Source organism: Microcella sp. (genome assembly GCF_046296455.1).
Taxonomy (GTDB): Bacteria; Actinomycetota; Actinomycetes; order Actinomycetales; family Microbacteriaceae; genus Microcella.
Map to the genome: position 1 here is coordinate 5,428 of NZ_JBKBLF010000006.1, position 56,871 is coordinate 62,298.

Here is a 56,871-nt window from a genome sequence, read left to right on the forward strand (position 1 = left end):
CCCGCGGGCGGGCCCCCCCCCGCGCGCGCGCGCGCGCGCGCTGACGACGACGTCGTGACGCGCGAGTACCGCGACGGCGACGCCCTGCGCCGCGTGCACTGGCGCGTGACGGCCCGCCAGGGCGAGCTCATGGTGCGGCAAGACGAACCGCAGGCGGGCCCGCACGCGCGCCTCGTGGTCGACGCGCAGTCGATCGGCTACCGCGACACCCAGCTCGTGCGCGATCGGCAGGCCCGTGCCGCGCGCGCCGTGTCGAGCGCGACCTTCGAGTGGACGGTGCGCATGGCCGCGTCGGCCGCGGTGCACCTGGCCGAGCGCGGCTACACCGTCGAGCTCGCCACGCCCACCGAGCGCACCGCCGATGCCCCCGTCGCCGACGGCCCCGTCGGTGACGTGCTCGGTGAGCTCGCGCTGCTCGAGCTCGGCGCGCCCGCCGGCGAACTGCCCGAGCGCCCGGCGCCCGGGTCGCCGCCGGTCGTCGTGATCGCGAGCGCACCCGACGATCAGACGGTGCGGTGGATGCTCGCCCAGCGCTCGGGCCGCGCCCCGGCCGTGGCCCTGCTCGCGGGTCCGGCGGCTCCCGGTGTGCGCGCTGACGGCTTACTCGACCCCGACCCGGTGCGGGATTCGTTCGAGCGGGCCGGCTGGGCCGTCGCGCGCGTGTCGATCCGGCGCGCGCCCGACGAGGCCTGGCTCGCCCTGCTGGGCGAGCAGCTCGGCGAGCTGCCCGACTGGGCGCTGCCCGCGGTGGTGCATCGTGGCTGAGCGGTCGCGAACGGGCACCGTGCTCGGGTCGTCGCGCGGTGAGCGACGTGGGTCGCTCGCGCTTAGCGCGATCGCCCTGCTCGCGGTAGCCGCGGCCGTCACGGCGTTCGGCGCGATCCTCGACGAAGGCCTATGGGGCCCGAGCGTTCTCGTCGTCGTGGCGGCGGCGATCGCGGCGGCGGCGACGGCCCGCCGCTTCCTGCGCCGGTGGCCCGTCGTCGGGGCGAGCGCGGCAGCGCTGCTCGGTGCGCTGCTCGCGCTCACGGTGCAGTTCGCCGCCGACACGGCGCTGCTCGGCGTCGTTCCGCTGCCCGGCACGATCGCCCGGTTTCTCGAACTGATCGCGGCCGGCGAGCTGTCGATCGCCGAGCAGTCGATCCCGGCCGCCGCCGATGAGGGCATCCGGTTCATCATGGCGGTCGGCGTGACGGGTCTGGCGATCATGACCGAGGCGGTGCTTGTGCACGGGCGCCGCCCCGCGTTCATCGCTGTGCCCCTGCTGGCGATTCTCGCCGTTCCTGTCGTGCTGGCGCCCGGCGCGCTGCCGATGCTGTCGGTGCTCGCCACGGCGGCGGCGTTTCTGCTCGCGCTCGCCGTGCATCGTCCCGCCGCCAGCGGGGGAGCCGCGGCCGCCGGGCGCGCCCTCGCCGTGGCGGCGGGGGTGCTCGTCGCCGCGCTGCTCGTGCCGCCGCTGCTGCCGCCCGTGATCGCGGGTGCGGCGCTGCCCGGAACGGGCCTGGCCGGGCTCGAGGCCGGCATCAACCCCGTGCTCGAGCTCGGCGACGACCTGCGGCGCGACAGCCCCGTCACCGCTTTGCGCTACACGTCTGACGCCGACGGCGGTGTGTACCTGACGCTCTCGCACCTGGCCGACTTCGAGGGCCAGACCGTGCAACCCGTGCTCGGCGGCGCCGCGACCGACGACGACCGCGTAGGGCCGCCGACCTGGCTCGGCGAGCAGGTGCCCACGAGCACCGCGACCACGAGCATCCAGCTCGAGAACATCCGCTCGCGCTGGGTGCCGCTGCCCGCGGCGCCGCTCGAGGTGACCGGGCTCGAGGGCTCGTGGGTGGTCGACCCGCAGGGCATCACGGTGAGCGCGGTCGAGGGCTCGTTCCGCGGCGGCGAGTACGTCGTCGAGAGCCTCATCGCCGAGCCGACGCCGCTGCAGCTGCGCGAGGCGGGGGTCGATGCCGAGGGTCTCGACCGGTTCCGCGCTGTTCCCGAGGGGCTCGACCCGATCGTGGCGCGCACGGCGGCGGCGGTCGCGGCCGATGCGGCCGGCCCCTCGCCCTACGATCAGGCGCTTGCGCTGCAGCGCTTCTTCACGGGCGGCGACTTCGATTACTCAGAAGACGCCCCCGTCGAGCTGGGCTACGACGGCACGGGGGCCGACATCGTCGCCGTGTTCCTCGAAGCGCGCGCCGGGTACTGCGTGCACTATGCCTCGGCTATGACGCTCATGGCGCGCACGCTCGGCATTCCCGCGCGCATCGCGGTGGGCTTCTTGCCGGGCAGCCGCAACCCCGATGTTCCGAGCGAGTTCGTGGTGAGCACCGACGACCTGCACGCCTGGCCCGAGCTGCACTTCGACGGCATCGGCTGGGTGCGGTTCGAGCCGACGCCCTCGCGCGGTGCCGTGCCCGAGTACGCGAGCGACGACGTCCCCGCGCCGGGGGAGGAGCCCGCGGTCGACCCCGAGACGGGCGAGCCGATCGAGCCGACCGCCGCGCCCAGTGCCGGGCCCGCCGAGCCGGGGGAATCGGCGTCCCCCGAGCCCACCCCGGGCGTCGAGGGTGCGGATCCGAGCGATCTCATCGACGGCGGTAACGACGGCTCGGTCGACGGCGTGAGCGCCGCGGGGCCCCTGCAGGGCGGTGCGGATGCCCGTCCGCTCGCCGCGGTCCTCCTTGCGCTGCTCCTCCTCCTGCTGGCGGCTCCCGGTGCCGTGCGGGCCCGCCGTCGCGCCCGCCGTCGCCGGTCGCCGGATCCGCTCGACCGCTGGCGCGAACTGCGTGACACGGCGCGCGACCTCGGGCTGCCCGCCGAGGAGTCGAGCACGCCGCGCGCGCTCGCCGCCGCGTGGGCGGCCCGATGGCCGAGTGACGAGCATGCCCCGGCGCGCGCCGACGCGCTCGACCGCGTGCGCACGGCCCTCGAGCACCGGGCCTACGCGCAGCCCGGCGGTCGCGTCGATGCGCCCGAGATCGACGAGCTGCTGGGGGCCCTGCGGCGCTCCGCACCGCGGTGGCGCCGGGTCGTGGCGACCGTCGCACCCGTGTCGCTGCTCGACCGCACGCCCGCCGATGAGCGGCTGCTCGCCGCCGCGCTCACGACCTAGGCTGGGCCGGTGTCTGCGCTCGTCTCGCTCGTCGTCCCTGTGCGCGACGCCGCGAGCGCGAAGAGCCGACTCGCCGCCGACGGCGGTGCCGAGGCGCATGCCCGGCGCGCGGCCCTCGCCGCGGCGATCGCGCTTGACACCGTATCGGCGGCCCGTGCCGCGCGCCGGGTCGGCGAGCTCATCGTCGTGGGCGCGCTGCCGCAGCCGATCGAGGGCGTGCGCGTCGTCGACGACCCCGGCTTCGGGCTGCTCGTCGCGATCGGCGCCGGACTCGCCGTCGCCGACCCTGCGGCCCCCACGGCCGTGCTGCTCGGCGACCTGCCGGCGCTGCAACCGGCCGACCTCGACGCCGCGCTCGTCGCCGCGAGCGAGCACCACTGGGCCTTCGTGCCCGATGCCGAAGGCGAGGGCACGACGCTCGTCGTCGCCTCGGCGGGGCTGCCGCACTCGCTGCGGTTCGGCCCCGGTTCGGCCGAGCAGCACCGCGACGCGGGCTACGTCGAGCTCGACGTGCCCGAGCGCTCGGGCCTGCGCCGCGATGTCGACACGCTCGAGCAGCTCGCCGCGCTCGGCCGCCTCGCCGAGGCGGGCTCGGTGCTGCTCGGCCCCCGCACGAGCGCGCTGCTGTAGCCGATCAGTCGGCGGGCGGACCCTGCTCGGCCGCGGCCGGGTCCATCCAGAACGGGTCCCAGTAGTGGCCGTCCGGGTCGTGGAAGGCCCGGCTGTACATGAAGCCGAGGTCGCGCGGCTCGAAGGCCGAGCCGCCGGCCTCGATCGCGCGGGCGACGAGCGCGTCGACGTCGGCCCGACTGTCGCAGCTGAGCGCGTACTGGGCGCCGATCGCCGCGTGAGCATCCGCCACGGCGTGGCCCGGAATGAAGCTGCCGAAGAACTCGTGCGTCAGCAGCATGACGTAGATCGTGTCGCTCACGATGATGCACGACGAGCTCTCGTCGGAGAACATCGGGTTGAGCGACCAGCCGAGCGCCTCGTAGAACGCGGTCGAGCGGGCGACGTCGGCGACGGGCAGGTTGATGAAGACCATGGTGGACATGGCCCCTACTATCCTCCTGATCGCACCTCGGCGACAGTGAGGCTCAGCCGACGGCCTGTGGCGGCGTAGCCCTCGGTTCGGTGCGACTGCGCCACCGCGACACGTTCCGGGTCGGGGGTTCCGTAGGTCGTCGTGCGCTGGCGCGCGACGCGTCCGATCGAACTCGCCAGCTCTTCGAGCTCAGCAACCGTCTTCTCTGAACCGTTGTCGGCGCCCGCCATGCGGCTGATCGTCTCCTCCATGAGCGTGCCGCCCACGTCGTCGGCCCCGCCGCGCAGCATGAGCTGAGTGCCTTCGGTGCCGAGCTTGACCCACGAGGTCTGCACGTGATCGATGCGGCCGTGCAGCATGAGCCGCGCGACGGCGTGCACCGCACGGTTCTCTTGCGGCGTCGGGCCGGGCCGCGCCACGCCCGCGAGGTAGACGGGCGAACTCGCGTGCACGAAGGGCAGCAGCACGAACTCGGTGAAACCCCCGGTGTCGTCTTGCACCTTTGCGAGGGTGCGCAGGTGGCCGATCCAGTGGGGCGGAGCATCCACGTGCCCGTACATCATCGTGCTCGACGAGCGGATGCCGAGGCGGTGCGCGGTGCTGACGATCTCGATCCACTCGGCGGCGGGCAGCTTGCCCTTCGTCAGCACCCACCGCACTTCGTCGTCGAGAATCTCGGCGGCCGTGCCCGGAATCGTGTCGAGCCCCGCCTCTTTCGCCGCCGTCAAGAAGTCGGTGAACGACAACCCGGTGCGGGATGCTCCGTTCACGATCTCCATGGGGCTGAAGGCATGCAGGTGAATGCCCGGCCGGCGCTTCTTGACCTCGCGCGCGAGGTCGAAGTATGCGGTGCCGGGAAGGTCGGGGTGGATTCCGCCTTGCATGCAGATCTCGGTCGCGCCGAGCGCCCAGGCCTCGTCGACGCGGTCGCCGACCTGCTGCATTGACAGCGTGAAGGCGTCAGCGTCAGTGCGACGCTGCGCGAACGCGCAGAACCGGCAGCCCGTGTAACAGACGTTCGTGAAGTTGATGTTGCGGTTGACGACGTAGCCGATCTCGTCTCCCACGGTGTCGCGCCGCACTCGGTCGGCCAGGTCGGCGAGCGCGTCGAGGTCGGCGCCGTCGGCCTGCAGCAGTGTCAGGTAGTCGTCGTCGCTCAAGCCCGCGGGAGCATCCTCGGCCCGACGCAGCACCGCCGCGACGCCCGTGCTCACGGCGACGGATGCCCTCCGCGCCCCGCCCGCCTCGCCCGGCTGCCCGGCCGCCGCGCTCGCGCCGCGCGGCTCTCGTGCCGCGACCGTTGCTTCGCGCAGCTCGGCCCAGTCGCCGTAGATGTCGTCGAAATCGCTGCGGGTTTCGGTGCGGCGGCCCTCGGTGTCGATCTCGACGTGCAAGTCGGTGCGTCCGGTGCCGGCGCGGCTCGCCCAATCGGGGTCAGGCTCTTGCCACGGGATGCCCTGCAGCACGGCTGCCTCATCGGCGAGCCCATCGGCCCCGGCTAAGGCCCGCACGTGCGGAACGATGCGCGGGTCGAGCCACGGCTCTTCGGCGCGCACATAGTGGGGATGCGCGGTGAGGCGCTCGCGCAACGTGAACCCGGATTCGCTCGTGAGGCGCGCGAGCTCGTCGATCTGCGGCCAGGGGCGCTCGGGGTTGACGTGGTCGGGGGTCAGCGGGCTCACACCGCCCCAGTCGTCGATGCCGGCGCGGATCAGCAGGCCGAGCTCTTCGGCGTCGGTGAGGTTCGGCGGCGCCTGCACGCGAGCGCCCGGGCCGAGCACGAGGCGGCTGACGGCGACGGCGGCGATGTACTCCTGCAGCGCGAGGTCATCGGCGGCGCGCATGGCCGTGCGCGGCTTGGCGCGAAAGTTCTGGATGATGACCTCTTGCACGTGCCCGTGCCGTCGCGAGGTCGCCCGGATGGCGAACATGCCGTCGACGCGTTCGGCGTAGGTCTCTCCGATGCCGAGCAGCAGCCCGGTCGTGAAGGGGATGGCGCTGCGGCCGGCGTCTTCGAGCACCCGCAGGCGCAGCTCGGGGTCTTTGTCGGGGCTGCCGAAGTGGGCGAGCCCGCGCGTCTCGAACAGTCGCGTGCTCGTCGTCTCGAGCATCATGCCCATGCTCGGGGCGACGGGCTTGAGCCGTTGCAGCTCTTGCCAGGTCATGACGCCGGGGTTGAGGTGGGGCAGCAGTCCGGTCTCTTCGAGCACGAGGATCGCGACCGACCGCAGGTAGTCGATGGTGGAGTCGTAGCCGCGCGCATCGAGCCACTCGCGGGCAGCGGGCCAGCGGTCTTCCGGCCGGTCGCCGAGTGTGAAGAGGGCTTCTTTGCAGCCGAGCGCGGCGCCTTGGCGGGCGATCTCGAGCACCTCGTCGGGGGAGAGGAACGGGGCTTTGCCCTGAGCGGCGAGCTGGTTGGGGGTCTGCACGAACACGCAGTAGTGGCAGCGGTCGCGGCACAGGTGCGTGAGCGGGATGAACACTTTGCGCGAGTACGTGATGACCCCGGGGCGCCCCGCCTTCTCGAGCCCGGCATCCCGCACGCGGCTCGCGACGGCCAGCAGCCGCTCGAGGTCGTCGTGCCGGCAGTGCAGCAGCGTCTCGGCCTCGGTCGCGTCGATCGTGACGCCCGACTCGGCGCGCTTGAGCGCGCGCGAGATCGCGGATGCCGTGGGCACGAAGCCCTCGGCAGGGGTGGTCGTGGTCATGGATGCTCCCGGCAGGCCGAGCGACGGCGGGCACGTTGACCCCGCCGGGTCGAGCACCGCAAGCGCGGCGCCGAGCCGCGCCCCAGACCGGGCGCGAGACGTTCGATGCCTCACACCCTACCCGCGCCCCGGCCCCCGCCTCCGCCCGCGCCCCACCATGCGCGGCCGCCCGCCCGGCCGCCCGCGCCGCGCCTGGCCCGGCCGCCAACGCCGCGGCCGGTGCCGCCGCTCGTGCCGCGCTCCGTCCGTTCTCGCTCCTCCAATGCTGGAGGCTTCCGAAAGCGCGGAAGGTCCTGAACGCGAGTCGTGAAGTTCCGCGTTTCTGGAAGTCCCGGCAGGTCGCTCTCCAGACGGTGTTGAGGTCTCGGGCCGATCGTCGCCCAGACTCATCCACCTCTCGTGCGGTTCGCCCTCAGCTCCGCTCCCTCTCGGGCGACGGTTCAGGGCGAGCGTCCCCAAATGCGGGGCACGGTAGGCGGCCGGCAGCACAGCTGTGTGACGGTGCCGCGATGCTGTCCGTTCCCCACGACCCGTCGGATCCCTCTCGCGATCCCGCTGTCGAGAGCACAGCCTCGAGCACGAACGAGTTCGCAGGGTTCCGGCGATTCGAGGTCGTCCTGCGGAGGTTGGGCGGCATCGCGTCTCGACGCGAACTGCTGCTGGCGTCGGGAAGCGACGACACGACGTTCTGGTTCGCCCTCCACTACGGCTATCTCACGCGCGTCCGACAGGGATGGTACGCGGCCACGACTGTTCCGGTGGATGCGCGGGCGGCGTGGGCCGCGGGCGGGCCGCTCGCGTGCGTCAGCGCCCTGGTGCATCACGGGATGCTCGAGCAGAGCTCGATCCCCGACGAGCACCCCCTGCACATCGCGCTGCCGTCGGGCGGCCGCCGAGCCCGGGGCGCTCCGAGCGACCTCATCGTGCACTGGAGCGACCGCGATCACTCCTCGGGCACGCGGCTCGCGGTCGCGCCCGCCGTCGCGCTGCGGCAGGCGCGGCGGTGTCAGCCCGTGCTCGCGGCGCTCGCCGCGACACGGGCCGCCTCAGCAAGAGCCGCCTCGGCGAGGGCCGCTGCGGTGTCGAGGTCGCGCATCCAGAGCGGCACCGCGGCGGCGGCGACGCCGTCCGCGCGCAACCCGGCGACGAGCGGCTCGTCGGCCTCGTCGACCAGCCAGGCGTCGAGCAGGCCGCCCGCGGCCCGGGGGCCGTAGTGCCGGGCGACCGCCCCGGCATCCGTCGCCACCCCGATCGTCGTCAGGCACGCGTCGGCCATTCCACGCACGGCGGCCCCCGCGATGATCGGCGAGACGCCGACGATCGGCGCATTCACCGCCCGGACGGCGTCGCGCATGCCCGGGATGCCCAGCACCGTGCCGATCGACACGACCGGGTTCGACGGCGCCACGAGCACGACGTCGGCCGCCGCGAGCGCCGCGAGCGCGCCGGGGGAGGGGGCCGCGGCGGCGACCCCGCGCTGCTCGAACCGCAGCGCGGGCACCTGGGCGCGGTAGCGCGTCCACCACTCCTGGAAGTGCAGGTCCTCCTCCGCCCCCGTGTCAGAGGCGACCCAGACGTGCGTGTCGATCTCGTGGTCGGTCGCGGGGTGCAGGCGCACGCCGCCGAGATCCCACCGCGACTGCAAGCGCTCGACCACCTCGGAGGGGGTGAGCCCCGCGCGCAGCCAGGCCGAGCGGGCGATGTGCGTGCCGAGGTCGAGGTCGCCGAGCGTGAACCAGTCGGGCGTCACGCCATAAGCCTGCAGCTCGGCCGAGACGCGCTCGCTCTCGCCGACCCGACCCCATCCGCGCACCTCGTCGTTCTGGCCCGACAGCGTGTAGAGCATCGAGTCGAGGTCGGGCGTGATGCGCAGGCCCGCGAGCCACCAGTCGTCGCCCGTGTTGACGATCACGTCGATCGACGAATCGGGGTGCCAGCGCCGCACCGCCTCGCGCAGCCCGCGCACGAACCGCGCGCCTCCGACCCCGCCCGCGAGCACCACGATCCTCATGCCGTCAACGCTAGCGCCGTCGACTCCTGCTCATATGTGCGCGCGGGTGTTCCCCTGCGCACCTGCGCCCTAGGTTTTACTCACGCGTCACTGGGCGAAACGAGCCGGAAACGCTCGAAGCGCACACTGGCCCCAGTTCAAAGAGGAAAAGGGGAACCACCCATGACCACCATCCGCGCCGCCATCACCCAGACCACCTGGACAGGCGACAAGGAATCGATGATCGCCAAGCACGAGCAGTTCGCGCGCGATGCCGCCGCCGACGGGGCTCAGATCATCTGCTTTCAAGAACTCTTCTACGGGCCGTACTTCGGCATCATCGAAGACGCCAAGTACTACGACTACGCCGAGCCCGCCGACGGCCCCATCGTGCAGCGGTTCGCGAAGCTCGCGAAAGAACTGAAGCTCGTCATCGTCCTCCCCATCTACGAGGAGGACATGCCCGGCGTGTACTACAACACCGCCGTGGTGGTGGATGCCGACGGCACGATCCTCGGCAAGTACCGCAAGCACCACATCCCGAACCTCGACCGGTTCTGGGAGAAGTTCTACTTCCGCCCCGGCAACCTCGGCTACCCCGTGTTCGACACGGCAGTCGGCAAGGTCGGCGTGTACATCTGCTACGACCGGCACTTCCCTGAGGGATGGCGCGAGCTCGGGCTCAACGGCGCCGAGCTCGTGTTCAACCCGAGCGCGACGAAGCCCGGCCTCTCGAACCGCCTGTGGGAGCTCGAGCAGCCCGCCGCCGCCGCCGCGAACCAGTACTTCATCGCCGCCAACAACCGCATCGGTACTGAAAGCGACGAGTTCGGCGACCTCGCCGTCACCTTCTACGGCTCGAGCTACTTCGTCGACCCGCGCGGCAACTACGTCGGCGAGGTCGCGAGCCAGGATCAGAGCGAGATCGTCACGCGCGACCTCGACCTCGACCTCATCCGCGAGGTGCGCAACAACTGGCAGTTCTACCGCGACCGCCGGCCCGAGAGCTACACGGCGGTGGTGAAGCCGTGAGCACGATGCTGATCCGCGGCGGCACGGTCGTCTCCGCGACCGGCCGCGGCGCGGCCGACGTGCTCGTCGATGGCGAGACCATCGTCGCCGTGCTCGCGCCCGGGTCGACCCTGCTCGGGCACGACCTCGCGGCATCTGTCGACACCGTCATCGACGCCACGGGCAAGTACGTGATTCCGGGCGGCATCGACGCGCACACCCACATGGAGCTGCCGTTCGGCGGCACCGCCGCGATCGACACCTTCGAGACCGGAACGATCGCCGCGGCGTGGGGCGGCACGACGAGCATCATCGACTTCGCCGTGCAGACCGCGGGCCAGAAGGTGTTCGACGGCCTCGCCGCCTGGCACGAGAAGGCCGGCGGCAACTGCGCGATCGACTACGGGTTCCACCAGATCGTCGGCGGCGTCGACGACGACTCGCTCGCCGCGCTACCGAAGCTCATCGACGAGGGCATCACGAGCTACAAGATGTTCATGGCCTACCCGGGCGTGTTCTACGCCGACGACGCGCAGATCCTGCGCGCGATGCAGGTGGCCGCCGAGCACGGGCTCATGACGATGATGCACGCCGAGAACGGCCCCGCGATCGACGTGCTCGTCGCCCAGCTGCTCGCCAAGGGCAAGACCGACCCGTACTACCACGGGGTCGCGCGCGCCTGGCAGATGGAGGAGGAGGCGACGCACCGCGCGATCATGCTCGCCAACCTCACGGGCGCCCCGCTCTACGTCGTGCACGTGAGCGCCAAGCAGGCGGTCGAGCAGCTGGCCGCCGCGCGCGACATCGGGCAGAACGTGTTCGGCGAGACGTGCCCGCAGTACCTCTACCTGTCGCTCGAAGAGCAGCTCGGGGCGGTGAGCGAGCAGTACGGCGCCTTCGAGGGTGCCAAGTGGGTGTGCTCGACGCCGCTGCGGTCGAAGGCCGAGGGGCACCAAGACCACATGTGGCAGAGTCTGCGCACGAACGACATCCAGATGGTCTCGACCGACCACTGCCCGTTCTGCATGAAAGACCAGAAAGAGCTGGGCCTGGGCGACTTCTCGAAGATCCCCAACGGCATCGGCTCGGTCGAGCACCGCATGGATCTCATGTACCAGGGCGTCGTGACCGGTCAGATCACGCTCGAGCGCTGGGTCGAGATCACGTCGACGACGCCCGCGCGCATGTTCGGCCTCTACGGCAAGAAGGGCGTCATCGCCCCCGGAGCCGACGCCGACATCGTCGTCTACGACCCGAACGGCCACACCTCGATCGGCATGCCGGTCGACGAGGCCGGCAACCCCACGGGCCGCAAGCACCACATGAACATGGACCACGCGGCGTGGGAGGGCTTCGAGATCGACGGCAAGGTCGACACGGTCGTCTCGCGCGGCTCGGTCGTCATCCAGAACGACCAGTTCCACGGGCGGGCCGGGCACGGGCAGTACCTGCGCCGCGGCCTGAGCCAGTACCTGGTCTGAGTTCCGAAAGACAACAGGAAGAGCATCCATGGATTTCGGAGCAGTACTCCAGACCAACCCGCCCGCCAGCCGCACGGTGCACCTCGCCAAGCTCGCCGAGCAGTACGGCTTCAGCCACGTGTGGACCTTCGACAGCCACATCCTGTGGCAGGAGCCGTACGTGATCTACTCGGCGATCCTCGCACAGACGCACCGCGTGAAGGTCGGCCCCTTCGTCACCAACCCCGCCACGCGCGACTGGACGGTCACCGCGAGCGTCTTCGCGACGCTCAACGAGATGTACGGCAACCGCACGATTGTCGGCATCGGGCGCGGCGACTCGGCCGTGCGCGTGACCAACGGCAAGCCGACGACGCTCGCGTCGCTGCGCGAGGCGATCCACGTCATCCGCGAGCTCGGCAACTCTCGTGCGGTCGAGTACAACGACTCGACGATCCAGTTCCCGTGGAGCCACGGCAGCGAGCTCGAGGTGTGGGTCGCCGCGTACGGCCCGCTCGCCCTCAAACTCACGGGCGAGGTCGGCGACGGCTTCATCCTGCAGCTGGCCGACCTCGACATCGCGAAGTGGATGATCGAGACCGTGCGTACGGCGGCCGACAACGCCGGGCGCGACCCCATGTCGATCAAATTCTGTGTCGCGGCGCCGATGTACATCGGCACCGACTGGGACCACATGCGCAACCAGACCCGCTGGTTCGGCGGCATGGTCGGCAACCACGTGGCTGACATCGTGGCGAAGCACGGCGAGAGCTCGGATGTGCCGAAGGCGCTCACCGACTACATCGCGGGGCGCCAAGGCTACGACTACAACAGCCACGGTAAGGCCGGCAACGACCATGTCGACTTCGTGCCCGACGAGATCGTCGACCGCTTCTGCGTGCTCGGCGACGCGAAAGAGCACATCGACAAACTCGAGGCCCTGCGCGACCTCGGCGTCGACCAGTTCGCTGGCTACCTGCAGCACGACAACAAAGAAGAGACGCTGCGCGTCTACGGCGAGCACGTGATTCCTGCGATGAAGGGCAATAAAGCCGCCCGGGTGTGATGTTCGGGATGCTCGCCGCGAGCATCCCGCCGAATGGCGAATTGCTCTTCGCACCTTTAGGAAGCTCTAGTCAACGGTTGTTTGCTTTTGCTGCAGTTGACGCCAAGCATCGTCAACTGCTTTGGACACGCTCGCAACGCTCGGCGGGAAAATCCCCGAATAGGGCCCTCGTATCGGTAGGTGAACCGACGTGGAATCGGCGAAGCCGATCGCTAGTTCCGGCGTGCTTCCTGGGCTGAAGGAACGGTCGGTCACTTCGAGCTTTGTCACTTGCGCGCCATTCGCGAGGGCCTCAAAGGTCAGGTCACCCCGTGCACTCCAGCAAACGACAGCAGTGCCGCTCCGAGTATCGAAGGCTAGCCAGGTCTCGGGGCGAATCTGATCGGTCGACAGTCCGGTCTCAAGTTGTTTGCTGTCAATTTGTCCCAGCAGCACGAGCTCAATGTCTTGGGCGCCGGCGGCTTCAAGTAGTCGGATCCGGGAGGCGCGATATCGAACAGTCCTGACAACAGTCCAGACGATGAACGCGGACCAGATGATGGCGAAAGCTGCCCACATAGCCGCGTCGCCCCCGGAAAGCCGGCCGCTGGGCCAGTCGGGGCTTGTGCGTGTGGTGAGTACCAACGCTGGAAGGGTGAAGAAGGGAAAGGCGAAGATGGCAGTGAGTGGATGTCTGATCACAACTCCTACCTCCCTCGCCTGACCATTGTTGGGATGATGACAGTCTGTCAGGCCCGCTCTGCGTGCTGCTGACTAGCTAGTCTGACCGCGTGGGGGAAGCATTCGTCGCAGGAGTCGCGGTCGGTACCGTCCTTGTGGTGCTCATCACGGCCGCGCTCGGTGCCAGTAGCGCCGTTTTCGGTGCTCGCGTCATTGCAGACGGGCGTCGCTACTGGGTTCGCGGCGACGCGGGGTTCCAGCGTTGGCTTCAAGGGGAGACCGGGCGGTCGATTGGCTACGGGCGCCAGATGCTCCTTGTGCTGAAGGAAGACGGCGTCGAGTTGTTCGTGCCGCACCGAGTCGAGCCGGTCTGGGTTGCCGACTACGAGTCTGTGGCGCGCATCAGCACCGAAAAATTCCGATCTCGGTCTGTTCCCGGGACGAGGGCTGTCAGGATCACCCTCGACGATCAGGGCAGCTTTGCCGTGCGTCCGGAGAAGCTCTGGCTACCAGCACGGTTCGCCTCACCTTCCCTCGTCGACGAACTCGCCCACGACCTCGCGGTGCGCGTACGAAGCGCAGAATCCACCGCTGACGCTGATTGATCGCGCAAAGTCGCGTGCTCGGGATGCTCGCCGCGAGCATCCCGCCCCCCTCCCAGCCGCGCTGCCGCACGATAAGGGCATGACGTTCGAACCCACGCGTGAAGCGGGGCTGGCCCGGCTCGCCGACTTCGCGCCCCGTGCCGGTCGTGCCTACGCCGCCGAGCGCAACACCGACCGAGGCCCGCAGGATCGCGCGAACGTTTCCACCCTCTCGCCCTGGGTGCGGCACCGCCTCGTGACCGAGCGCGAGGTCGTCGAGGCCGTGCTGCAACGGCACTCGCTCGATGCGGCGGGCAAGTTCGTGCAGGAGGTCTACTGGCGCACCTACTGGAAGGGCTGGCTCGAGCTGCGGCCGAGCCTGTGGGCGCGCTACACCGCGTCGGTCGTTCCGGCATTCGACGCCCTGAGCACCGCCGAGCGCGCGACCTACGACGACGCCGTCGCCGGCCGCATGGGTATCGAGGGCTTCGACGACTGGGCGCGCGAGCTCGTCGAGCTCGGCTACCTGCACAACCACGCGCGCATGTGGTTCGCGAGCATCTGGATCTTCACGCTGCGCCTGCCCTGGCAGCTCGGCGCCGACTTCTTTCTGCGCCACCTGCTCGACGGCGACCCGGCCTCGAACACGCTGAGCTGGCGCTGGGTCGCGGGACTGCAGACCGTCGGCAAGACCTACCTCGCCACGACGCAGAACATCGAGTTCGCGACTGAGGGTCGGTTCCGGCCGCGCGGGCTCGCGACGAGCGCCCCGGCGGTCGACGACGACGCACCCCTTCCGGCCCCCGGCCCGGCGTCGCGGCCCGAGCCGCTGCCGAGCGGCCGCGTCGCCCTGCTGTTGCACGAGGACGACCTGCACGCCGAGAGCCTCGAGCCGATGATGAGCGTGGCGGGCGCCGAGGTCGTCGCGGTCGCGAGCCCGGCGGCGGGGGAGGCGCGCTCGACCCTTGCCGATCCCACGCCAGCACTCGTGGCGGGCTTCACCGAGGCCGCGCTCGCCGACGGCCGCGCACGCGCCGGCGCGCACTACGGGGTCGAGGCCAGCGCGCTCGACGGGATCACGGCATCCGCGATGCTGCCGTGGCTGCGCGCCCACGACGCGACGGCGCTCGTGACCCCCTACGCCCCCGTCGGGCCGGTGCGCGACCGCCTCGACGGCCTCGAGCGCGACCTCGCCGCCGAGGGCATCGCGGTCTCGCGCATCCTGCGACCGTGGGATGCTCGCGCGTGGCCGCACGCGACCCGCGGGTTCTTCCCGTTCCGCGAGCGCATCCCCGCTCTTCTGCGCGATGAGCAGATCGGTGCCGAGTGGCGATAATGGGCAGATTCCCGTTCCTTCGACTCAAGGACTGATACCCATGACCGACACGCTGAACCGGTCACACACCTCCGCCCCCGCTGCCGACCCCGCCGATGGTGTGCGGGCCTACGATCTCGACCGCGAGTACGTCTTCCACTCGTGGAGCGCGCAGGGGGCGCTCAAGCCCTTCGTCGTGGCAAGCGCCGCGGGCTGCGACGTCTACACCTACGACGGCGAGACCTACCTCGACTTCTCGAGCCAGCTCGTCAACACCAACATCGGCCACTCGCACCCGAAGGTCGTCGAGGCGATCCAGCGCCAGGCGGCGCAGCTCGCGACGGTCGCCCCCTCGCACGCCGCCCTCGTACGCGGCGAGGCGGCGCAGCGCATCGTCGAGAAGGCGGGCCCGGGCTTCGCCAAGGTCTTCTTCACCAACGGCGGCGCTGACGCGATCGAGAACGCCATCCGCATGGCGCGCCTGACCACCCACAAGCACAAGGTGCTCTCGACCTACCGCAGCTACCACGGCAACACGGGTGCTGCCATCGCGGCGACCGGCGACTGGCGCCGCATGCCCAACGAGTACGCCTACGGCCACGTGCACTTCTTCGGCCCCTTCACCTACCGCAGCGAGTTCCACTCCGACAGTGCCGAGCAGGAGTGCGAGCGCGCCCTGCGACACCTCGAGCGCACGATCGTCGCCGAGGGCCCCGGCACGATCGCGGCGATCTTGCTCGAGTCGGTGCCCGGCACCGCCGGCATCTTCGCGCCGCCCGTCGGCTACCTCGAGGGCGTGCGCGCGCTCGCCGACAAGTACGGCATCGTCTGGATCGCCGACGAGGTCATGGCGGGCTTCGGCCGCACGGGCGACTGGTTCGCCTGGCAGAACGAGACGATCAACCCGAACCGGGCGACCCCCGACCTCATCGCCTTCGCGAAGGGCGTCAACTCGGGCTACGTGCCCGTGGGCGGCGTGGTCATCAGCCCGAGCATTGCCGCGGCCTTCGACGAGCGCGTCTTTCCGGGCGGGCTGACCTACAGCGGGCATCCCCTCGCGATGGCCTCGATCGTCGCCTCGATCGATGCCATGACCGACGAGGGCATCGTCGAGAACGCCAAGATGATCGGCGAGCAGCACCTCGGCCCTGCGCTGCACGCGCTCGCCGAGAAGCACCCCATGATCGGCGACGTGCGCGGCCTCGGCGTGTTCTGGGCGCTCGACCTCGTCGCCGACCGCGCGACGCGCGAGCCCGTCGGCGCCGACGTCATCGGCCGCCTCAAGGCCGAGCTCATGGCGCGCAAGGTGCTGCCCTTCGCGGCCGACAACCGCATCCATGTCGTTCCGCCGTGCATTGTGACTCCCGACCAAGTCGCAGTCGCCATGCAGGCATATGACGGCGCTTTCACGGCGGTTGCGCAGAACTAGCGACGTACCGTGGCAACGGCCGCGGGCACCCCTTGCGATCGGGCGGGGGATGCTCGCGGCCGTTGCTCGTTCGCCGTACCCGGCGCCACCCTCGTCTGAGGTGTGCGCCAGCATCGCCGCGCAGCGCTGAGCCCTGCACCCCGGTAGACTGGGGCGCCATGCCTTCCGCCCCGAACCCCTACCGCGTGAACGTGCGCGACCTCATGCACCGCCCCGGCGAGATGCGCGAGAAGCAGCTGACGTTCGGCGCGCCCGAGCAGCTCGGCGCTGCCGCGGTCATCGTCGCCGCGGGCACCGAGCTCGAGCTCGACCTGCGCCTCGAGGGTCTGCACGACGGAATCCTGGTCTCGGGCGAGGTGCGCACGACGGCGGCGGGCGAGTGCGTGCGCTGCCTCGACCCGGTGACGGTACCGGTCGAAGTCGAATTCCAAGAGCTTTTCGCGTATTCTCGTGACGAGGCGTACGACTACCAGGTTCACGATGATCACGTGGATTGTGAACCGGTGGTTCGAGACGCTGTGGTGCTGTCGCTCCCGTTCCAGCCGGTGTGCCGCGAGGATTGCCCTGGTCTCGACCCCGAGACCGGTGAGCGCCTGGCGGATTCCGGTCCGCGGGAGCCCCGCGCGGTCATCGACCCGCGCTGGGCGGCGCTCGAGGGCCTGGCCCTCGACGATGACGGCGGCACGAGCACCACGAGCTAGGGCGAAACGCCCACCCACGAACCTCACCGGCACGCGCGCGCGCCGGTCTGACAGAGAGAAGAACCACCATGGCTGTTCCCAAGCGGAAGATGTCGCGCTCGAACACGAACTCGCGCCGTTCGCAGTGGAAGGCGTCTGTGCCGACCCTCGTGAAGACCGTTGAGAACGGCAAGGTCGTCTACAGCCTTCCCCACCGCGCCAAGGTGGTCGAAGACTCCGCCGGCACGCCCCTGTACATGGAGTACAAGGGCCGCAAGGTCGCCGACGTTTAATGACTCTGTCGGCATGATGCCGTCAGTCGATCGTTCTGAGCTCGAGCACGCCCTCGGGCTCGCGATCGACCCCGAACTGCTCGAGCTCGCGCTCACGCACCGCTCGTGGGCCTACGAGCACGGCGGTGTGGCCACGAACGAGCGCCTCGAGTTTCTCGGCGACTCGATCCTCGGGCAGGCCGTCACGGTCATGCTGTACACCACGTACCCCGATCTGAGCGAGGGCGATCTCGCCAAGCGACGAGCCTCTCTCGTCTCGTCGGTCGCGCTCGCCGAGGTGGCGCGCTCGATCGGCCTCGGTGATCACCTCAAGCTCGGCAAGGGTGAAGAGCTCACGGGCGGGCGCGAGAAGTCGTCGATTCTCGCCGACACGGTCGAAGCACTCATCGGCGCCGCCTATCTCGATCTCGGCGGCGATGCCGCGACCGCGCTCGTGCTACGCCTCGTCGACCCGCTGCTGGCCGACCCCGATCGCTTCGGTGCGGCGATGGACCCGAAGACATCGTTGCAAGAGCTCGCGGCGCATCTCGGCCTGGGGCTTCCGGTCTACCTCATCAGCGAGCACGGCCCCGACCACTCGAAGGTCTTCACGGCCACGGTGGTGCTCGCCGACGAGCACATCGCCACGGGCGAGGGCACGAGCAAGAAGCAGGCCGAGATGGGTGCCGCGCTCGAAGCCTGGACGACCCTGCAGTCGCGGCGCTGAGGCGCGGACCCGAGCCGTGCCCGAGCTTCCTGAAGTCGAGGTCGTGCGCCACGGCCTGCAGCCCGCCGTCACGGGCGCGACCATCACGGCCGTCGAGGTGCTCGACGAGCGCTCGCTCAAGCGCCACGACGGGCCCGCCGAAGACTTCGTCGAGCGACTGACGGGCGCCCGGCTGCGCGGGGCGGTGCGGCGCGGCAAGTTTCTCTGGCTGCCGATCGACAACATCGTGGATGCTCCTGCCGATGCTCTTGTCGCCCACCTCGGTATGAGCGGGCAGGTGCTACTGCGCGACCCGGCGGCCGAGGCCGCGGCGCTCACGCGCATCCGGTTCTCGCTGACGCATCCGGTGCACGGCCCGCTGCGGGTCGACTTCGTCGATCAGCGCATCTTCGGCTCGATGGCGGTGGATGTGCTGCTGCCGACGCCCGATGGGGCGGCGGCGGGGTACGGGCTGCCGTTGGCGAGCATCCCGAGCCAGGTGGCGCACATCGCCCGTGACCCGCTCGATCCCGCCTTCGACGAGCGGCTGTTCTTGCGCCGGCTCGCCGCGAAGCGCACGACCATCAAGCGCGCGCTGCTCGACCAGACGCTCGTGAGCGGCATCGGCAATATCTACGCCGATGAGTCGCTGTGGGCGGCGCGCGTGCACTACGACCAGCCGACCGACACGCTCTCGACGCGGAAGGCGCGCGAGCTGCTCGCCGAGGTGCGCATCGTGCTGCGCCGCGCGCTCGACGAGGGCGGCACGAGCTTCGACGCGCAGTACGTCAACGTCAACGGCGCCTCGGGCTACTTCAGCCACTCCCTGCGCGCCTACGGGCAGCAGGGCAAGCCCTGCGGTCGGTGCGAGCGCCCGATCGTTCGTGAGCAGTTCATGAACCGCGGCTCGCACTTCTGCCCGCGGTGCCAGCGCATCCGCGCTCCCCGCTCGGCGTCGGCATGACGCGGCGCGGCGATCTCGCGATCGTGCTCGACGCGCTCGTCGCCGCCGAACCCGAGGCCGCCATCGCGCACTGCCGAGCGATGCGCACCGACCTCGACGACACGACCGACGGCTATGTGCTCGCGCTCGAGAGCTTCGCGTGCTTCATGGCGGCGCGCTTCGACGAGGCTGCCGAAAGCGCAGAAGCCGCGCTGCGGCACTGCGCGCCCGACGACGCGGTGCTGCGGTCGACCGCCCGGGCAGCGCGAGCGCTCGCCCACGCGGGCCGCCCGTTCGAGCAGGGGCTCGCGGCCGGGTGGTCGGGCACCGCGCCCGCCGTCAGCGCGAGCGGCGACCCTCTGCTCGACGCCGTGGCCGATCTGCCCGAGCTCGAGGCGGCGGCGCACGGCGTCGACGCCGATCTCGTGCTCTTCGCGCGGTACCTCGTGGCCGAAGCGGCGATCGCGAGCGCTCGGCTGCTCCTGGCCGAGTCAGCGCTCGCGGCCGCGCCGCCTGACCTCACTCGATTCCTCGTGCGCGATGAGGTCGCGCACCCCTTCGGCCTCGTGCTCGGAATCCTGCGCGTGCGGGTGCTCACCTTCCGCGGGCGCGTGGCCGAGGCCATCGAGGCGATCGCACAGCTGCCTGCGAGCACCGGGGTTCTGCTCGTGCAGTTGCGGTCGGCGACCGAGATCCTCGTGCGGGGCAACGCCGCCGAGCGCGCGCAGGTGCGGGCGCTCGCCGATTCGCTCGTGGCCGAGAGCCCGGTGCCGCGCGACTACCTCACGCGCGGGTGCTTCGTGCTCGCGGCGTTCGGCCTCGTGGCCCTCGGCGACGTGCGGGCATCGGCGCGCTTCGCGCTCGCCGCGGGAGGCGACCTGGCCGTCTCGCGGCTCACGACGGTCGACCGCGCGCTGTGCCTCGAGCTGCTCGTCGCCGCAGCGGCCGACGAGGGCGATCCGGATGCGGCCGAGGCGTGGTCTGCGCTCGCCCGCCCGCTCATCGACGACCCCATCGCAGCCTCGACCGTGTACCGCATCTTCGCCCGCACGGCGCTGCTCGCGGGCGAGCCCGACGCCGCGCTCGCGGCGGCCGAGCGAGCGCTCGAGCTCGCGAGCGCCGAGGGCCGCGCCGTCGAGGCCGCCGAAGCCGAGGTGCTCGCGGCCCGCGCCCGCCGCGAGGCGCAGCAGGTCGACTCGGGATCGGCACGCCTCATCGCCCTGGCAGCGGCGTCTGAGATCACGGGGCACCGGGCCGCCCGCAACGCTGCCGTGCGCGAGCTTCGGGCATCGGGCCGACGGCTGCCGCCCGTCGCCGGCGCGGGGTGGAGCGGGCTCTCGGCACGCGAGCGCGAGGTGGCGGTCATGATGGCCGACGGACTGCGCAACACCGAGATCGCCGCGGCGCTGCACCTCTCTGAGCACACGGTGCGCGGGCACGTCTCGCGCGTGCTCGCCGCTTTCGGCGCCGCGACCCGGTTCGTCGTGGCCGCGCGCATGGCCGAGCTGTTCCCCGGCGACGTCGCGGTGCCGGTCGCCCCGCTCACACCGCAGCTCAGCGCCGTCGCCGTGCGGGTGGCCGCGGGGCTCGGCAACGCCGAGATCGGCCGCGAGCTCGGGCTGGGAACCAAGACCGTCGAGAAGTATGTGGCCGAGATCCAGCGCCGCTGGGGGGCCGGGTCGCGCGTCGCGATCGCGCGGCTCGTGCGCAGCATCCCGGGCCCCGGCGAATAAGCCGCAACCCCACTGTCGTGCGATCGCCCCCGCCAGCATCATGGCGCTATGGCCCGCTCACCGCTCACCGTCCTCTGTTCGTTCGCCCTGCTCGGCACGCTGGCTCTCGCGGGCTGCTCGACCGCGGCCCCGGCTGAAGGCCCCGCCGACGGAGGCTCGACCGACGGCGCTGCCACCGACGGCGGGGGCGCCGCGCTCGACTGCTCGGCGGCGACCACCGAGGGCTACGACCTCTTCCTCGACCCCGCGCTCACGGTCGAGCCCGTGCTCGACGTCTACCCCCTCGAGGCGGGCGACACGATCTCGTTCACCTACGCCGCGCACGACGACGCTGCCTTCCCGACCTACGGCTGGCTCTCGACCTACATCACCTCTGAGGGCGATGTCGCGCCGTCGAGGGGGTCGTTCTTCTTCGACGAGGAGGGCGGGGTGTTCACCTTCGTCGGCCCCGAGGCGGTCGCGGGCATCGACGGTGGCCCGTACACCGGATTCCTCGACATCGAGGTGACCGTCGACACGACCACGACCGTCATCGGCCGCATCTGCGTGCAGTACGCCCTCACCGAGTAGCCCATGTCGGGTGACGCTCGCCGGCCGGTGCTCTCTCGACCGTGGTTCGCCGCGGTCGCGATCGTCGTCGCGCTGAGTCTCGTTGTCGCTGCCGGAGTCGTCGCACTCGTCAGGTTCGGTTCGCCGTTCGATGCGCCGCTCTCGCAGGCCGAGCGCGCCCCGAGCGCGTTTCCGCTCAGCCTCACCCCGGTGTCGTCACCGGCGGTCGATCGCGGGGGCACGATCGCGGTCGAGATCGCGGGTCAGTCGCCGCAGCCGATCGAGCTCGTCGAGCTGTGGGATGGCGATCGCCTGGTCTTGTCGATCCACGACCTCGAGTCGACCGAGATCGCCGACGGCTCGTTCGTCCTCCTTCTCGAGCTCGACCACGTTCCGACTGTCGCCGGAGACCGGCCTTTGCTTGCCCGCGCCATCACGGCGTCGGGTGAGGCGGCCAGTTCGGCCGTGTTGCCGACCTCGGTGCTCGACCTGCCCGTCGACCTCGGTCTGCAATCGCAACTCGTCGCGGGGCTGGATGCTCCGCCTCCCGTCACTCGCCTGCGCGCGGCCCCGGGCGACACCCTCGAGTCCATCGCGGGTCGACTCGCGGTCGCCCCCAGCGAACTGCTGCCGAGTGTTCGCGTGGCGTCGGTCGACGAGACCCTGCCCACCGGAACGCCCGTGATGGCACCCGTGGCCGCGGTCTCGATCGCCGACGACCCCACGCAATACCGACTCCCGCCGAGCGACTGGCTCACCCGCATCACGGCGGCCCTCGACGGTTGTGACGTGGTCGTGACGGCCACGAATCCCGACGAGGAGCTCTGGATCTACGGCGGCCCCGAGCAGCGCAAGCTCGGCGAGGCGCGACCGGGCGAACCCGCGCGGCTCAGCGGTCTGCCGGTCGGACTGCTGACCCTCGTGGCGTTCCTTCCGCGCGTGACCGATGACGTGAGCGGGATCAACGGGCCATCGCTCCCCGTCTCGATCACGGTTCCCGAGGAGTGCGCCGACCTCGGATGGTCGGGTGACGCGATCATCGTCAACGGCGCGCTCTCGGCGTCGATCGACGTGCCCGACCCCTACCTCTACGTGTCGATCGACCGCGGGCCGTGGCAACGGGTTCCCGCCGCCGAAGGGCAGTTCCTGCCCTCGAGCGTGGCAGCCGACCTGCGGTCGTTCCTCTCCGTCGAGCAGTCCGATCAGGTCGACCTCGAGCTCTGGCATCGCGACGGCACGGAGGCCGTGCAGGTGGGGGCGGGCCTGTTCTGCCGGGCGAGCATCCAGCCGCCGACGACGGCGGGGTCGACCGCCTCGGGTGGTCCGTGCCAGCCGGTCGGCGCGACCGCACCGGGAACAGCCGCGCCCGCGCGCGGCCTGACCCTGACTGCCTCGCTCGAGGGCGGCTCGGGTGCCGGCGCCTACCTCAGTATCCTCACCGACCCGCTCGCCGAGCAGCAGGTCAATCTCGCCGTCGACGCGCCGGTCACGCTCACGATCGAGAGCCGTGATCCGGCCCTGCGCACCGCGCTCGTGCAGGTGTCGATGTCGCCGATCAGCAGCGCCTCGACGGGGCTGCCGACCCCGGGCGTGCTGCGCACCATCACGGTGCCTCTGACGCCGTCGGCCGCGGGGTCGTCGGGCACGACGACGATCAGGCCATGGCAGTGGCGCTCGCTCAAGGTCGACGACGACGGGGGCCTGCTCGACGACGCCGGGTCGCTCGTGCTCGACGATGCCGTCGCGGCCTCGCTCGCCGCCGCCGCTCTCGCCGCCAACGACGGTCTTGTGACCGATCTCGCCGTGCGCGCCCTGGCCGTGGCCGACCAGAACGGCACGGGCAGCGAAGGCTACGCCTCCCGATCCGTGGCGATCGACATGACGACGACGGAGCCGTGGACGGACGAGACGGCGCCGCAGCTGGTCGACCCCCTCGTCGAGTTCCGACCCGGCATCGCGCAATCGGCGACGAACCAGGCCTACCAGGGTGCGTGCTTCGATATCCAGAGCTACCCGCCGGCCGACGTCTGGCTCGCCGAGCCGTGGTCGGGGCCGCTCGCGACGACGCCCGCCGGCACCGTGTATCCGGGCGCCCCCGAGCCGGGCGACACCGTGTACTCCGGCGGCGACGCCGCCCGCAGCGACCTCGCGCTCGCGCAGATCTCGTACCCGACCGACGAGTGGATCTACTGCGAAGAGGCGCGCACCGACTTTCGCAACAGCGCGGTCGTCGCGATCTATGCCGCCGAGCAGGATGCGAAGCCCAAGTGCGGCTTCGTCTGCGTTCTGCAGACCACGCTCATGGGGGCCTTCGTCGGCTTCTTGGTCGGCGGGCCGGCCGGTGCCCTCGTCGGAGCATCGATCGGGCTCGGCGCCGGGCTCGTGAGCACGGTATCGCCGGGGGTCTACGAGGCGCTCACCGAGCTCTGGGACACGGTCGCCGGCATCTACAACGCGATCTACACGACCGCGATCGACGTGCTCGATGCCCTCAATCCGGTGTGCCTCGCCGCCGGGGCCGCATCGGATCAGGCGGAACAGGCCTGCGACGCGGTCACGAACCTCGCGGTCGCGGTGGCCTTCACTTACGCCACGGGCCTGCCGCCCCAGCTGCCGATGCACGAGAACATCGCCGCGGTCGCCTCGGGAGACATGACGGCGCTGCTCGTGGTCGCGATGGACTACGGCCTCGCTCAGTTCGGCCTGAGCTGCGACACCTTCACCGTGCCGGCCGACACGGCCGATACCGTGACCGCCGTCGCCGAGCTCTACGGCGATCCCGACGTCGATGCCACGCTCGGTAGCGCCACCGCCCCCGACGGCTCGCTTTCGGCGTGCCAGGCCTTCGCGAGCGTGCTGTACGCGACGGTGCGACGCGGGCTCGAGACAGAGCAAGGAAAGCTGATCTCGAGCGCCTATCGCGTCGGCTACATCCCGGGGCTGGTCTACCGGCCCGTCGGGGACTCCCCGCCGACGATCGTCGTGACGGGCGGGGTTCCCGGCGCCCTGCCGAGCGGCACGAACTGCCCCGTCACGGCCAACACGACGCTCGTCATGAACGGACGCGCCTACGAGCTCGCTCCCGCGATCGAGCAGGCCGTCGTGCGCCGAGCCGCGGGGTACGAGCAAGTGGCGGGAATCACCTCGGTCTGGGCGGCCACCGTGCCGCTGCCGGCGCTGCCCGACTGGGATTTCGCCTCCGGCCCCCCGGCCCCGCTGGTGCGGTCGATCAGCCAGTCGGCGCCCAATGCGCCCTACCTCACCGTGCAGGTCGACTCACCGTGCTTCGGCGAGACGGTCACGTTCACCCGCGCCCGGTTCGGCTCGGGCCCGCTCGCGTTCACGACCGACGCGCGAGGCGTCGCCTACTACTACCCGCAGCACGGATTGACGGACACGCCGTGATCGCCGCCCTGCTCGTCTCCCGCGTCGCCATCGGCACCGCGGTCGTCGGAACGCTCGCGCTCGGTGCCGCGATCATCGTGCCCGCCCCCACCGCACCGGCCAGCGTGTGGTTCGACCAGCCGCTCGACGGCTCGGTGCTCGTCGAGGGCGAGCACAGCATCCGGATTCATCTGCGCAATGATGCCTCGTTGCTGCGTCTCGTGATCACGCGCGACGGGGAGCAGGTCGGTGCTCCCGGTGACGACACGCTCGAGCGCGTGGTTGACGCGCCGGGGCGCGGGGCCTGGATGGGGGAGTTCTCGTGGGACTTCACCCCGGGAACGTACGAGCTGCAGCCGCTCCTCGGTGTCGACGACGCGCTGCCGTCGGTCACGATAACCGTGGTGGGCGACATCGCCGAAGTGCCGACTCCGGGCGCCTCCGACCCGACGCCGAGTGCCTCGCCGACACCCACGCCAACAACGACCCCCACGGCGACGCCCAGCACCGAACCCACAACGGAGCCGACGACGGCGCCCAGCACGCCCCCCACCCCCTCGCCGAGCGCTCCGCCGGCCCCGGTGTTCGCTGGATCGGTGTCGCGCGTCGCCGGCGCGACCGACTGGAACAGCACCTTCACCGGGTCGGGAATCTCGCCCGCGGGCGCGATCGTCAACGTGCAGGTGAACGTGCGACCCGGCGACACCGGCTCGTTCAGCGGGTGGGTCTCAACGCCCTGCATCACCTCGGGCAGCGGTACGGCGCCATTCTCGTGCACAGTCGCCAATCATCAGATCCAGACACCCGAGCGGGTCGGCGCGTACGCCCCGCCCTACCTCGTTGTCTACCGCCTCGAGGTCGTCTACCAGGGCGCCACCTACTACGGTTCGGGCGGCAACTGGACGACCCAGGTGCGCGTCGGCTAGGCCCCGGCCACGAGGTCTTTGCGCCAGGCGCCCTCGTACACGAAGGGCACGAATCCCAGCGCCTCATTGACCGCGAGCATGTGCCGGTTCTCTTCGGCGTTGTAGGTGATGATCGAGGGATGCCCGGGCGACACCTGCTCGAGCCACAGCACGTTCGCGGCCTTGAGCAGCATGCCCAGTCGGTGCCCCCGGTGCTCGCGCAGCACGATCGTGTCCTCCTGGCCGAGGGTGCGCTCCCGCTCAGCCGGCGCGGTCATCTCGGTGAACCCGACGAGCGCGCCTGACGGCACGTGCTCGACCGCCGCGACGATCGAGGTGCGCGGGCTCTCGGCCTCTTTCGCCTCGTCCTCGAGCAGCCGCTCGACCGTCCACGGGTCTTCGGGCTCCTCGAGCCCCGCGGTCGGCGCGTCGGTGCTCATGCGGGTCAGCAGGTGCGCGATGCCCTCGCGCCACGCGGGCGGGGTCGGCCCCGCCCAGGTGTGCACGCGGTAGTCGGGGCCGGCGGCGGCCCGCGCCGCATCGTGGGCAGCCTGCAGCACGTCGCTCTCCAGGGGCAGGGCCAGTCGGCTGCCGCGCTCGACCTGCTCGAGCGTGTAGCCGAGGCCCTGCAGCAGGCGCACCTCCGGGGTTCCCGCGGGCACCGAGCCGAAACCCGTGGGGGAGGGGATCCGGATTCCCCCGGTCTTCCACGAGGGGGCGTAGACGATCGCGCGGGTCTTGCCCTCGCTCAGCGCGATTCCCTCGAGGTGCTGGGCGAGGGCCTCCCCGACGCCCTGGCCCCGAGCATCCCGCAGCACCTCCGCCATGAGCCAGACGGTGTCGGCCGCCTCCTCGGTGCGGGTCTCGTAGATGCCGCGCGCCACGAGCCTCCCGTCGAGGCGCGCCGCGAACATGCGCTTGGGCTCGAAGGTGGTCTTCTGCCAGCCGGGCAGCAGCTCGGCTGCGGTCGCGGTGAGATCGTCGGTTCCGGAGTCGTCGCGCCAGACGGTGTTGCGCACGTCGACGCACGCGAGAAACTCGGCCGCGTCGGGCGCGTCGAGCGAGTCGGGGATCGTGACTTCGGCGACGGTGATGGTGGTCATGAGGCATCCTCCTGGTGGTGGCCAGCCCGCCAGACTAGCGCCGCGCGAACCGATACGGTAGCCCTGACCGGTTTGCGCCGTGCGACGGTCGACATCGACGACCGTGCCGGGAAGGGGGGCAGCGCGTGCACCTCAAGAGCCTCACCATTAAGGGCTTCAAGTCGTTCGCGCAGCCGACCACCTTCCAGTTCGAGACGGGCGTGACCTGCATCGTCGGGCCCAACGGATCGGGCAAGTCGAACGTCGTCGACGCCCTCGCCTGGGTCATGGGCGAGCAGGGCGCCAAGACGCTGCGTGGCGGCAAGATGGAAGACGTCATCTTCGCGGGCACGACCACGCGCGGCCCGCTCGGCCGCGCCGAGGTGCAGCTGACGATCGACAACGCCGACGGCGCCCTGCCGATCGAATACAGCGAGGTCACGATCTCGCGCACGCTGTTCCGCAACGGCGGCAGCGAGTACGCCATCAACGGCACGGCCTGCCGCCTGCTCGACGTGCAAGAGCTGCTGAGCGACTCGGGGCTCGGCCGCGAGATGCACGTCATCGTCGGCCAGGGCCAGCTCGACGCCGTGCTGCACGCGAGCCCCGACGACCGGCGCGGGTTCATCGAAGAGGCCGCCGGCATTCTCAAGCATCGCCGCCGCAAAGAGAAGACGGTGCGCAAGCTCGAGGCCATGCAGGCCAACCTCACACGCTTGAGCGACCTCGCCGGAGAGATTCGCCGGCAGCTGACCCCGCTCGGGCGGCAGGCCGAGATCGCGCGTGAGGCGCAGACCATCGCAGCGATCGTTCGGGATGCTCGAGCCCGCCTCCTGGCTGACGAAGTGGTCACCCTGCGCACCGCGCTCGCCGACCACGCCCGCAGCGAGAGCGAGCGCACGAGCGAGCGCATCGTCGTGCAGAGCCAGCTCGACCAGACCCGCCTGCGCGTGCAGCGCATCGAGGCCCAGCAGGTGGGCGACGCGGTCGACGAGGCCCGCCGCGTGGCCTTCGACCTCGAGCAGGTGCAAGAGCGCGTGCGCAGCCTCTCGAGCCTCACGCAGCAGAAGCTCACCCTGCTCAGCCAGCAGGCCGAGCTGCCGGGCATGTCGACGACGATCACGCAGTCGCAGGTGGACGAGGCGCGGGCCGAGGCGGTCGCGCTGCGCGTGGGCGTCGCGGCGGCCGAGGCGCTCGTCGGCGAGGTCGCCGCCCGCACCGCCACGGCGCGCGCGACGCTCGACGCCCTCGATGAAGAGATCGCGGCGCAGAGCGCGCTCGTCTCGCAGCACGACCTGCAGCTCGCGGCGCTCGCGAGCCGCGTCGACGTCGCCCGTTCGACGCTCGCGGCCGCCCGCGGCGAACTGCTGCGCCAGCAGAACGCGCTCGAGGCCGCGGTCGCGCGTCAAGAGGCGACGCGGGCCGAGCTGGCTGCCCTGCCCGAACTCGACGAGGGCGACGGCACCGAGCAGTCGCGGGCCCTCGACGCGGCGCTCGCCGAGGCCGACGACAGCGTCGCCGCGCTGAGCGCACGCAGCGACGTCGAGCGCGACGCGCTGCACGCGCTCGAGCGCGAGCGCGACGCCCTCGCCGCGCGGGTCAGTGCGCTCTCGCAAGCCGTCGATTCGGGCGACGCCGCGACGGGGCTCGTCGGCTCCGCGGGAATCCGCGGCCTCGTCAGCGATCACCTGCAGGTGCGCAGCGGTTTCGAGGCCGCGATCGCCGCGGCGCTCGGCACGCTCGCCGAGGCGGCGCTCGCCGACGACCTCGACGCGGGCCTGCGCGCGCTCGAGCGCGCCCACGCCGCCGAGGCCGGTCGGGTCGACGTCGTGCTCGCCGAGGTGGCGGGCCGGGCATCCACCCCCCTCCCGGCCGTTGCGGGGCTCACGGCCGCTGTCGACGTCGTGACCGCCCCGCCCGGGGTGCTGTCGTTGCTCGCGCGCACCGTCATCGCCGACGACCTCGACGCGGCGCGGGCCGCCTGGCCGGCCGTCGCGGCCCTCGAGGCCGCCGATTCGATCAGTGTCGTGACCCGCGCGGGCGACGTGCTCACCCGCTCGGTGCTGCGCGGCGGATCGGGCGCGGGGCGCAGCCGTCTCGAGCTCGCCGCCGAGCGCGATGCGGCCTCGACCGCGCTCACCGAGGTGTCGACGAGCATCGAGCGCGCGCGCGGAGCCCTCGACGAGACCCGCGCGGCCCTCGGCGCGGCGAAGCAGGCGGCGATCGCCGCTCTCGCCGCCGTGCGGGATCAGGATGCTCAGCGCGCCGCCCGCAGCGAGCGGGTCTCTCGAGCGCGGGCGCAGGCCGAGGCCGCCGAGGCCGAAGCGGCTCGGCTCGCCTCGGGCGTGGACTCTGCTCAGGAGTCGGTGCGCGAGGCCGAGTCCGCAGTCGAGCGCGCTCAGGCCGAGCACGAGGAGTTCGCCGGCCGGCCGCGCCCCATGCTCGACGCGTCGGCGCGCGACGCCCTGCTGGCCGACCTCGAGGCGGCGCGCTCTGCCGAGCTCGAGCGGCGCATCGAGCTCGAGACGGCGCGCGAGCGCGTGCGCGCGGCCGTCGAGTCGGCCGAGCTGCTCGACAAGCGCCGCATCGCCGAGAAGGCCGCCGCCGACGAGTCGGCGCGCCGCGCGGTGCTGCGGCAGCGGCAGGTGCAGCGCGCCACCGCCGTGGCCGCCGCCCTGCCCGCCGTGCAGGCGTCGATCGACCGATCGGTCGCCGAGGCCCGGGTCGCGCTCGCGCAGCGCGAGAGCGAGCGCGCCGCGCAGAACGACGAGCTGCTCGAGCTGCGCCGCACCGAGGGCTCGCTGCGCGAGCGCCTCGCCGCGATCACCGAGGGTGTGCACGGCCTCGAGCTGCAGATCTACGAGAAGAAGCTGCACCTCTCGCAGCTGCTCGAGCGCGCGGGTGACGAGCTCGGACTCGTCGAAGAGGTGCTCGTGGCCGAGTACGGCCCCGACGTGCCGGTTCCCGACGACGACGCGCTCACCGAGGCCGCGCGGGCGGTGGCCGATGCGATCGCGGCCGAGGCGGCCGCGCGCGTCGACCCCGACCCCGATGCGCCCGCCTTCGACCCGACGTCTGACGAGGAGGCCGCGCGGGTCGCGGAGATCGTGGCGCAGGCCGCCGCGCATCCGTTCGCAACTCAGGCTGACGGTGCCGAAACCGGACCCGACGGCGCACATTCCGGTGCACAGCCTGAGGTGCGAACAGAACCCGCGGGCAAGCCCTTCGACCGCAGCGAGCAGCAGGCCCGGCTCGCGCGCGCCGAGCGCAAGCTCAGCCAGCTCGGCCGCGTCAACCCGCTCGCGCTCGAGGAGTTCGCGGCGCTCGAGCAGCGCCACAAGTTCCTCACCGAGCAGCTCACCGACCTCGCGAACACGCGTCGCGACCTGCTGACGATCATCGACGAGGTCGACGCGACCATGCAGACGATCTTCGCCGCGGCCTTCGCCGACACGCAGGCCGCGTTCGACGTGGTCTTCCCGATCCTCTTTCCGGGCGGCACGGGCAGCCTCACGCTCACCGACCCCGAGAACATGCTCACGACGGGCATCGAGGTCACGGTCAAGCCCGCGGGCAAGAAGATCGAGCGGCTGAGCCTGCTGAGCGGCGGCGAGCGCTCGCTCGCGGCCGTCGCGCTGCTCATCGCGATCTTCAAGGCCCGGCCGAGCCCGTTCTACATCATGGACGAGGTCGAGGCCGCCCTCGACGACGCGAACCTCGGCCGGCTGCTTACGATCTTCCGCGACCTGCGCCAGAGCTCGCAACTCATCATCATCACGCACCAGAAGCGCACGATGGAGATCGCGGATGCGCTCTACGGCGTGAGCATGCGGCAAGACGGTGTGAGCGCCGTCGTCGGGCAGCGCGTGCAGGCGCCCGACGAGCGCGCGAGCTAGTTCACCAGGGCGCGACACCGTTCCTCCCAGACGCCTCCCGGGCCCTGACGTGCCCCCTCCCAGACGCCTCCCGGGCCCTGACGTGCCCCCCTCCCTCACGCGCTCTGCGCGGGCCGAGCCAGGGGGCACGCCTCCGCACGCTCCCGAATCCAAGGAGTTCCCGGCGACGTCGCTCTCGAGACTCCTTGGATTCGGGAGTGTGCGGAACCCGTCTCCGTCTCAGGGCTCGGGCAGCGTCGGATGGTGGGCGCAGAACACCGAGCGGGGAGGTGCTGGAATGAGCCCGACTAGACCGAGATCGTCGGCAGCGCGGGTTCGCCGCGGCTGAGCCGCAGCGCGGCGGCGGGCAGCTCGGCGACCGCGGCCGCTCGGTGCTCGCGCGCCGCAGCGACCCCCGCCGGCCCGAGCCAGAGCGCATCGGGCTCGCCGTCGGTCATGAGCGTGACGGTCAGCGCGCGCGCGGTGAGGTCGGGCGGAGTGGCAGCCTCGGGCATCCCGTCGCGGTCGTCGTCGACCACGATGCGCTCGGCGACCGCGACGCCGTCGCGCAGCAGCCGCTCGGCCCGCTTGGCCCCGCCGATCGAGGCCTTGCCCGTCGAGGCCTTGGCCACGGGCATCCATTCGCCGTCGCTATAGCGGTGCGCGACGAGCTTGTAGACGAAGCCCGCGGCGGGCGATCCGGATCCGGTGACGACCGAGGTGCCCACGCCGAACGCGTCGACGGGCGTGCCGCGCAGGGCCGCAATCGTGTGCTCGTCGAGGTCGCTCGTCACCGTGATGCGCGTGCCCGTCGCCCCGAGAGCATCGAGCTGCGCTCGCACCTCGCGCACGAGAGCGGGCAGGTCGCCCGAGTCGAGGCGCACCCCGCCCAGGCCCGTGCCGGCGACGCGCACGGCCGTTTCGACGCCCTGCCGCACGTCGTAGGTGTCGACGAGCAGGGTCGTGCCGACGCCGAGGGCGGCGACCTGCGCGCGGAAGGCCTCCTCTTCCGAGTCGTGCAGCAGCGTGAAGGCGTGCGCCGCCGTGCCCATCGTCGGAATGCCCCAGGTGCGCCCCGCCTCGAGGTTCGAGGTCGCGCTGAAGCCGGCGATGTAGGCCGCGCGCGCCGCGGCGACGGCCGCCGACTCGTTGGCGCGGCGCGAGCCCATCTCGGCGATCGGATGCCCGTCGGCCGCCGCGACCATGCGCGCCGCCGCCGTCGCCACGGCCGAGTCGTAGTTCAGCACGCTCAGCACGACCGTCTCGAGCAGCACGGCCTCGGCGAAGGTGCCGCGCACCGTCAGCACGGGCGCGCCCGGCACGTACACCTCGCCCTCGCGGTAGCCCTCGACCTGGCCCGTGAAGCGGTAGTCGGCGAGAAACGCGAGCGTGGCGTCGTCGACGACCCGCTCGTCGGCGAGCCAGTCGAGCTCGGCCTGCCCGAACCGGAAGGCAGTGATCGCGTCGAGCACGCGTCCGGTGCCGGCGAGCACGCCGTAGCGCCGCTCGCCCGGCAGCCGCCGCCCGAAGACCTCGAACACGCAGTCGCGCCCCGCGCGCCCCGAGCGCAGGGCGGCTTCGACCATGGTCAACTCGTAGCGGTCGGTGCGCAGCGCGGTCGTCACGCGCCCAGCCTAGGCGCGGCCTCGCGCAGAATGCCCCTCGCGCATCGGCCGAAACAGTGGAATGCTCCGTTCATGGACGACTACCTGTGGGTGCTCAAGGGCAGCGAGCTCGACCTCATGCGCGAGCTCGAGCCGAAGCGCATGAACGCGCTCGATGAAGACGAGCTGCTCGAACTGCACCGCCGCGTGCGCCGGGCCCGCACCAAGCACGTCACCAACCACCGTCGCGGTGCGGCTCGAAAGGTCACGGCCACCGGCTCGCGCGGCAAGGCCGAGTTCAAGACCGCCAAGAGCAAGCTGCGCGCCGAGGCCTTCGAAGAGGCCCTGGCGATCGTGAGCGAGCGGCTCGCGACCGTTGCCCACGAGACGGCCGAAGAGCTCAAGCGCGAGCGCCTCGCCCGGGCCCAGGCCGGCCGCGGCACCGGGCCCGAGTCGATGACCTCGCACGAGGGCGGCGTCGGCGGTGCGGGGCGCGCGCGCAGCCACCAGGGCACGACGGGCGGCGCCAAGCGAGACGCCTCCACCCGCTCGCAGGGCGCCAAGCGTCAGGCGAAGCGCGACGGTCGCTGAGCCGCTCGGCTCCCTCCCGGCTCGCGCGGGCTAGCCTGCCCGCATGACCGCCCCGACCCGCTGGCTCACCGCCGAGCAGCTCGGCCCCGCCTTCGACGACGGCGGGCCGATCGTGCTCGTCGAGAGTACGGCGGTGTTCCGGCGTCGCCCGACCCACCGGCAGAAGGCGCACCTCTACCTCACGGCGCTGCGGCACCGCGCGCGCGAGCTGGGTGAGCGGGTCACGTTCGTGCAGGCGAGCAGCTTTCGCGCTGCGCTACAGGATGCGGGGCTCACGGGCGAGCACCTCGAGGCGATCGACCCGCCGTCGTGGGCCGCGCGGCGCCTCGTTCGCGAGCTCGGAGCGAGCATCCTGCCGTCGCGGGGCTTCGTGACGAACGAAAGCGACTTCGCCGATTGGGCCGCGGGCCGAAAGCCGACGCAGCTCGTGATGGACCGCTTCTACCGCGAGGTGCGCGAGCGCACCGGAATCCTCATGACCCCTGCCGGTCCCGAGGGCGGCCAGTTCAGCTTCGACGCCGACAACCGCCAGCCGCCGCCGAAGGGAGCCGCGACCCTGGGCCTGCCCGCGCCGTGGCAGCCGGTCGAGGACGACATCGATGCCGAGGTGCGTGCCGAGCTCGACGGCCTCGAGGCGGAGGGCGTGCGCTTCCTCGGCCGCGACGGCCCGCGCCTGTTCGCGGCGACGCGCGCCGAGGCGCTCGCCGCCCTCGACGACTTCGTCGAGACCCGGCTGGGCGACTTCGGGCCCTACGAAGACGCCATGATGCTCGGCGACGACACCATGGCGCACGCGCGCCTGAGCGTGCCCATGAACCTCGGCCTGCTGCATCCGCTCGAGGTCGTCGAGCGCGTCGTCGCCGAGTACGCGGCCGGGCGGGCGCCCCTGAACAGCGTGGAAGGCCTCGTGCGGCAGCTCATCGGCTGGCGCGACTGGGTGTGGCACCTCTACTGGCACCTGGGGCCCGACTACACGCGACGTAGCAATGCGCTCGCCGCACACGAGCCGCTGCCCGCGCACTGGTGGGCACTCGACGGGTCGGCGACGGATGCCCGCTGCCTCTCGCACACCCTCGACACGGTCGGCGGCACGGGCTACGCGCACCACATTCCGCGCCTCATGGTGCTCGGCAACGCCGCCCTGCAGCGCGGGTACGACCCGGCCGAGCTCACCTCCTGGTTCCAGGGCGCGTTCGTCGACGGCACGCCGTGGGTCATGCCGGCGAACGTCGTCGGCATGAGCCAGTGGGCCGACGGGGGAGTCGTGGCGACCAAGCCCTACGCCGCGGGCGGTGCCTACATTCAGCGCATGTCCGACTTCTGCGGGTCGTGCCGCTTCAACCCCAAGGTGCGTGTCGGCCCGGACGCCTGCCCGTTCACCGCGGGGTACTGGGCGTTTCTCGACCGGGTCGAGCCGAGCATTCGCGGCAATCACCGCATGGCGCAACCGCTCGCGGGGCTGCGGCGCCTCGCCGACCGTGAGCAGGTGGTGCAGCAGGAGCGCGCCCGAGGCGCGCTCTAGACTGGCGGGCGTGAGCAGCGCGCCGATCGGAGTCTTCGACTCAGGGGTGGGCGGCCTCACCGTGGCCCGCGCGATCATCGACCAGTTGCCGCGCGAGCGCCTGATCTACGTCGGCGACACGGCGAACGGCCCCTACGGCCCGCTGCCGATCGCCGAGGTGCGCGAGCACGCCCTGCGCATCATGGACGAGCTCGTCGACCAGGGCGTCAAGGCGCTCGTCATCGCCTGCAATACCGCGAGTGCCGCGATGTTCCGGGATGCCCGCGAGCGGTTCGAGCAGGGCCACGGCATTCCCGTGGTCGAAGTGATCCAGCCGGCCGTGCGCCAGGCTGTGCGCCGCACCCGCACCAAGCGCATCGGCGTGATCGGCACCGCGGGCACGATCCGTTCGGGGGCCTACGCCGACGCGTTCGTCGCCGACCCCGAGATCACGCTCACGAGCGTCGCGGCACCGCGATTCGTCGAGTTCGTCGAGGCCGGCGTCACGAGCGGCCCCGAGCTCTTCGCCGTCGCCGAGGAGTACCTCGCGCCGCTCAAGGCCGCCGACATCGACACGCTCGTGCTCGGCTGCACGCACTACCCGCTGCTGGCCGGAGCCATTCAGTACGTCATGGGCCCCGAGGTCTCGCTCGTCTCGAGCGCGGAAGAGACCGCGTACGACGTCTACCGCCAACTCGTGGCCCACGGCCTCGAGTCCACGGCGACGGATGCCCCGCACCACATCTTCGAGGCCACGGGCCCCGACACCGAGCGCTTCCGGTCGCTCGCCCACCGCTTCCTCGGCCCCGAGATCGGGCATGTCGAGGCGTTTCCCACCGGGACGATCCCGGCTCAAACACTGAAGGGCTCGTCATGACCACGATCGCCGAATCCGCCGGCCTGCGCGCCGACGGCCGCACAGCATCCCAGCTGCGCCCCATCACGATCGAGCGCGGCTGGAGCGCGCAGGCCGAAGGCAGCGCCCTCATCAGCTTCGGCAACACCAAGGTGCTGTGCACGGCGAGCTTCACGAACGGCGTGCCGCGCTGGCTGACCGGCAAGGGCAAGGGCTGGGTCACGGCCGAGTACGGCATGCTGCCCCGCTCGACGAACGACCGTATGGACCGCGAGGCCGTCAAGGGCAAGGTCGGCGGCCGCACCCACGAGATCTCGCGCCTCATCGGCCGCAGCCTGCGCGCTGTCGTCGACATGAAGGCGCTCGGCGAGAACACGATCGTCATCGACTGCGACGTGCTGCAGGCCGACGGCGGCACGCGCACGGCCGCGATCACAGGGGCCTACGTCGCCCTCGCCGACGCGATCGAGTGGGGCCGCGAGCGCGGCTTCATCGCCAAGAAGGCCGTCGCCCTCAAGGATTCGGTGAGCGCCGTGAGCGTCGGCATCATCGACGGCACCCCGCTGCTCGACCTCGCGTACGTCGAAGACGTGCGGGCCGAGACCGACATGAACGTCGTCGTCACGGGCTCGGGCCACTTCGTCGAGGTGCAGGCCACGGCCGAGGGTGCGCCGTTCGACCGCGCCGAACTCGACGCCCTGCTCGACCTCGCCCTCGGCGGTTGCACTGATCTGGCGGCGCACCAGCGTGCTGTGCTCGGGGCCTAACCGCGTGCGAGTCGTCGTCGCGACGCACAATGCGCACAAGGTCGCCGAGCTGCAGCGCATCCTCGGGGCCGCCCTGCCGAGCCTCGAGCTGCTGCCCTACGACGGCCCGGCCCCGGTCGAAGACGCCGACAGCTTCGCGGGCAACGCGCTCATCAAGGCCCGCGCCGCCGCGGCGCACACGGGGTTGCCGGCCATCGCCGACGATTCGGGCGTGAGCGTGGATGCCCTCGCCGGCGCCCCCGGCGTCGACAGCGCCCACTACTCGGGTGAGCGCGACGACGCGGCCAACCTGCGGCTCGTGCTCGAGAACCTCGGGGACGCGTCGAATCGTGCCGCCCAGTTCACGTGCGCCGCGGCCCTCGTCGACCCGCTCGAGGGTCAGGGCACCCCGTTCGAGCACGTCGAGCTGGGGGTGTGGCCCGGCACGATCGCCCGCGAACCCGCGGGAGTCGGCGGCTTCGGCTACGACCCCATCTTCATCCCCGAGGGCCTGAGCGTCACGAGCGCCGAGATCAGCGCCGACGAGAAGAACGCCATCAGCCACCGCGGGCGGGCCTTCGCGGCACTCGCGCGGGTGCTGGCCGATCGGTACAGCGGCTCCTAGGCTGGCGGCATGACCTCGTCGCCGATCGCCCGTACGGTGCCCCGCACCACGGTCGACGCCGCCGACGACTACCTCAAGACCATCTACTCGCACACCGAGTGGCAGCCCGACCCGATCACGCCCAACCAGCTCGCAACCCGGCTCGGGCTCGCCCCCTCGAGCGTCACCGAGATGGTCAAGAAGCTGCACGCCGCGGGTCTCGTCGACCACCGGCCCTACGGTCCGATCACGCTCACGCCGGCGGGCGAGCAGCGCGCCCTGGCGATGCTGCGTCGGCACCGGCTCATCGAGACCTGGCTCGTCAACGTGCACGGATACGGGTGGGACGAAGTGCACGACGAGGCCGAGGTGCTCGAGCACGCCCTGAGCGACCGGCTGCTCGATGCGATCGACGCGCAGCTCGGGCGACCGCAGCGCGACCCGCACGGCGACATCATCCCTGCGGCCGACGGCACGCTGCGGCGACCGGATGCTGTGCGCCTCGACCAGGCGCCCTTCGGCTTCGCAGGTCGCGTCGTGCGCATCAGCGATCGCGACCCCGACGTGCTGCGCGTACTCGACCAGCTCGGCATCGAGCTCGACGAGCCCGTCTGGGTGGGCCAGTCGCCCGAGGGCGGCGCGGGCGTCGCGATCCTGCGCCGCGCGGGCACCGAGGTCGTCGTCTCGCCCGCCGTCGCTGGCTCGGTGTGGCTCGAAGCGCGCCCCGAGATCTAGTATTTCGGCGCGCCGAAATCTCGGTGCTATCGTCGGAGCGTGACCGATTCCGCGCCGCGCGACCCCCGCGTGACCGCCGCCCGCACCGGTCTCGTCATCGCCCCCATGCTGGGCCCGGCGATGGTCGCGGGCGTCGCCTACCTCGACCCCGGCAACGTCGCGGCCAACATGACGGCCGGGGCGCTGTTCGGCTACCTGCTCGTGTGGGTCGTCGTGACGGGCAACATCATGGCCTGGCTCATCCAGTACCTCTCAGCGAAGCTCGGCATCGTCACGGGGCTGAGCCTGCCCGAGGCGCTCGGGCAGCGCTTTCGGCGGCGTCCGGCCCGCCTCGCGTACTGGGGTCAGGCCGAGCTCGTCGCGATGGCCACCGACGTCGCCGAGGTCATCGGCGGTGCGGTCGCCCTGTACCTGCTGTTCGATCTGCCGCTCGTCGTCGGCGGCGTCATCACGGGTGTCGTGTCGATGCTGCTGCTCGTGGTGCAGAGCCGGCGAGGCGGCGTGCGCATCTTCGAGCGCGTCATCACCGGGCTGATCCTGATCATCGTCATCGGCTTCTGCGCGGGGCTCGTGATCGGCCCGCCCGACCCCGCGGCCGCCGCAGCCGGCCTGCTTCCGCGGTTCGACGGTACCGAGAGCGTGCTGCTCGCGGCGAGCATCCTGGGCGCCACGGTCATGCCGCATGCGATCTATGCGCACTCGGCCCTCACGCGCGACCGCTTCGGCCAGGTCGCCGCGGGTGCCGAGCGCACGACGGTGCTGCGGGCGACACGCATCGACGTGACGATTGCGCTCGCGATCGCCGGTTCGGTCAACGTCGTCATGCTGCTCGTCGCCGCGGCCAACCTGCAGGGCGTCGAGGGCACCGACACGCTCGAGGGCGCGCACGCGGCGCTCGGCGCAGCCCTCGGCCCGGCCGTCGCCCTGCTGTTCGCGATCGCGCTGCTGGCGAGCGGGCTCGCCTCGACCTCGGTAGGCGCCTACGCGGGTGCCGAGATCATGAAGGGGCTGCTGCGCGTGCGCATCCCCCTGCTCGTGCGGCGCGTCATCACGATCATCCCGGCGCTCGCGCTGCTGGCCTTCGGCGTCGACCCGACGCTCGCCCTCGTGCTGAGCCAGGTCGTGCTGAGCTTCGGAATCCCCTTCGCGCTCATTCCGCTCGTGCGGCTCACCGCCGACCGCGCGCTCATGGGCGAGTCGGTCAACCGCCGGCGCACGACGGCACTCGCGATCGTGTGCGCGGGGCTGCTCATCGCGCTCAACGTGACGCTGCTCGTGCTGCTGGCCCTCGGCGGCTGAGCACGACGGGGGGAGTGCCTACTTCTCGTGGCGGCCCTCGTGCGCGGCCTCGTCGACCCAGATCTCGACCTCGGGAACGGGCTCGCCGGCCGCGGCGGCCTTGGCCTCCTGCCGCTTCTCCCACTGCTCGCGACCCAGGTGCCAGGCGATGCCCGCCACGGCCATGCCGATGACGACGAGGAACACGATCTCGATGTACTCGGTCACGATCTCGGCGACGCCGGGAATGTGGGCGGCGCCCCAGCCGATGAGCGGAAGCCCGACGCCCCACAGGAACGCGCCGAGCACGTTGAAGAACAGGAACTTCTTGTAGGGCATCTTGCCGACGCCGGCCGCGACCGGCGCGATCGTGCGCACGACGCCGATGAAGCGGGCGATCGTGACGGCCCAGCCGCCGTAGCGGGCGAAGAAGTACTCGGTGCGCGCGACGCTCTTCTTGCTGAAGAAGCCCGCCGACTTGCGTTCGAAGATCGGCGGCCCCGCCTTGTAGCCGATGTAGTACCCCAGCTGATCGCCCAGCACGGCGGCGATGAAGATGCACAGCACGACGAGCCAGATCGGCTGGGGGATCACGCCCGTGAAGGTCAGGATTCCCGTGATGAGCAGCAGGGTGTCGCCCGGCAGCAGAAAGCCGATGAGCAGCCCGGTCTCGACGAAGACGATCGCGCACACGAGCAGCAGGCCCCACTGGCCGGCTCCCGTGATCCAGGCCTCGACGTCGAACAACCCGAGGTCCATGGGCATCATGCGGCGGCTCCGTCGATCGTGGGGAAGGTCGCATCAGGGTACCCCGACAACCTCGTGCGGAAGGAGGGACTTGAACCCTCACGCCCGAAGGCACAGGAACCTAAATCCTGCGTGTCTGCCATTTCACCACTCCCGCGAGTGCCGCCAGTCTAGAACCGCGGCATCACGCGCGCCCGATGGCGTGCAGGGCCGCCCAGACCTCTGCTCGCGCGGGGAACGCGTCGAGGTCGCGCTCGAGCAGCTCGGCAGCGCGCCGCAGGCGCGCGCGCACCGTATGGCGATGGATGCCCAACCGCAGCGCCGCCGCCTCGGCCACCGCATCGCACCGCAGCCAGGTGCCGAGCGTTCCCACGAGGTCGTCGCCCGTGAGGGCGTCGTGCTCGAGCAGCGGCTGCACGAGCGCGGCCGGATCGCCGGTGTCGCGCGGCACGGCCAGCGGTGGGGGGGATGGCTCGCTGGCGACGAGCGCCGCCTGCACGGCCGAGCGCAGGGCCGCGAGGCGCCCGGCGGTCTCGGCCGCCTCGGCGACGAGCGCGTCGGTGTCGGCGACCCCGGCGAGGCCCGCGAGCGCGACGACGCTCGTGACGACCGCCCGCTCGGCGTCGTCGTGCGACGAGCCGGGGCCGATGACGAGCACGCCCGTGAGTGCGGTCGCGGCGCCGACGGTCTGCAGGCTCCAGTCGTCGACCGTGCGCGCGGCGCGGCGACCGGCGCGCAGCATGCCGAGCGCTTCGTCGAGCACGGTCGTCGGGGGCGTCGAGCCGAGCACGTCGCCGCTCGCGCCGACGATCCCGGCCTCGGCGCCGATGCGGCGGGCGAGCTCGGCGACGACGGCGGCGAGACCCGTCGGGCGCAGGGCGGCGACGGCGATGGCGCGCTGCGTCTCGAGCGTCCAGCGCACGCGCGCGTAGCGCTCGTGCGCATCGAGGTCGGCGACCGCGCGGGCCACGGCGATGAAGGGCGTGCGGTAGGGAACTTCGAGCAGGGCGAGGCCGTGCGCGGCGCAGGCCTCGGCGAGGGCATCCGGCGTGCCGTCGCGGATGACCTCGGTGCCGAAGCCGACGGCGGGAACCCCCGCGTCGGCGAGGCGCGCGACCCAGGGGGCGATGTCGTCGTCGCTCGCCCACTGCGTGCCCGTCGTCAGCAGCGCGTCGCCGGGGGAGAGGAAGGGGGTCGGGTCGGCGAGGTCGCTCGAGTGCACCCAGCCCCAGGAGCGGGCTCGGGCCGCGTCGTCGGCCCAGACGAGCCGCAGCTGCAGCTCGCGGCGGGCGAGCACGGCGTCGAGCGTGACGGGCATGCGCGGGTTCCTTACATTCGGGAGTCGCGGAGAGTGACGCGCCGACCCTATCCTCTGCGTGTACGTGGTGTCGAGCGATTCGGGCCGGGCTGTACAGCGCGTACACGCCGCGCGGGCCGACGCGGCCCTACTCTTGCGGCATGAGCATGACGATCGACGCCCCCGCTCTCATCGGCGGGCCGAGCCTGCCGCAGCGCCGCGAGCTCGTGACGAGCATCCCCGGCCCCAAGAGCGAGGCCCTCATCGCCCGCAAGCAGGCCGCGGTCTCGGCGGGCGTCGGCACCATGATGCCCGTCTACGCGGCCGCGGCGGGCGGCGGGGTGATCGTCGACGTCGACGGCAACTCGCTCATCGACCTCGGCTCGGGCATCGCCGTCACGAACGTCGGCAACGCCGACCCGCACGTGACCGCCGCCGTCATCGAGCAGGTGCAGCGCTTCACCCACACGTGCTTCACGATCACCCCCTATGACGGCTACGTCGAGGTGGCCGAGGCGCTCAACCGCCTCACCCCGGGCGACCACGCCAAACGCACCGCGCTCTTCAACTCGGGCGCCGAGGCGGTCGAGAACGCCATCAAGATCGCGCGCTACTACACGGGCAAGTCGGCCGTCGTCGCCTTCGACCACGGGTACCACGGCCGCACGAACCTCACCATGGCGCTCACCGCCAAGGCCATGCCCTACAAGGCCGGTTTCGGCCCCTTCGCGCCCGACGTCTACCGCGCGCCGATGTCGTACCCCTACCGCGACAGCCTGAGCGGCGCCGAGGCCGCCGCGCGCGCCATCCACGTGATGGAGCGCCAGATCGGCGCCGACCGCCTCGCGGCCATCATCATCGAGCCCATCCAGGGCGAGGGCGGCTTCGTCGTGCCCGCCGCCGGGTTCCTGCCCGCACTGCAGACGTGGGCCAACGAGAACAACGTCGTCTTCATCGCCGACGAGGTGCAGACCGGCTTCGCTCGCACGGGCCAGATGTTCGCGAGCGAGCACGACGGCATCGTGCCCGACCTCATCACCCTCGCCAAGGGCATCGCGGGCGGCCTTCCGCTCGCGGCCGTGACCGGCAAGGCCGAGATCATGGATGCTCCGCACGCGGGCGGCCTCGGCGGCACCTACGGCGGCAACCCCATCGCGACCGCCGCGGCCCTCGGTGCCCTCAAGGCCTACGACGAGCACGATCTGCTCGGGCGCGCGCTCGAGCTCGAGGCGATCATCCGCGACGAGCTCAGGACCCTGCAGGCGCGCGACGGCCGCATCGGCGACATCCGCGGTCGCGGCGCCATGATGGCGATCGAGCTCACCGACGCCGACGGCAACCCTGACGCCGCCCTGACCGGGAAGGTCGCCAAGCACTGCCACATGAACGGCGTCATCGTGCTCACGTGCGGCACCGACGGCAATGTCATCCGCCTGCTGCCGCCGCTCTCGATCGGCGACGACCTGCTTCGGGAGGGCATCCGCGTCATCGGCGAAGCCCTCGAGGCCCACTAGACCACCAGCACGACCCCATCATCCGCGGATCCGCCACCACCGCATCCGAACACCAGCGAAAAGGGAACCCCATGATCACCGAAGCCGAACTGCTCGCGAAAGTCCCGCGCGGCCTCTACATCGACGGGCAGTGGATCGACGCCGAAGGCGGCGCGACCATGACCGTCACCGACCCCTCGACGGGCGCCGTGCTCGCCGAGATCGCCAGCGCCTCGGTCGCCGACGGCAAGCGTGCGATGGATGCCGCGGCCGCCGCCCAGGCGAGCTGGGCCGCGACCGCGCCCCGCGTGCGTGGCGAGCTGCTGCGCAAGGCCTGGGAGCTCGTCATCGAGCGGGCCGACGAGTTCGCCCTGCTCATGACGCTCGAGATGGGCAAGCCGCTCGCCGAGTCGCGCGGCGAGGTCACCTACGGCGCCGAGTTCTTGCGCTGGTTCAGCGAAGAGGCCGTGCGCATCACCGGCCGCTTCGGCGAGAACCCCGAGGGCACGGGCCACATCGTCGTCTCGCACGCCCCCGTCGGGCCCTCGTTCCTCATCACGCCCTGGAACTTCCCGCTGGCCATGGCCACCCGCAAGATCGCGCCCGCGATCGCCGCCGGCTGCACCTCGATCATCAAGCCCGCCGCGCTCACGCCGCTCACGACGATGTACTTCGTCAAGACGCTCGAAGACGCGGGCCTGCCGAAGGGCGTCGTCAACGTCGTCACGACGGCCAAGTCGGGCGCGCTCTCGGCCGAGATCATCGCCGACCCGCGCCTGCGCAAGCTGAGCTTCACAGGCTCGACCGAGGTCGGCCGCGTGCTCATGAAGCAGGCCGCCGACGGAATCCTGCGCACCTCGATGGAGCTCGGTGGCAACGCCCCCTTCGTCGTCTTCGCCGATGCCGACCTCGACAAGGCCATCGACGGCGTCATGCTCGCCAAGTTCCGCAACATCGGCCAGGCGTGCACGGCCGCCAACCGCATCCTCGTGCAGCGCGACGTGGCGGAGGAGTTCAGCCGCCGTGTCACCGAGCGCGTCGCGTCGATGAAAATGGGCCGCGGCACCGAGGAGGGCGTGCAGATCGGCCCGCTCGTCGACGACAACGCGGTGCAGGGCTCGCACGAGCTCGTCGAGGACGCGGTCGCGCGCGGTGCGACCGTCACGACCGGCGGGCAGATCCCCGACCGCGACGGCTCGTTCTACCCGGCCACGGTCATCACGGGTGTCGTCGCGGGCACGCGTCTGCTGACGGAGGAGATCTTCGGGCCGGTGCTCGCGATCGTTCCGTTCGACACCGAAGACGAGGCCGTCGCGCTCGCCAATGCGACCGAGTACGGGCTCATCTCGTACGTGTACACGCAAGACCTCGCGCGGGGCATGCGAATGATCGACCGCCTCGAGACGGGCATGATGGGCCTCAACGCGGGCGTCATCTCGAACGCCGCGGCGCCCTTCGGCGGCGTCAAGCAGTCGGGCATCGGCCGCGAGGGCTCGCTCGAGGGCATCGACGAGTACCTCACCACGAAGTACACCTTCGTGCCGAAGAGCTAGGTATCGTGACCGTCGGGCGCTCGCCCGACGGCATCCTCTTCCGCTGCCGGGCGCTGTGGTGGCCGCCCGGCAGCGGATCTCTTCCCCTATGCCCCAGATCTGGGCCAAAAGGGCGCCTTGGTCGCTCGCATCGCCCACTTGGGGCTGAATCTGGACCGCGCGCGCAGCGCCAGCGCTCTAGCCGAGCTGGTACAGGGCGAAGGCCAGGGCGAAGCCGAGCGCCGACCACAAGCCGGTGAACGAGCGGTCGGCCGCGAAGGCCTCGGGAATCATCGTGTTGGCGACCATCGCCAGAATGCCGCCCGCGGCGATCGTCGTCACGACCGCGACGAGCTCGGGCGGCGCGCCGGCGAGCAGGGCGAAGCCGAGCATCGCCGCGACTCCCGAGATCAGCGCGATGCCGCCCCACACCCCGAACACGTACCGCGCGCTGCGGCCCTCGTGCTTCATGCCCGCCGCGCTCGCGAGCCCTTCCGGCAGGTTCGACACCGCGACAGCGACCAGCAGCGGGATGCTGACCGCACCACCCTGCGCGATCGACAGCCCCAGCACCAGGCTCTCGGGCACCCCGTCGAGCAGCGCCCCGATGGCGACGGCGATGCCGACGCTCGCGCTCGCGGCGGCCGCGGGAGCCGCGTGCACCCCGGGTTCGCTCTGCAAGGCCACGGAGCGTTTGCGCGCGCGAGCACCCCGGCGCGCGAGGGCGAGGTCGGCGAGCACGTAGGCGATGGCGCCGACGAGGAACCCGCCGAGGGTCGGCAGCAGCCCGCCCACGGCGTGTGCCTCCGCGACAAGTTCGAACGCGAGCGTCGAGATGAGCGCGCCCGCGCCGAACGCCATGACGCCGGCCACGACCCCGGTCGGAACCCGCACGATCCAGCCGATCGCGGCGCCGAGCACGAGAAAGCTCGCGGCGGCGAGCCCCACGGCGCCAGCGGCGAGTGCGTCGAGCATGCGCGCCTCCTCCTCGTGGGTCGCCCGCAGGGGCGGTCGCGCTCAGCCTAGGGCGCGAACGGTTGTGGAGAGTCGCGCCGCCCAGTCGCGCCCCATCACCAGAATGACCCGCATGTCAGCCGCCCACAGCCTCATTACCGAGCGTGTGCGCGAGCGGGTCCGAGCCGAGCGCCTCGACCTCAGCGCCGACCCCACCGCGGCCGAGCGCCTGGTGCGCGACGAGCTGCGCGTCTACGCCGAGCGCTCGCTCGCGGGCAGTCTGCCGAGCCTCGGCGATGAGCAGGCCGCTCTCGGCCGCGTGCTCGCCGACCTCACCGGCTACGGCCCCCTGCAGCCCTACTTCGACGACGCCGAGGTCGAAGAGATCTGGATCAACGCCCCCGACGCCGTCTTCATCGCCCGCGCTGGGGTCACCGAGAGGGTGGATGCTCCGCTCACCGACGAGCAGGTGCGCACCCTCGTCGAGCGCATGCTGCAGAGCACGGGCAGGCGTGTCGACCTGAGCAGCCCCTTCGTCGACGCGAGCCTGCCCGATGGCTCGCGCCTGCACGTCGTCATCCCCGACGTCACGCGACAGCACTGGGCCGTCAACGTGCGCAAGTTCTCGCAGCGCATCGGCAGCCTCGCGCGCCTCGTCGAGCTCGGCTCGCTCACGCCGCTCGCCGCCGAGTTTCTGCGCATGAGCGTGCTCGCGGGCAGCAACATCCTGGTCAGCGGCGCGACCCACTCCGGCAAGACGACCCTGCTCGGCGCGATGCTCGCGAGTGCACGCGCCGCCGACCGCATCGTGACGGTCGAAGAGACCTTCGAGCTCGACCTCTCGGCGGGCGACGTGGTGGCGATGCAGTGCCGCACGCCCAACCTCGAGGGCACGGGCGAGATCACCCTGCGGCGCCTCATCAAAGAGGCGCTGCGCATGCGCCCCGACCGCCTCGTGGTCGGCGAAGTGCGCGAAGCCGAGTCGCTCGACCTGTTGATCGCGCTCAACTCCGGCTTGCCGGGCATGTGCTCCATCCATGCGAACAGCGCGCGGGATGCTCTCGTCAAGCTCTCAACCCTTCCACTCCTGGCGGGCCGCAACATCGACTCGGCGTTCGTCGTGCCCACCGTCGCGAGCGCGATCGACCTCGTCGTGCACTGCGAGATGGTGCGGGGCGGCTCTCGCCGGGTGGCGGAGATCGTGGCGCCGACGGGTTCGGTCGTCGCCGGGGCGATCGAGGCCGAGTCGATCTTCACCCTCCGTGACGGAGCGCTCGTGCCGACCGGCTCGCTGCCCGCGCGCGCCGAGCGGTTCGCGGGCGCGGGACTCGACCCGAGCATGCTGTTGCGAAGCGGGACGCACCCCGCCGAGCAGAACGATACGCGCGGCCCCCGCTGGAGCGACCGCGCGGAACCGGAGAGCGAGTCGCGCGCATGACCCTCGCCGTCGGGTTCCTGCTCGCGGCCGGGGTGCTGCTCGTGGCCTCGCCGTGGCTGTGGCCGCGCCGCGAGAGGTCGAGCACCGCGCGCGATCCGCTCGCCCCGCTCGCCGATCTGCTCGCCCGCGCGGGCGTCGCCTCGGTCTCGCCGTTCGTGCTGCTCGGCGTCGTCGCGATGGCGGGCATCGCCGGAGGAGCCCTGACCCTGCTGCTCGTGCCCGTTGTCGCGCTCGCCCCCGTCGCCGGGGTCGTCGCGGCGGCCGTGCCGCTGCTCGTGCTGCGCGGTCGCGCGGCCGCCCGCCGTCGGGCTCTGCGTGCCGTCTGGCCCGACGTCGTCGACCACCTGCTCTCGGGCGTGCGCGCGGGCCTGAGCCTGCCGCAGGCGATCGCGGCGCTCGCCGATAGCGCGCCGGAGCCCGTGCGGGCGCCGTTCCGCACGTTCCGCCGCGACTACCTGCGCACCGCCCAGTTCACCGAGTGCCTCGACGCGCTCAAGGCGACGCTCGCCGACCCGGTGGCCGACCGCATCGTCGAGACCCTGCGCATGGCCCGCGAGGTCGGCGGCACCGAGCTGCCGAGCGTGCTGCGCTCGCTCTCGCACTACCTGCGCGCCGACGCCGCCGTGCGGGCCGAAGTGGATGCGCGGCAGTCGTGGGTGCGCACGGCCGCGCGACTGGGCGTGGTGGCTCCGTGGATCGTGCTGCTCATGCTCAGCACGCGACCCGAGGCGGCGGCGGCCTACAACTCGGCCGGGGGAGCCGTGCTCGTCGTCGGCGGCCTCGCCGCCACCCTCGTGGCCTACCGGCTGATGATCGCCCTCGGGCGGCTGCCCGAAGAGGGGCGGTGGTTCCGGTGACGCCGGTGCTGGGCGAAGCGCTGCTCGCGGGCGTCGGACTCGGCGCGGGCCTCTGGCTGCTCGTCTCGGCGTCTCCCCGCCTCGGGCGGCCGCGTCTCGCGTCGCGGCTCGCGCCCTACCTCGTCGACGTGTCGGCCGAGGCGCGGGCGATGACGGCGGCGCGTCGGTCCGACCCGCTGCCGGTGCTCGGCGTGCTGCTCGCCCCGGTGGTGGAGTCCGCACGCGGCGCGCTCGACGCCGTGCTCGGCGGCGAGGCGATCATCCGCACCCGGTTGCGGCAGTCCGGCTCGGCGCTGACGGTGCAGGGCCACCGCACCCGGCAGCTGTTCGGGGCCCTGGTCGGCGCGGCGTCCGGCATCGCCCTTGCCATCCTCGTCGCGCGCGACGGCGTGCCGTTCGTGCCCGCCGCCATCGGAGCGGTCGCGGCCGGCGGCATCGGCGGCATCGCCGCGGTGGATGCCCTGCTCGCGCACGCCGCCCGCCGCCGCTCGGCGCGCATCGCGGAGGAGTTTCCGACCGTGGTCGAGTTCCTCGCCCTCAGCGTCGCGGCCGGCGAGAGCATCCTCGAGGCGCTGCGCCGCGTCGCTCGCACCGGGTCGGGTGAGCTGGCGGGTGAACTCGATCGTATCGTGCAGCGTGCCGCCGCGGGTCAGCCGCTCGCGGCCGCCCTGGCCGAGCTGCGCGACGACCTGGCCGTTCCCGCCGTCAGCAGGTTGATCGACCAGGTGCTCGCGGCCCTCGACCGCGGAACCCCGCTCGCCGAGGTGCTGCGCGCCCACGCCCTCGATGCGCGCGACGAGTCGAAGCGGCGCCTGCTCGAAGCCGCCGGAACGCGCGAGGTCGCGATGCTCGTGCCCCTCGTGATGCTCATCCTGCCGGTCACGGTGCTCTTCGCCGTGTGGCCCGGCCTCATGGTGCTGCAGCTCGGGTTCTAGCACGGTCCTGAGCTCGTCGTGACGTGGCCGCTCCGATCTGGCACTTCAATCGAGTTTGTGATCGATGACCAACGGCGGCTGACGAGAACGATCGTCCGTGAGATATCTCTCGGTACGCTGAACGTCCTTAACCGGGCTCGGCTCTCTTCAGGTTGACCAAGGATGTGGGCGACAGTGCCTCGAGAATGCATGAGGACTGTTGGGGCGGGAACGCACCGCTGACGGCATAAAACCTCGGCAGGAGTTGAGTCCGCTGTTGCCACCAAAGGGGAGCCGAAGCCTTCTCGCTAGCAGCCATGCTCTCTACGGTCGACGTGTTTCTGAAAGTGCCTCGATTAGTCCTTGGCAATACCAGCACGGGGCCCATAAAATCGGGACCGGCGCCCCAAATTCACAACCCCGATGGAGCTTCTGTGGCTGGCAAGACTCGAACGGTACCCATCATTGTCGGGGCCGCTGGCTCTTTGGTGGCGATTGCGGTGGCTGCTGTTGCTCTTGTCCCGCTTCTAGGAGCTGCGCCGGATGTACAGCCGGTGGTGGTCGATCGCCCTGACTTGGACACCGGTTCGGGTGCAGCTAGCGACTCTCCACAACTTGCGTTGGCCGCCACGCTCTCCGCTGTAGCGGGCCCCGACGAGAGCACGCAGAAGTTTGTCGTCTCGGCGGATGCCCCCTGGACGACTTTTCCGGATCAGGCGACGAACCCGGACGACTTGTATGTCTGTTCTGAGGCGCAATTGTCTTGGCTTCGTGAATACGGGCTGCCCGCCTGGGACACAGTTTTCGTCTCGTTCACCAACACCGATTCTTCGGGTGCTTCATCGACGGTGAAGGACATCCGAGCTGAGGGTGAAGTCGACACGCGACCTGCGATCGTAGTGGAATGTCCGTCCCCGATCGGCGGAGAATCTCCCCTGCAAGTTGGACTGCTGAAGCTTGAAGATGGCACGACGGCGGTGTTTGATGAGAAGTTCCTTGAGGGCGGCGGTCAAGCCTTCGATGATGGCGTGTACGGAGAAGCTGGCGCTCCGGTGCTGTTCAATCTTGCTCCGGGCGAGACCGCTCAACTAGTCCTGAAGATCAATGGTGACGGCATCTTCTCAGGCGAAATCCGCGGAACGGTCGCCTCCGATGCGGCGGATTCGTATGTTGTTCTGGCCGAAGGTTTCGGACAGGACAAGGCGGCGGTGCTTTCGGGCCCCGACGTGTTCACCCTCATAATTTTTCGGGGCTACGTCTGCCTGCGTGGGAGTGATTATGACCCGTTCGTAGACCCTTTTGATAGTGAGAATGCTTGTGTCTTTCAGGATGTGATTAATCACGTTGACTCGCTTCAATAAGTCCCCGGCCATGGAGTCTGTGCCTAGTCCTGGATCGACTCCCCATTCAGCCAACAAGAGCCAGTGGCTGAAGAGGGTGGCGGGAACCCTGGCTGCGCTGGCCACCATTGCATCACTTGTGGTGGGTGTCATATCGATCATTCCCATCCTGACAAACGATTCGTCGGGGGTCGGTACGTTGGAATCGACCGGTCGCGTTGTCAGTCAGGGCGTTTATGCGGTTGAACCTGGGGATCTTGTGGATTTTCCCTCTGGTGTCGACGTCGGCTGTGATCCGTCGCAACGAGCGTGGCTTGAAGAGATGGGGGAATCGGTCCCCAGGACAATTTTGGTCGAGGTGCGAAACGTCGCCTCAGAGGGCGCCATTGTCGCAGTGACTGAGGTTCGCGCTGAAGGGCGCTTTTCCGAGCCCGAACAAGCAGTTGTGCTGGTCGAGTGCTCGCCGTGGGATCAGGCCGGCAGTGGAAAACCAGCGCTCCTCGAGCTGTCGGACGGGACCATCGCGACCTTCGACAACAGTATTGATGGGCGCCTTCAGGGGGGGCTTCCGGATTCGCCAATTGCCTACAATCTGGCTCCGGGCGAGACCGCGCAGTTCCTACTCACTGTCTTCGGTGCCCAGGACTTCAGCGGTGAGATCGTGTCAACCGTCACAAGTGGACGCGAGCGAGTGAGCCAGCCAATAGAGATCGACGGGCTCGATGAGCTTCGCATCCCCGGGTCGAGTTTGAGCGCGGGGACTTACCTGACCGTGGTTGATGGAAAGCTGATTTGCGCCCGACCTGGGCTCCGTGCCGACGAGCCGGTATTCGAAGAGTTCGACGTCTGTCTCGGCGACTGAGAAAGAGGATTTTCTCAGCAGTGGGGAGATTGTCGGCAGTGGAATACCGATCGCGCAGGCCGGACACGAGCGTCAGGGGACACATCTTCTAACCCGTATTGCGAGTTGTTGACCCGCTTCATATTGATGACCTCATTGCTGAACGAGCATCGCCACTTCGTGTTGTGGACACGTCAGATTCTTGGACCCGGAAGCCGCCACAATCTCCGACATGCGCAGAATCCTCGACTTTCTCGACCGAGCGAACAGCGATCGCGGCGACGTTCCGGGCTGGGTGCTGATTACGTTGATGACCGCCGGCTTGGTCATCCTCATCTGGGCGCTCGCCGGGCCGGCGCTGCAGGGCGTCTTCCAGCAGGCGATCGACCGCGTCACCGGTTTCTGACGCCGGCCCTCGCCGATGGATGCCGTGCACGCGCGCCTCGCGAACGACCGCGGCTCGGCCGCCGTCGAGTTCGTGCTCGTCGGCGTGCTGCTCACTCTCGTCACGCTGAGCGTGCTGCAGGTGGCGTTCGCCCTGCACGTGCGAACGACGCTCATCGACGCCGCAGCCGAGGGGGCACGGTACGCGGCGCTCGCCGACAGCTCCCTGCCCGCGGGCATCGAGCGCAGCCGCGAGCTCATCGTCGCGGCCCTGGGCGAGGGTTACGCGCAGAGCATCTCGGCGGGTACGGGAACATACGCAGGGCATCCCGTCGTCATCGTCACCGTGCGGTCGCCGCTGCCGCTCATCGGCATGGTCGGCATCGACGACACCCTGGAGGTGAGCGGGCGTGCGGCCCTCGAGCCCCTCCGATAAGAGCGCAGAACGCGGTGATGGATGCGGTGACCGCGGCTCGGCCTCGCTCGAGTTCCTCACCGCGGGCCTGCTCATGCTCGTGCCGCTCGTCTACCTGATTCTCACGATCGGCACCATCCAGTCGACGGCGCTCGCCGCTGAGGGAGCCGCCCGCCAGGCCGCCCGGGTCTTCGTGCAGGCGGACTCCACGGCCGCAGGTTCGGCCGCCGCCAAACGTGCCCTCGCCATCGCCCTCGCCGACCACGGCCTCGAGGCGACGGCGTCGAGCATCGCGATCACGTGCGAGCCGCGGCCCGAGCGCTGCCTCACCCGTCGCGGCTGGGTGACCGTGCGCGTCGAGGCGAGCGTGCCGCTGCCGCTCGTGCCGCCGCTGTTCGACCTGCGCGTGCCGCTCTCGATCCCCATCGAGGCGAGCGCGACCCAGCAGGTCTCGCGGTTCTGGGGCGCCGGGTGATGCGGCGCCGCGTGCTCTGCGGCGGCCCGCGGCACGGCCTGCGCGACGACCGCGGCTCGACGCTGCCGCTCATCGCGGGTTACGGCACGCTCGCCCTCGCGGTCGTGCTGCTCGTCACTGCCGCGACCTCGCTGTACCTCGAGCGCAAGCGCCTCTTCACCCTCGCCGACGGCGCCGCGCTCGTCGGCGCCGAGTCGTTCGACCTTGACGACGTGCGGGTCACGCCCGAGGGCGTTCTGCGCCCGCGCCTGACCGATCAGCAGGTGAAGCAGGGCGCGCGGCAATACCTGGCAGAGGCACCCGCGGGCGGCCTCGAGAACCTTCAACTCGTCGCCGCCAGCACGCCCGACGGCGTGAGCGCCCGGGTCACGCTGGCCGCCGATTGGCGGCCGCCCGTGCTCGCGATCCTGCTGCCCGAGGGCCTGCGGCTCGAGGTGACGGCGACCGGCCGTAGCGTCTTCGACTGAACCCGGGGGCAGAAGGGGCTACGAGCCCGGCGGTGCCTCGGCGAACTGATCCATGACGGTTCCGAGCACGTTGGCCGCCTCGGCCGCACTCTGTTCGAGCTCGTTCGACGCGATCCCGACGTCGACGAGATCGCCGCCGATCGCGGCCCGTGCCGACACCACTTCACCGTCGGGGCTCAGCCACCACAGCACACCGTCGGCCGTGCGGCGCTCCTGCCAGAAGTCGGTGAGCCCGGGTCGTTCGGTCTGCTCCACGCCCGCAACCCACGATGCCCCGTGCAGCGCTGAGACGCTCACGATCGCGTTCTGTGTGACCGCGGGAAGCCCGAACGAGCACGCAGTCGCATCGGCGAGCTCAGCATCCACCTCGCCGCCCGTCGCTCCTGAGACGCCGAGAGCGTCGATGACAGCAGCGCCAATGGTGGCGCACAGATCGGTACTGCCGCGCGCCGGAGTAACCCAGCGCTGCTCCTGCGGACCGGCGTCGGCGAGCCGCGCGAGAATCAGGTCAAGTCGCTCCGCGGTGCCAGCTACGAGGGCCGGCTCGCCCGCGAAAACCCCGACGCTGTCGCTGACGACCATCATGACGAGGGTGCCGTCGGCGAAGGCCCACATCGTGCACACACCAGCACCCTCGTCGTTCCCGAAGCAGTTGCGGCCCGAGTCTTGCGCTGAGGCAAGGTCGACGGGAGCGGTGAGATCCGCGAGGCTCAGGCCGTAGGTGGCGCGCGCGTCCGCCTGAACGTCGGATCCGCCGATCGGAACCACCAGCACCTTGACGCCATCGGTGACGTCATCGAATCCACGGTCGGCCTCAGCGGCCCACCGGCAGCTGAGTCCGCCGCGGTGCACGACCAGAACGGCACTGAACAGGCCAGGAACCATCGTCTCGTCGCGCTGCACCTCGAGAGGAGTGCTCACGAGTTCTTGCGCTTCGTCGAGGCTCAGAAGGTCGGCGCAACCGGCCGCGAACAGCGGGTTCGGGCGCAGGGCGGGTTCCGTCGTCTCGGCCGGGGTCTCGCTCGGCTCGACCACGGGGCTCGCCACCCGCGCCGGTTCGGCGACGCACCCGGTCATGACGAGGGCGATGAGCGCAAGAGGGGCGATGAGGGTGAAGCGAGTCATCCTCGAACGGTAACCCACCGCAGCCTCGCGCCGGTGCAACGGTTCCGCATCGGTCGGCGCGTGCCGCGCGGCCGACGAGCGGTAAGCGTGTGGGGCGGCAGAATGACTGCGTGAGCACCGAACGCCTCGAGAAGCCCGTGACCTACATCAGCGTCGACATCGAGGCGGCCGGTCCGAGCCCAAGTGGGTACGCGATGCTCTCGGTGGGTGCGTGCGTGGTCGATCCTGTCAGCACTGATGCTCCCGACGCTGAGCCGGGCTTCTATATCGAACTGCAGCCCGACCGCGAGGGAGCGGTCGACTCGGCGATGAGTGTCGGGGGCTTCACGCTCGACGGATTGCGAGCATCCGGAACCGCCCCGGCGGTCGCGATGCGGCAGTTCGCGGACTGGATCGAGGCCGTCACCCCCGCCGGGCACCGCCCCGTCATGGTCGGCTTCAACGCCGTCTTCGACTGGATGTTCGTGGCCGACTACTTTCACCGCTATCTCGGCCGCAACCCCTTCGGCCACTCGGCGCTCGACATCAAGGCCCTCTACCTCGGAGTCACGGGCTCGAGCTGGCCGGGCACGAGCATGAACTTCGTCGCCGAACGCTATGGGTTGAGCATCACCCTGACGCATAATGCACTCGACGACGCGCGCGATCAGGCGGCCCTGTTCCGGGCCGTGCGCGCCGAGCGTGACGCCCGCGTCTGACCCCACCTCACCCCCGAGAGGCCCTGCGATGACGCTCCAGACCGAACCCCCTGCCGACGACGACATCGCGCGCATCCGCGAATCGGCCGCGCGCCTCGGCGTGCAGCTCGATGAAGAGGGCGCCCTGCAGTGGCTCGCGGCTATCGCGGCCGATGCCGCGAGCGACGACCACATCGTCACGCACGAGAGCGGCACCTTCGGGCACCGCGTCAGCATGCTCGACTTCACCCCCCGCGACCTCGAGCGGTTCCGGCGCATCGGGCAGGTCGTCGAGGTGACGGGGCCGCCCGAGATCGCCGAGAGCGCGCTCGCGCTCAGCGGCTCGGCGGCGCAGTCGAAGATCCAGTCGTTCCCCGGTGACTGCGACTACTTCCAGCGCCTCAACATCAAGGCCGCGTCGCGCGAGGAGGCGTGCCGCATCATGGCCGACCTCATGCGCGCGGCGGCCCGGCGCACGTACACCGGCGACGCCTTCCAGTTTCTCGAGGGCAAGCTCGGCAGCTACCCCGTCGACTGCGAGCACAACGGCGTGCCGCGAAAGCACGGCAGCCCGATCACGTGGACTCCGGCCGAGATCGAGGCCGAGCGCATCGAGCTGACACTCGCCGACGGCACTGTGCAGACCCTCACCTGGTACGAGGCCGCGCTCGACCCGGGCTGGTGCAAGCTCGATTGGGTGGTCACCGACCCGCAGCGCAAGTCGCTCTCGAACGCGAGCAACGTCATCGACGTGACGTGGGAGGCCCCCGACGGCGAGATCATCGCGCTCGACGGCTACCTCGACGCCTACTTTCAAGAGGTCTACCTCGAGGCCGACGATCTGCCGACCTTCACCAAGGTCGTGCAGCACGTCAGCGACGACGCCCTCGACGAGTACGTCGAGCGACTCGAGGAGGAGGTGCGCAAGTACCTCACCAAGCAGGTCAACTACGGCAAGGCCGCCAAGCGCATGTACAACATCTTCCGGCTCTCGGGCCGGCACATCGATGCGGCCTACGTGCGCGAGCTGTTCGACGAGCCGGCCACGATCCTCTACCAGGTGTGGTCGCTTATCTCGACGCTCGACAACGCCACCCAGCCGGGCACGAGCATCCCGATCGACGCCGTTCGCGACCAGGCCGACGCGCTCATGCTGCAGGTCATCCAGATGCTCGACGGCGACGAAGAGGCCGAGATCGTGAGCGCTCTGCTGAGCCTGCGCCGCACGCTGGAGGATCAGGACGCGGGCGAGCGCCGAACGGCCGACGTCGAGGCGGCGCAGAACCGCGTCATCAACCTCGTCAACACCTTCTTTCGTGACAAGCTCGAGGGCGTGCCGACCATTCGCGAGTACATCCGCGCCATGCAGGGCGAGCCCGCGTGAGCGCAGCGCCCGAGGTTCTCGTCGTGCTGCACGACGTCGACGACAACCTCAACGAGCTCGCCGCGCCCCTCGCCGAGGCCGGCTTGCGCATCGTGACGTGGGACGTCGAGCGCGACCCTGAGGGCGCTCCGCCGCTGGATGCTCTCGACCGCTTCAGCGGCATCGTCTCGCTCGGCGCCTACGCCGGAGTGCCCGACGAGCCCAAGCACCCCTGGATGACGCACGAGAAGCGCGTGCTCGAGCACGCCCTCGCGACGGGGATGCCCGTGCTGGGCCTCTGCTTCGGCTCGCAGCTGCTCGCTGCCGCCGCTGGCGCGCCCTTCAAGCCTTCGCCGGTGCCCGAGCTGGGGTGGACGAGCGTGCGCCTGACCGACGAGGCCGCGAGCGACCCCGTGCTGGCGCCCCTCGTGTCGTCGGCCGCGCGCGGCGCGGGCGGGGCCGACGAGGTCGAGGTGTTCCACTACCACTTCGACAGCTACGAGCTGCCCGAGGGCGCCGTGCTGCTCGGCGAGACCGACGGCATCGTCGAGGCGTTCCGGGTGGGGGAGTCGGCGTGGGGCCTGCAGTTCCACCTCGAGGTCGGTCTTGCGACGCAGCTCGCCTGGATCGCCGGCGGGCGCCGCGTCTACGAGCGCGAGGGCGTCGACCCGACCGAGCAAGAGCGCTTGAGTCACGAGAACTGGCGGCTCTACCGCGAGCAGGCGCACCAGGTCGGTGCGGCGTTCGCGGCCCAGGCGCTGCGCTACGCGCAGCGTGGCTGAGACGGTCTGCCCGTCCCGTCGATGAGCGGCGGCAGCGCGGCGCAACCTGAGCGCCCTCTGCATGCTCCCAGAGAGCCGACGTAGCGTTGCCCTCATGACCGACCTCGCGGGTGCCTCCATCATCGTTCTCGGCGCGACGGGCGGCCTCGGCCGCGAGTTCGCCCACCAGCTCTCCGCCGCAGGCGCGCGCCTCACGCTGACGGGCCGCTCGATGCTCGCGCTCGACGACCTCGGCATCGACGGCGCCGCCCTCATCCCCGCCGACCTCACCGACGCGGGCGAGGCCGAGAAGGTCGTCGCCGCGGCGAAGCACGCGCACGGCCGGGTCGACGGTGTCATCGTCGCCTCGGGGGCCGTCGCGTTCGGTCCGCTCGTCGACACGAGCGATGAGACTCTCGAGGCGCTGTGGGCCATCAACGTGCTCGCCCCCATGCGCGTTCTGCGCGCCGCCGCTCCGGCCCTCGCCGAGAGCGCCGCGGCGGGCGGCTCGCCGTTCGTCGTCTCGATCAGCGGCGTCGTCGCCGAGACCCCCACGGCTGGCATCGGCGCCTACAGCGCGGTCAAGTCGGCCCAGGCTGCGGCGCACCAGGTCGCCGCGCGCGAACTGCGTCGTGCGGGCATCCGCGTGCTCGATGCGCGCCCCGGTCACACCGAGACCGAGCTCTCGAAGCACCCGCTCGCGGGCGAGCGACCTGCGTTCCCCGTCGGCTACGCGCCCGCCGCGGTCGTCACCCGCATTCTGGATGCCGTGCGCGCCGACGAGAAAGACCTGCCGTCGAGCGCGTTCCAGGGCCTGCCGACCGCGCAGGCGGTCTAGACCGGGTCGGTCGGTCCGGTCGGTCCGACCTCGCCGGTCGGGCCGACTTCGCCGGTCGGCCCCGTCGGACCGGTCGGGCCGATCTCGCCAGTGGGACCGGTGACGCCGGTTACTCCGGCGTCGCTCGTGCTGCCGGTCGGGCCGGTCGGTCCGACCGTGCCCGTGGGACCGACCGTGCCCGTCGGGCCCGTCGCCCCCGGCAGCCCCTGATCGCCCGTCGGCCCCGCACTGCCCGTGGGACCGGTGGGTCCGACGCCGCTGCCCGAGCCCGCGGGCCCCGTAGCTCCCGCTGCTCCGTCAGCGCCATCGGTGCCGTCCGCACCGTTGCGGCCGTTGAGGCCGTCGCGACCGTCCTCGCCGTTCACGCCATTCGTGCCATCAGCACCGTCCGTGCCGTTGGTGCCGTCGCGACCATCGTCACCATCGGCCCCGGCAGGTCCCGCCGGGCCCATGGGCCCGGGCATCAGCAGGTTGACGCCGGTCGTGAGCGCCGCGGTGGCCGCAGCGGTTCCGAGCACTAGCAGAACATCGCGAC

At 71.1% G+C, this 56,871-nt stretch carries 51 protein-coding genes and 1 tRNA gene (1 of these 52 only partly in view); 40 read left to right on the forward strand and 12 right to left on the reverse strand.

Annotated elements, in window-relative coordinates; genetic code table 11:
* From ACK4HH_RS04490 to cofC, 3 genes are all read left to right on the forward strand, one after another.
* Positions 1-765, forward strand: a 765-nt coding sequence (locus tag ACK4HH_RS04490; protein WP_409648683.1) for a DUF58 domain-containing protein, incomplete at its 5' end; no start/stop codon positions are given.
* Positions 758-3,106: a transglutaminaseTgpA domain-containing protein gene (locus ACK4HH_RS04495; RefSeq protein WP_409648685.1), complete on the forward strand. Its 2,349-nt coding sequence runs from the start codon at positions 758-760 to the stop codon at positions 3,104-3,106. The genes ACK4HH_RS04490 and ACK4HH_RS04495, both read left to right, overlap by 8 nt.
* Before the next feature lie 9 nt (positions 3,107-3,115).
* A complete protein-coding gene (cofC, locus tag ACK4HH_RS04500) occupies positions 3,116-3,736 on the forward strand; it encodes a 2-phospho-L-lactate guanylyltransferase (RefSeq protein WP_409648687.1) in 621 nt (206 codons plus the stop codon).
* A 4-nt stretch (positions 3,737-3,740) separates the two neighbouring features.
* Here cofC and ACK4HH_RS04505 read toward each other — a convergent pair whose 3' ends face one another.
* The 3 genes from ACK4HH_RS04505 to cofD all read right to left on the reverse strand — a co-directional run bounded on the left by ACK4HH_RS04505 (position 3,741) and on the right by cofD (position 8,870).
* The gene (locus ACK4HH_RS04505; protein WP_409648689.1) at positions 3,741-4,160 is read right to left on the reverse strand and encodes a VOC family protein; all 420 of its coding nucleotides are present in this window, start codon (positions 4,158-4,160) and stop codon (positions 3,741-3,743) included.
* Positions 4,161-4,168: 8 nt separating this feature from the next.
* A complete protein-coding gene (locus ACK4HH_RS04510) occupies positions 4,169-6,859 on the reverse strand; it encodes a bifunctional FO biosynthesis protein CofGH (protein WP_409648691.1) in 2,691 nt (896 codons plus the stop codon).
* A gap of 1,006 nt (positions 6,860-7,865) precedes the next feature.
* Positions 7,866-8,870, reverse strand: a complete 1,005-nt coding sequence (cofD, locus tag ACK4HH_RS04515; protein WP_409648694.1) for a 2-phospho-L-lactate transferase — start codon at positions 8,868-8,870, stop codon at positions 7,866-7,868.
* Between the two features lie 162 nt (positions 8,871-9,032).
* Between cofD and ACK4HH_RS04520 the strand changes: the two genes are divergently transcribed.
* From ACK4HH_RS04520 to ACK4HH_RS04530, 3 genes are read left to right on the forward strand one after another with little or no spacing between them, the layout of a single operon-like run.
* Positions 9,033-9,881, forward strand: coding sequence for a nitrilase-related carbon-nitrogen hydrolase (locus ACK4HH_RS04520; RefSeq protein WP_409648696.1), 849 nt, complete (start codon positions 9,033-9,035; stop codon positions 9,879-9,881).
* The gene (hydA, locus tag ACK4HH_RS04525; protein WP_409648698.1) at positions 9,878-11,341 is read left to right on the forward strand and encodes a dihydropyrimidinase; all 1,464 of its coding nucleotides are present in this window, start codon (positions 9,878-9,880) and stop codon (positions 11,339-11,341) included. The genes ACK4HH_RS04520 and hydA overlap by 4 nt, the downstream gene beginning before the upstream one ends.
* A 28-nt stretch (positions 11,342-11,369) precedes the next feature.
* Positions 11,370-12,386: a TIGR03842 family LLM class F420-dependent oxidoreductase gene (locus tag ACK4HH_RS04530; RefSeq protein ID WP_409648700.1), complete on the forward strand. Its 1,017-nt coding sequence runs from the start codon at positions 11,370-11,372 to the stop codon at positions 12,384-12,386.
* Positions 12,387-12,452: 66 nt separating this feature from the next.
* Here ACK4HH_RS04530 and ACK4HH_RS04535 read toward each other — a convergent pair whose 3' ends face one another.
* Positions 12,453-13,067 carry a hypothetical protein gene (locus ACK4HH_RS04535; RefSeq protein WP_409648702.1) on the reverse strand — a complete coding sequence of 205 codons (615 nt, stop codon included), beginning with the start codon at positions 13,065-13,067 and terminating at the stop codon, positions 12,453-12,455.
* An 89-nt stretch (positions 13,068-13,156) separates the two neighbouring features.
* Between ACK4HH_RS04535 and ACK4HH_RS04540 the strand changes: the two genes are divergently transcribed.
* From ACK4HH_RS04540 to ACK4HH_RS04590, 11 genes are all read left to right on the forward strand, one after another.
* Positions 13,157-13,651 carry a hypothetical protein gene (locus ACK4HH_RS04540; RefSeq protein ID WP_409648704.1) on the forward strand — a complete coding sequence of 165 codons (495 nt, stop codon included), beginning with the start codon at positions 13,157-13,159 and terminating at the stop codon, positions 13,649-13,651.
* Between the two features lie 79 nt (positions 13,652-13,730).
* Positions 13,731-14,966, forward strand: coding sequence for an FAD-binding domain-containing protein (locus ACK4HH_RS04545; RefSeq protein ID WP_409648706.1), 1,236 nt, complete (start codon positions 13,731-13,733; stop codon positions 14,964-14,966).
* 40 nt (positions 14,967-15,006) lie between these two features.
* Positions 15,007-16,374 (forward strand): aspartate aminotransferase family protein, encoded by a 1,368-nt coding sequence (locus tag ACK4HH_RS04550; RefSeq protein WP_409648708.1) that lies wholly within the window; start codon positions 15,007-15,009, stop codon positions 16,372-16,374.
* A gap of 158 nt (positions 16,375-16,532) precedes the next feature.
* On the forward strand, positions 16,533-17,075 hold the full coding sequence (locus ACK4HH_RS04555) for a YceD family protein (protein WP_409648710.1): 543 nt from the start codon (positions 16,533-16,535) through the stop codon (positions 17,073-17,075).
* Between the two features lie 68 nt (positions 17,076-17,143).
* On the forward strand, positions 17,144-17,347 hold the full coding sequence (rpmF, locus tag ACK4HH_RS04560; protein ID WP_255159904.1) for a 50S ribosomal protein L32: 204 nt from the start codon (positions 17,144-17,146) through the stop codon (positions 17,345-17,347).
* 13 nt (positions 17,348-17,360) lie between these two features.
* Positions 17,361-18,053: a ribonuclease III gene (rnc, locus tag ACK4HH_RS04565; protein ID WP_409648713.1), complete on the forward strand. Its 693-nt coding sequence runs from the start codon at positions 17,361-17,363 to the stop codon at positions 18,051-18,053.
* Between the two features lie 16 nt (positions 18,054-18,069).
* Positions 18,070-18,996 (forward strand): bifunctional DNA-formamidopyrimidine glycosylase/DNA-(apurinic or apyrimidinic site) lyase, encoded by a 927-nt coding sequence (mutM, locus tag ACK4HH_RS04570; RefSeq protein ID WP_409648715.1) that lies wholly within the window; start codon positions 18,070-18,072, stop codon positions 18,994-18,996.
* A complete protein-coding gene (locus ACK4HH_RS04575; RefSeq protein ID WP_409648717.1) occupies positions 18,993-20,708 on the forward strand; it encodes a LuxR C-terminal-related transcriptional regulator in 1,716 nt (571 codons plus the stop codon). The genes mutM and ACK4HH_RS04575 overlap by 4 nt, the downstream gene beginning before the upstream one ends.
* Positions 20,709-20,756: 48 nt before the next feature.
* Positions 20,757-21,278 carry a hypothetical protein gene (locus tag ACK4HH_RS04580; RefSeq protein WP_409648719.1) on the forward strand — a complete coding sequence of 174 codons (522 nt, stop codon included), beginning with the start codon at positions 20,757-20,759 and terminating at the stop codon, positions 21,276-21,278.
* A gap of 27 nt (positions 21,279-21,305) precedes the next feature.
* A complete protein-coding gene (locus ACK4HH_RS04585) occupies positions 21,306-24,662 on the forward strand; it encodes a hypothetical protein (protein ID WP_409648720.1) in 3,357 nt (1,118 codons plus the stop codon).
* Positions 24,659-25,567 (forward strand): hypothetical protein, encoded by a 909-nt coding sequence (locus tag ACK4HH_RS04590; protein WP_409648722.1) that lies wholly within the window; start codon positions 24,659-24,661, stop codon positions 25,565-25,567. Before ACK4HH_RS04585 ends, ACK4HH_RS04590 begins: the two co-directional genes overlap by 4 nt.
* On the opposite strand, the gene ACK4HH_RS04595 is transcribed toward ACK4HH_RS04590, so the two are convergent.
* Complete coding sequence (locus ACK4HH_RS04595; RefSeq protein WP_409648724.1) at positions 25,564-26,649, reverse strand: GNAT family N-acetyltransferase; 1,086 nt, start codon at positions 26,647-26,649, stop codon at positions 25,564-25,566. The two genes, ACK4HH_RS04590 and ACK4HH_RS04595, sit on opposite strands and share 4 nt — an antisense overlap.
* 125 nt (positions 26,650-26,774) lie before the next feature.
* Here ACK4HH_RS04595 and ACK4HH_RS04600 point away from each other — a divergent pair, with 125 nt between their 5' ends.
* Entirely contained in the window at positions 26,775-30,524 is a 3,750-nt protein-coding gene (locus ACK4HH_RS04600) for a chromosome segregation SMC family protein (protein WP_409648726.1), read from the forward strand.
* Between the two features lie 287 nt (positions 30,525-30,811).
* Here the strand turns inward: ACK4HH_RS04600 and ACK4HH_RS04605 are convergent, their stop codons facing one another.
* A complete protein-coding gene (locus ACK4HH_RS04605; RefSeq protein ID WP_409648728.1) occupies positions 30,812-32,128 on the reverse strand; it encodes a nicotinate phosphoribosyltransferase in 1,317 nt (438 codons plus the stop codon).
* A 72-nt stretch (positions 32,129-32,200) separates the two neighbouring features.
* Between ACK4HH_RS04605 and ACK4HH_RS04610 the strand changes: the two genes are divergently transcribed.
* The 7 genes from ACK4HH_RS04610 to ACK4HH_RS04640 are packed head-to-tail and all read left to right on the forward strand — an operon-like array spanning position 32,201 to position 38,439.
* Positions 32,201-32,698, forward strand: coding sequence for a hypothetical protein (locus ACK4HH_RS04610; protein ID WP_409648730.1), 498 nt, complete (start codon positions 32,201-32,203; stop codon positions 32,696-32,698).
* Positions 32,699-32,741: 43 nt separating this feature from the next.
* Positions 32,742-34,220 carry a cryptochrome/photolyase family protein gene (locus ACK4HH_RS04615; protein WP_409648732.1) on the forward strand — a complete coding sequence of 493 codons (1,479 nt, stop codon included), beginning with the start codon at positions 32,742-32,744 and terminating at the stop codon, positions 34,218-34,220.
* Positions 34,221-34,230: 10 nt separating this feature from the next.
* Positions 34,231-35,076: a glutamate racemase gene (gene murI / locus ACK4HH_RS04620; RefSeq protein WP_409648735.1), complete on the forward strand. Its 846-nt coding sequence runs from the start codon at positions 34,231-34,233 to the stop codon at positions 35,074-35,076.
* Positions 35,073-35,822, forward strand: coding sequence for a ribonuclease PH (gene rph / locus ACK4HH_RS04625; RefSeq protein WP_409648737.1), 750 nt, complete (start codon positions 35,073-35,075; stop codon positions 35,820-35,822). Before murI ends, rph begins: the two co-directional genes overlap by 4 nt.
* Positions 35,823-35,826: 4 nt before the next feature.
* Positions 35,827-36,426, forward strand: a complete 600-nt coding sequence (gene rdgB / locus ACK4HH_RS04630) for an RdgB/HAM1 family non-canonical purine NTP pyrophosphatase (protein WP_409648739.1) — start codon at positions 35,827-35,829, stop codon at positions 36,424-36,426.
* Between the two features lie 9 nt (positions 36,427-36,435).
* A complete protein-coding gene (locus tag ACK4HH_RS04635) occupies positions 36,436-37,140 on the forward strand; it encodes a metal-dependent transcriptional regulator (RefSeq protein WP_409648741.1) in 705 nt (234 codons plus the stop codon).
* A 39-nt stretch (positions 37,141-37,179) separates the two neighbouring features.
* The gene (locus ACK4HH_RS04640; RefSeq protein ID WP_409648743.1) at positions 37,180-38,439 is read left to right on the forward strand and encodes an Nramp family divalent metal transporter; all 1,260 of its coding nucleotides are present in this window, start codon (positions 37,180-37,182) and stop codon (positions 38,437-38,439) included.
* Between the two features lie 18 nt (positions 38,440-38,457).
* On the opposite strand, the gene ACK4HH_RS04645 is transcribed toward ACK4HH_RS04640, so the two are convergent.
* From ACK4HH_RS04645 to ACK4HH_RS04655, 3 genes are all read right to left on the reverse strand, one after another.
* Entirely contained in the window at positions 38,458-39,177 is a 720-nt protein-coding gene (locus ACK4HH_RS04645; protein ID WP_409648745.1) for a DedA family protein, read from the reverse strand.
* A gap of 64 nt (positions 39,178-39,241) precedes the next feature.
* Positions 39,242-39,322 (reverse strand) — tRNA-Leu (locus ACK4HH_RS04650).
* A 27-nt stretch (positions 39,323-39,349) separates the two neighbouring features.
* Complete coding sequence (locus ACK4HH_RS04655; RefSeq protein ID WP_409648747.1) at positions 39,350-40,483, reverse strand: PucR family transcriptional regulator ligand-binding domain-containing protein; 1,134 nt, start codon at positions 40,481-40,483, stop codon at positions 39,350-39,352.
* Positions 40,484-40,623: 140 nt separating this feature from the next.
* On the opposite strand from ACK4HH_RS04655, the gene gabT reads away from it, so the two are divergent.
* Positions 40,624-41,976, forward strand: coding sequence for a 4-aminobutyrate--2-oxoglutarate transaminase (gabT, locus tag ACK4HH_RS04660; protein ID WP_409648749.1), 1,353 nt, complete (start codon positions 40,624-40,626; stop codon positions 41,974-41,976).
* A gap of 71 nt (positions 41,977-42,047) precedes the next feature.
* Positions 42,048-43,508 (forward strand): NAD-dependent succinate-semialdehyde dehydrogenase, encoded by a 1,461-nt coding sequence (locus ACK4HH_RS04665; protein ID WP_409648751.1) that lies wholly within the window; start codon positions 42,048-42,050, stop codon positions 43,506-43,508.
* A 177-nt stretch (positions 43,509-43,685) separates the two neighbouring features.
* Here ACK4HH_RS04665 and ACK4HH_RS04670 read toward each other — a convergent pair whose 3' ends face one another.
* Positions 43,686-44,462 carry a ZIP family metal transporter gene (locus tag ACK4HH_RS04670; RefSeq protein ID WP_409648753.1) on the reverse strand — a complete coding sequence of 259 codons (777 nt, stop codon included), beginning with the start codon at positions 44,460-44,462 and terminating at the stop codon, positions 43,686-43,688.
* A gap of 112 nt (positions 44,463-44,574) precedes the next feature.
* Here ACK4HH_RS04670 and ACK4HH_RS04675 point away from each other — a divergent pair, with 112 nt between their 5' ends.
* The 9 genes from ACK4HH_RS04675 (at position 44,575) to ACK4HH_RS04715 (ending at position 51,572) form a co-directional block, all read left to right on the forward strand.
* A complete protein-coding gene (locus ACK4HH_RS04675) occupies positions 44,575-45,879 on the forward strand; it encodes a CpaF family protein (protein ID WP_409648755.1) in 1,305 nt (434 codons plus the stop codon).
* On the forward strand, positions 45,876-46,736 hold the full coding sequence (locus ACK4HH_RS04680; RefSeq protein WP_409648757.1) for a type II secretion system F family protein: 861 nt from the start codon (positions 45,876-45,878) through the stop codon (positions 46,734-46,736). The genes ACK4HH_RS04675 and ACK4HH_RS04680 overlap by 4 nt, the downstream gene beginning before the upstream one ends.
* Positions 46,724-47,671: a type II secretion system F family protein gene (locus ACK4HH_RS04685; protein ID WP_409648759.1), complete on the forward strand. Its 948-nt coding sequence runs from the start codon at positions 46,724-46,726 to the stop codon at positions 47,669-47,671. The genes ACK4HH_RS04680 and ACK4HH_RS04685 overlap by 13 nt, the downstream gene beginning before the upstream one ends.
* Before the next feature lie 413 nt (positions 47,672-48,084).
* Positions 48,085-49,011: a hypothetical protein gene (locus ACK4HH_RS04690; protein ID WP_409648761.1), complete on the forward strand. Its 927-nt coding sequence runs from the start codon at positions 48,085-48,087 to the stop codon at positions 49,009-49,011.
* A 76-nt stretch (positions 49,012-49,087) separates the two neighbouring features.
* Positions 49,088-49,852 (forward strand): hypothetical protein, encoded by a 765-nt coding sequence (locus ACK4HH_RS04695; RefSeq protein WP_409648762.1) that lies wholly within the window; start codon positions 49,088-49,090, stop codon positions 49,850-49,852.
* A 211-nt stretch (positions 49,853-50,063) separates the two neighbouring features.
* Positions 50,064-50,237, forward strand: a complete 174-nt coding sequence (locus ACK4HH_RS04700; protein ID WP_409648764.1) for a hypothetical protein — start codon at positions 50,064-50,066, stop codon at positions 50,235-50,237.
* Positions 50,238-50,252: 15 nt separating this feature from the next.
* Positions 50,253-50,651: a TadE/TadG family type IV pilus assembly protein gene (locus ACK4HH_RS04705; RefSeq protein ID WP_409648766.1), complete on the forward strand. Its 399-nt coding sequence runs from the start codon at positions 50,253-50,255 to the stop codon at positions 50,649-50,651.
* Positions 50,626-51,105 (forward strand): hypothetical protein, encoded by a 480-nt coding sequence (locus ACK4HH_RS04710; RefSeq protein ID WP_409648768.1) that lies wholly within the window; start codon positions 50,626-50,628, stop codon positions 51,103-51,105. Before ACK4HH_RS04705 ends, ACK4HH_RS04710 begins: the two co-directional genes overlap by 26 nt.
* Positions 51,105-51,572 carry a pilus assembly protein TadG-related protein gene (locus ACK4HH_RS04715; RefSeq protein WP_409648927.1) on the forward strand — a complete coding sequence of 156 codons (468 nt, stop codon included), beginning with the start codon at positions 51,105-51,107 and terminating at the stop codon, positions 51,570-51,572. Before ACK4HH_RS04710 ends, ACK4HH_RS04715 begins: the two co-directional genes overlap by 1 nt.
* Before the next feature lie 18 nt (positions 51,573-51,590).
* Here the strand turns inward: ACK4HH_RS04715 and ACK4HH_RS04720 are convergent, their stop codons facing one another.
* A complete protein-coding gene (locus ACK4HH_RS04720) occupies positions 51,591-52,697 on the reverse strand; it encodes a hypothetical protein (protein WP_409648771.1) in 1,107 nt (368 codons plus the stop codon).
* A 110-nt stretch (positions 52,698-52,807) separates the two neighbouring features.
* Between ACK4HH_RS04720 and ACK4HH_RS04725 the strand changes: the two genes are divergently transcribed.
* The 4 genes from ACK4HH_RS04725 to ACK4HH_RS04740 all read left to right on the forward strand — a co-directional run bounded on the left by ACK4HH_RS04725 (position 52,808) and on the right by ACK4HH_RS04740 (position 56,336).
* Positions 52,808-53,395, forward strand: coding sequence for an exonuclease domain-containing protein (locus ACK4HH_RS04725; RefSeq protein WP_409648773.1), 588 nt, complete (start codon positions 52,808-52,810; stop codon positions 53,393-53,395).
* A gap of 28 nt (positions 53,396-53,423) precedes the next feature.
* The gene (locus ACK4HH_RS04730; RefSeq protein ID WP_409648776.1) at positions 53,424-54,758 is read left to right on the forward strand and encodes a hypothetical protein; all 1,335 of its coding nucleotides are present in this window, start codon (positions 53,424-53,426) and stop codon (positions 54,756-54,758) included.
* A complete protein-coding gene (locus tag ACK4HH_RS04735; protein ID WP_409648779.1) occupies positions 54,755-55,519 on the forward strand; it encodes a type 1 glutamine amidotransferase in 765 nt (254 codons plus the stop codon). Before ACK4HH_RS04730 ends, ACK4HH_RS04735 begins: the two co-directional genes overlap by 4 nt.
* A 94-nt stretch (positions 55,520-55,613) precedes the next feature.
* Positions 55,614-56,336 carry an SDR family NAD(P)-dependent oxidoreductase gene (locus ACK4HH_RS04740; protein ID WP_409648782.1) on the forward strand — a complete coding sequence of 241 codons (723 nt, stop codon included), beginning with the start codon at positions 55,614-55,616 and terminating at the stop codon, positions 56,334-56,336.
* Here ACK4HH_RS04740 and ACK4HH_RS04745 read toward each other — a convergent pair.
* Positions 56,333-56,871: the 3' portion of a hypothetical protein gene (locus ACK4HH_RS04745; RefSeq protein WP_409648785.1), read on the reverse strand. 10 nt of this gene lie beyond the right edge of the window; 539 of the gene's 549 nt are visible here — the last part of the coding sequence; its start codon lies off the right edge, out of view — the gene reads right to left on this strand; the stop codon is at positions 56,333-56,335. The genes ACK4HH_RS04740 and ACK4HH_RS04745 overlap by 4 nt on opposite strands.

Bases quoted from the DNA above. Each gene is read 5' to 3' on its own strand.
- ACK4HH_RS04505 (WP_409648689.1), bottom strand. From the start codon at position 4,160: ATGTCCACCATGGTCTTCATCAACCTGCCCGTCGCCGACGTCGCCCGC.
- ACK4HH_RS04510 (WP_409648691.1), bottom strand. From the start codon at position 6,859: ATGACCACGACCACCCCTGCCGAGGGCTTCGTGCCCACGGCATCCGCG.
- cofD (WP_409648694.1), bottom strand. From the start codon at position 8,870: ATGAGGATCGTGGTGCTCGCGGGCGGGGTCGGAGGCGCGCGGTTCGTG.
- ACK4HH_RS04520 (WP_409648696.1), top strand. From the start codon at position 9,033: ATGACCACCATCCGCGCCGCCATCACCCAGACCACCTGGACAGGCGAC.
- ACK4HH_RS04530 (WP_409648700.1), top strand. From the start codon at position 11,370: ATGGATTTCGGAGCAGTACTCCAGACCAACCCGCCCGCCAGCCGCACG.
- ACK4HH_RS04545 (WP_409648706.1), top strand. From the start codon at position 13,731: ATGACGTTCGAACCCACGCGTGAAGCGGGGCTGGCCCGGCTCGCCGAC.
- ACK4HH_RS04550 (WP_409648708.1), top strand. From the start codon at position 15,007: ATGACCGACACGCTGAACCGGTCACACACCTCCGCCCCCGCTGCCGAC.
- ACK4HH_RS04555 (WP_409648710.1), top strand. From the start codon at position 16,533: ATGCCTTCCGCCCCGAACCCCTACCGCGTGAACGTGCGCGACCTCATG.
- rpmF (WP_255159904.1), top strand. From the start codon at position 17,144: ATGGCTGTTCCCAAGCGGAAGATGTCGCGCTCGAACACGAACTCGCGC.
- rnc (WP_409648713.1), top strand. From the start codon at position 17,361: ATGATGCCGTCAGTCGATCGTTCTGAGCTCGAGCACGCCCTCGGGCTC.
- ACK4HH_RS04575 (WP_409648717.1), top strand. From the start codon at position 18,993: ATGACGCGGCGCGGCGATCTCGCGATCGTGCTCGACGCGCTCGTCGCC.
- ACK4HH_RS04580 (WP_409648719.1), top strand. From the start codon at position 20,757: ATGGCCCGCTCACCGCTCACCGTCCTCTGTTCGTTCGCCCTGCTCGGC.
- ACK4HH_RS04595 (WP_409648724.1), bottom strand. From the start codon at position 26,649: ATGACCACCATCACCGTCGCCGAAGTCACGATCCCCGACTCGCTCGAC.
- ACK4HH_RS04610 (WP_409648730.1), top strand. From the start codon at position 32,201: ATGGACGACTACCTGTGGGTGCTCAAGGGCAGCGAGCTCGACCTCATG.
- ACK4HH_RS04615 (WP_409648732.1), top strand. From the start codon at position 32,742: ATGACCGCCCCGACCCGCTGGCTCACCGCCGAGCAGCTCGGCCCCGCC.
- rph (WP_409648737.1), top strand. From the start codon at position 35,073: ATGACCACGATCGCCGAATCCGCCGGCCTGCGCGCCGACGGCCGCACA.
- ACK4HH_RS04635 (WP_409648741.1), top strand. From the start codon at position 36,436: ATGACCTCGTCGCCGATCGCCCGTACGGTGCCCCGCACCACGGTCGAC.
- ACK4HH_RS04645 (WP_409648745.1), bottom strand. From the start codon at position 39,177: ATGGACCTCGGGTTGTTCGACGTCGAGGCCTGGATCACGGGAGCCGGC.
- ACK4HH_RS04655 (WP_409648747.1), bottom strand. From the start codon at position 40,483: ATGCCCGTCACGCTCGACGCCGTGCTCGCCCGCCGCGAGCTGCAGCTG.
- gabT (WP_409648749.1), top strand. From the start codon at position 40,624: ATGAGCATGACGATCGACGCCCCCGCTCTCATCGGCGGGCCGAGCCTG.
- ACK4HH_RS04665 (WP_409648751.1), top strand. From the start codon at position 42,048: ATGATCACCGAAGCCGAACTGCTCGCGAAAGTCCCGCGCGGCCTCTAC.
- ACK4HH_RS04670 (WP_409648753.1), bottom strand. From the start codon at position 44,462: ATGCTCGACGCACTCGCCGCTGGCGCCGTGGGGCTCGCCGCCGCGAGC.
- ACK4HH_RS04675 (WP_409648755.1), top strand. From the start codon at position 44,575: ATGTCAGCCGCCCACAGCCTCATTACCGAGCGTGTGCGCGAGCGGGTC.
- ACK4HH_RS04680 (WP_409648757.1), top strand. From the start codon at position 45,876: ATGACCCTCGCCGTCGGGTTCCTGCTCGCGGCCGGGGTGCTGCTCGTG.
- ACK4HH_RS04700 (WP_409648764.1), top strand. From the start codon at position 50,064: ATGCGCAGAATCCTCGACTTTCTCGACCGAGCGAACAGCGATCGCGGC.
- ACK4HH_RS04705 (WP_409648766.1), top strand. From the start codon at position 50,253: ATGGATGCCGTGCACGCGCGCCTCGCGAACGACCGCGGCTCGGCCGCC.
- ACK4HH_RS04715 (WP_409648927.1), top strand. From the start codon at position 51,105: ATGCGGCGCCGCGTGCTCTGCGGCGGCCCGCGGCACGGCCTGCGCGAC.
- ACK4HH_RS04720 (WP_409648771.1), bottom strand. From the start codon at position 52,697: ATGACTCGCTTCACCCTCATCGCCCCTCTTGCGCTCATCGCCCTCGTC.
- ACK4HH_RS04730 (WP_409648776.1), top strand. From the start codon at position 53,424: ATGACGCTCCAGACCGAACCCCCTGCCGACGACGACATCGCGCGCATC.
- ACK4HH_RS04740 (WP_409648782.1), top strand. From the start codon at position 55,614: ATGACCGACCTCGCGGGTGCCTCCATCATCGTTCTCGGCGCGACGGGC.